Source organism: Neobacillus notoginsengisoli (genome assembly GCF_003515685.1).
Lineage (GTDB): Bacteria > Bacillota > Bacilli > Bacillales > Cytobacillaceae > Bacillus_D > Bacillus_D notoginsengisoli.
Genome location: NZ_QWEG01000002.1, coordinates 227064 through 284734 on the forward strand (window position 1 = coordinate 227064; position 57671 = coordinate 284734).

Here is a 57671-nt window from a genome sequence, read left to right on the forward strand (position 1 = left end):
ATAGCCCTTCGTCCCAAGGCTCACTGTATCGGCGAAATTTTGCTCCTTAAATTCCCGCGCAATCCCGAAGTCAATCAGCTTCAGGTTCCCGTCCGGCCGAAGCATGACGTTCGCAGGCTTCATATCGCGGTAAATGATTGAAGGATTTCTCGTATGTAAATAGTCAAGGACTTCGCATAATTGCTTCGCCCATTCAATGACAAGCTCCTGCGGCTGTGCGCCGTACTCATCAAGAATCTTGTCAAGCGGCTCCCCCTCGATATAATCCATGATGACAAAAATCTTGTCCCGCTCATCGATAATATCGACAATCCGCGGCAGCGCCGGGTGATCGAGCCGCTTGATCATATTCGCCTCGGCAATCGCGCTTTGGATAATGACTTCATTATTCCTGTCCTTTGCGCGCTTTTCGATCTCCTTCACGGCCCACTGCTTATTGAGGCGCTTGTCCATCGCAAGGTAAACCTTTGACATCCCGCCCTGCCCAATCAGTTTCAGTATTTCGTATTTTCCTTCTAAAACAGAGCCGATGACTGCCAAATGCGTTCCCCATCCTTACTGAATTTTCACGAGCAGCACAGAAATATTATCCGTCTCCTGCCTTTGCTTATTGAGTTCAACCATTGCCCGCGCCCGCTGCTCCATCACCGATTCGTCCGCGAGCTCCACCGGGCGGAAGGCGCTGAAAATTTCTTCGTCGCTAACCATATGCCGGAACCCGTCCGAGCAGAGGACATAGACCTCACCGGGCAGAGGGCGGCCGTAAATATAGTCGGGTTCGACAAGCCTTGAAGCCCCGATGCATTGCAAAAGAACATTCCGCCGCGGGTCGATGCGCGCTTGTTCCGGAGTGAGCAGCCCGCGCTTCACATCCCGTCCGACAACCGTCTGGTCATCGGTCAGAATCTCGATGCCTTCATGAATCCGGTAAACCCTTGAATCGCCGACATGGACAATCAGCCGGAACTGGTCACCGATTAACAAGAGAGCCGTCAGCGTCGTTCCAAGCTGAATCCGTTCACTTCTCCCGTACTCGGCAATCCGGTGGTTCTGCTCCTTGATCATCCGCTCCCACCGGTACTGGAGCTCATCCCAATCCCCAGCTGCAAGCTGGTCCGGGAGTTCATGGTCGAACCAAGCCGAAAACGCACGGATGACACTCGCGCTCGCAAGCTCTCCTTTTGACAGTCCGCCCATCCCGTCGGCAATGATCGCGAGGACGACTTTCCCTCGCGAGGTGTCGGCGATTTTCACAAGCAGGCTATCCTCGTTCGCGGCCTTCCTTATTCCAATGTCGGTAACCGCCACCGTCAATACATCCATTTCAAAACCTTCCTTATATAGAAGATAGACTGTTTCATTTGAGAACCTTTCAAGTTGGATTGTCCACCAGACGCTCGCAAAAGTAGTACTGTTTGCTGCCTAAACAAGCAACTCACAGATAAAACACAAATTCCTCATTCGCCAGCCGCAGCTTTGTGCCGGAGAAGATTTCAACCTCTTGTTTGACCGGGATGGCGCGGCCGTCGACGTACGTTTTGTTCGTTGAATTCTGATCAATGATGTAGTAGCGGTTATGTCTAGTAATGATATCCGCGTGGCTGCGGCTGATCGCGTTGTTGTCGGAGATAAAATAATCGCAGAAGCTGCGTTCCTTGCCGATCCGGTAAACAGGCTTGTCGACAGTGATTTTCTCCTCGTTTTTCTCCCGGATTAAATAAGGAAAAACAGCCACGTCCGCAAAAGCCGACCCGAGCACAGTCGTTCCGGCAAAACGCTCCGCCCCAAGGACCGTCGTTTCGCTCCCGTTTTGGGTGCCAATTTTGCCAGAAGGGGGTTGGACTTCAGCGTAATGTGTTGTTCCGGCCGTTGTCTGGGCGGGACCGGATATTTGAGTGTGGCCAGGGTTTGCGTCCGGTTGTGGCTGTCCGGCCAGCCGAGTATGGCTAGGATTCCCATCTACCCCGCCAGTTTGCGCCCGCCCATTCCCGGCAAGACCGACATTCGCAAAAAGCTGATTGACAATCTCGGCCACAGGAGGGACTGACTTTAAAGCCGTCCCACAATTGGCGCAGAAATTGGCCCCCGCCGGACTAGCCGTTCCGCATTGCGGGCAGAACGTTGCGTTCCGGCCAACCGGATTGCTTTGGTTGAGCGGATTGTAGGCGATATTCGCAGAAACCGCTTTTGCCTCCGTATTCTTTTCGGCAGCGCCGCCCGTCTCCCGCTGCTTCCCTTCCTGATCGCCAGTCGGGAGATACGAGTTGGTGACGGGCTTTTTCCCCATCAATTCAAGGATCATTTTTTCAAAACCGTTGATTGAAAAGGGGGACGTGCTGTTAAAATACTTCAGATAACTCGACATGTAGGAATGATCCTCATGCTTCGAAAAGACAATTCCGAACGGCAGCTCACGGAAAAACGATCCGGCGGAAAAGGGGGTGCTGTTATTGACCATCGGCAAAAACACGCATTTGACTTCTTTCATCCGCGGCTCAATGAAAATGTACTCTGGGTCAAGCATCAGATTGCTTGTGTTCAGCGATTTCCTTTCGCATTCCTTTATAATGGAAGCAATCCGGAACACCGTATCAAGGAACATTTTTTTGCTGACAAGGCTCGTAAAATATGATTTAAGGGTAATCATGTCTTTCACCGTGCATTTGATTGAAGACCCTTTCTTGCCCTTTTCCTTGATAACCGAAAGCAGATTCCCGTGTTGCCCGGCGGCAATCGCATTCAGCTCCCGTTCATTGACCGCTTCCGGGTAGGTCAGCTTTTTTTCAATGATAAACGCTCTGCCTTTTTGTTCAATCGTTGTCTTTCCCATCTACAAATCTCCCTGCCTATTGCCATATTACAAGCTGTTCGCTCGATTGATCGCTTTCTTCTGGGCTTCCTTATATTGCGTTGCCGCGTAGCGCAGCACCTTCGCATACGATTCCAGCGACTTCGCGAAAGAGTCGGCCGTCGACCCGGCGCCGGCCAATTCATTCCACTTCACCTTGAAACTCTGGTAATCCTTGCCTTTCCAGGAGCCCGCCAGCACGTTCACTTCCCTCGTCGCCTTTTCCATATTCGTTTTCTGCCTGGTAATGTACGTTTCAATCGCGTCCGCAGCTTTATCAAACTCGTTATAGTTCACTTTAATAAAAGAACTCATCTAAAAGTCCTCCTCCCGCCAGCGCGTTTACTTAAACGCATCGGCCAGCTTCGTGTTCTTGCTTTCCGCATCCGTATACCCCGCCGACACCTGGCTCAGCATAAATTTGCTGTAGTTGTCCATCACAGTGTAGCGGTTATCCACGAAAGCATTCCGGATGGTCGAAAAATGATTGATCACAGGGCCTGATGCCGGGCTGTTCCAGTTCGAATTCAGCTTCCGGATGGCCGATTCGACATCCTGGAAATCATCGCGGATTGTTTTGTTAATCGTTTGAATCCTTTCCGCCGCCCACTTAACAACCTTTACATCCACCTCAATATTGTCCGCCATTTTTGCTATCCCCTTTGCAAAAAAATCATGCCTTCTGAACGTCGTCTTTTTTAAACTCAGGCGCGATGTTCGTAATGTCGACACTGTTCAATCCGTGCTGCGCGCTTTCGCATTGGCGGATTACACTTCTCAGTCTGTGGGCAGCCACTTCGCTGCCGATTCCTTCAAACTCGCTTTGCAGACCGGACGCGATGCTCTCCAGTTCATGAATAATGCTCCTCAACTCGCTTTTCATTGCACCAAGGCTTGCCATTGGTTGTGACCTCCTTTTTGAATTGATTAATGGTTAGGTTACTTGCTTGTTTGGTAGATGTAGTTTATTGGAGACTTTATTTGCTATTTTGCCGTGCTAAGTTCGCCAAGACCACTTATTGGTGACCTTTCCCACGTTTTCTCAGCGTAAAGGGCACCAAGACCGCTTATTGGTGACCTTTGACAAGTTTTTTCAGCTGAAAAGGCACCAAGACCGCTTATCGGTAACCTTCGACCCAATTTTTCACCGCAAAAGGCACCAAGGCTGCTAGTTGCATTGCTTATCACCAGAACCAAATGCATGTGTACGAAAAGCCAGCCACCTAAAACCCAAAACCTGAATCGTTATCTAAATCTATCAACCTTAAACACTGCTCATAATATTCCGCTCGGCGCTTTCAAAAGCGGTAGCCGTGTCTTCGAGATAATGAATATATTTGTTCATTTTTGCGCTGCTCGGCAGGTTGTTCGCCCGGATGACGGACAGCAGGTCGAGGAAACCGGCTTTCCAATATAACGAATTCATGTCCGAATCAAGCTGCCGGAGCCGGGCTTTCACACTCTCAAGGCGGGCCGCATATTGGCGCAGTTTGTATGTATTCACTTCGATGAGGGGCGTTGCGACAGCAGCAGTTCCGAGCCCGAACAGATTGCGCAGCCAGTTGTTGACTCTCCCTACCTCCTGCCCGATGAAATCAATGACGTTTGCGAGTTGCTGCCCAGTCCAAGAAAGGGCTTTTCCGATATCCTTCGCCAGGTTCACAGCGGATGCCCAGATGTCTCCCAGGTTATCAAGAGCCATTTCAATTGCTGCAAAAGCGACAATAGCAAGAATCACCTTCCCAGCAAAAGCGGCAAGCGCCGCTGGCCCGACTGTAACGAGCAGAAGGAGCGCCCCGGCACCCATTGCGACTTTTACCCACGGACTATCCCACGTTGCCACAATAATAATGCCGCCCAAGACATCCGTAAGAAGGTTTCCAATGGGAGCCGGCACTCGATCAATGAATTCGGTAAACTTGCCCATGATGTGCTCATAGTCCGTTTTTTGGCCTGCGAGTGCCTTGCCGTCCGGGCCAAACACGAGCGTATCGGTTGAGTGCTTGCCGCCAATTTCATGGATAAGCCACTTTAGCGGACCTTTTTCTGCTAGTTCCGATTTAAGTGTTTGCCTGTCAACTCCAGGAAGGCTTTCAAGGATGGTTCCAACCACACTCCATTGGTAATGGTTCATCTTATCATTAACCATGGCAATCCTGTCGGCATGCATTTCAATATACTCATTCGAGAAGCCTGGACCGTCAAAGTTGGCGCTTTGCGTCAGGTTCCGGTAGATATTTTCATACTCCGTTGACATAATGGTCGCATGGAAGGCCAGGTTCCCACCCAAAGAATGGCCAGCAAAAGTAATATTGTCGTAACCCTGAATATATTTGGAGTTATTGATTTTCTCCAAAAACACTTCCGCTTCCGCCTGCTGCTGGGTCATCGTCGAGTTGACGAGGCCGATGTCCGCATCCTTCCAGTCCTGCTCGGCATGCTGGGGGTTCGTGATTGGTTCACTTCCTCTAAAAGATGCTATTAAACCTTCGTTGGTATCGATAACACAACCGTAAAACCCGTTTCCATGTGCTTTATTTTTGTTATGAACATCGACAAGCTTCCATGACAAAACCTGGGATTTAAGCTCTTCATTATTAGGGTTGTTAAGGATTTTCTCGATCTTTTGTACTGTTTCTTTCTGCTCCTGTTCTTTCGCCGCTTCAAGTATCTCCTGAATGGTAGGTGGGGACTTTTTGTTGAAATCCATATTATTAGTAATAATATCTAGGTCTATATAGGCCAAATCAGTAGCAATTTTTAAACTATGATCTGTATTAGACATTTACTTCCCTCCTTACGATTGATTTTGGAACTCTTCATGATCTGATTGAAACCCTTCTTCGTCCATATATAGGTAAAATTTCGCTTTAATTTTAAACTCCTCAAGCCAGTCATCACTAACATCGGCATTTTCATTAAAGACTTCCACAGCATCATCGTAGTCCTCGCTAGCAACAATAAGCGTAAGTGTCTGCAGTTTAGTTTCGCTTAAATCAACATAGGCTGATTTAAACCCTTTAATAATTTTTTCCGGACTTGCATTTTCACTATCCTCAAGTATCATAATTCCAACAAACTTTTTAGGAGAATGTGATTTGATGTACTCTGGCAATGTAATAGTTGAATCATTAAGTTCTAACTTCTTTCCTCCAGCTGCCCGAAGTTTGACCTTGGAGGTTATCCCTTCCTTCTGCAGGTTTTGAGTGAGAACACTTCCCGCTTCAGCGCCTATTTTATGGATTAAATAGGTCTCACTTTCCAGCTTCCCATTCTTATTCATCACTGCATCAAAAATCACATTATTTTTAGTTGCTTTCACAATGCTTTTCACTGTGTTATTTTCTTTCGTTCCCCAACGGTTCCCAAGCGCCTGCACCTCAAATTTCTCTCCGTACTTTTTTTCGAGTTTCTCCTCAACCTTTTTTGCCGTTGCCTCATTAACCTGATTACAGCCGAGCAAGCTTAAAATTGAAACAGCCATTAAAAGGACACCCGCCTTTTTCAGTATTTTTTTTAGCATTCTAGTCCCTCACTTTATCCAATAGTGTTCTTGCAGTCTATGTGCATAAGTTGTTTCAAGAAAAATTATATGAAAGAAATCGGCCATTCTAAAATTTCTTTTGCGTAAACATCCGCTACTTCCTGTCGTTGTCGTGCTTCACTTCTTAGTACTAATCTTAATGAGATCCCCGTTATCGGACTCGATTTTCCCTCTACCTTATAAGTTCTTCAAAATCTCTTCGTTATCGGATTCATTTCCATCCTTATCAAGGTAGATATAAAACTTAGATATAATATCAAATTTCTCAAGCCAATCTTCACTAACATCGGCATTTTTATGAAAGACTTCTACCGCATCATTGTAATCCTCACTTGAGACGATTAGAAAATCTGCTTGCAAAGTGGTTTCATTTAACTCTGAGTATGCTGTTTTAAAAGCTTTAGCAATCTTAGCAGGGGCGGCATGACCGTTATCCTCGACGACCATGATTCCGACAAATTTTTCCGGTGAGTGAGTTTGAATATATTCCATCAAATCCATTTCAGCCGTTTTAACAACTAAATCCTCTCCACCCATGGCGAACAGTTTTGATTTCGACTCGATTCCTTCCTGTTTCAACTTTTCTTGAACAACATTGCCCACATCAGTTCCAATTTTCCGGACTAAATACGTGTCATATTTAAGTTCTCCATTTTTATACATTACCGTTTCGAAAATAACGTTATTTTTGATTGCTTTTACATTAGTAGTCACTGTATCGTTGTCTTTCGTCCCCCAACGGTTCCCAAGCGCCAACACCTCAAACTTCTCCCCATACTTTTCTTCCAACTTTTCTTCAACCTGCTTTGCCGTAGCCTGGCTTGATTGGCAGCCGAGGAGGCCAACGAGGGATACAATCCCTAATAAGGCAGCCGCCATTTTCAGTATTCTCCCCATTCCTGACCCTCTTTCACTGTTCATTGAACGTTGTTTTTTGCGATCAGCGGAGCATAATCTATCTATTTCAACTCAAATTTGAGTTCCTTTCAAATTCAGGCTAAAGACGACGGCGATTCATCGTCTTTAGCAGTAGGTTCCGGCCCACGGGAAGGGAGCGGCATGCCCCCTTCGTATGTAGGACCGCTTTATTTAAACGCATCAGCCAAATTGACGTTGGCTGTTTCAGTTTCAAAATAACCTTGGTCAACGTTGACTCTTAGGAATTTTACATAGTTATCAAGAATGTCGTAGTATGTCTGGAAGAATTTTGACGCGAATGCATCGTAGGAAGAAACAGTTGCCTGAGCGGCTTCCCCTTCCCATGTATTCGTCAGGTTTTTCACTGTCGCCTGGCTCGTTCTCAATTCTTCAGCCAGCTGGGTATTCAGCCTTTCGATTGTGTTCGCGATGTCGGACACCTGGGCCGTATTAACCTTAATGATTCCTGCCATGGTACTCACTCCTTTTCAAGTTAATTTAGTTTGTAAGCTTCCTTACCTGGACCATATTGCTTTCCTGCCTTGTCGCATAGTTGGAGCGCTGGGTTTCGAGAGCGCGGCTCGCTGTCAACAGCTTATCCGCCATGCTCTTGAGATCATCGTTAAAACCATTGATCTGCTCGACAAACGCCAGGTTGTCGGCACCTTCCCAAGCCTCTCCCATCGTGCTTGCCGCCTGCATCAGCTGTGTATAAATCCCTGTGTACGTCTCGGAAAGCTCCTGCATTTTCTTCGATGCGGTTTCTAGCTCCTGGGGCGTGACGCGAATTCTTTTTGCCATTTCCATTCTCCTTTCAAAAATGCTATTTATATCAGCATGCCGTTTCGAACCGAATTTCGAGGTGGTTTTGAAACACGCATGGTAATATCCAACTATTCATTGCCTAGGAATTCTTATTGCATCTGCTGTCTATGACCAATTCGGCTAATTTCCTTCCCATTCGGGCACTGAGGCGCCTTCTCTGTGACAAATTTGGCTAATTTTCTCTCTATTTGGGCACTGAGCGGAAGGGCTCTGATGCTTACGCCCAAGTAAATTCCCCGCAGCAGTGGTTAAATCAGCATCAGTCTCGAGCCGTTCTGGATGCCGAGTTCTGATACGTACATGTTGATGTTGTAAATGATGCCGGATGCCGCGTCGCATAAAACGGCGTCGGGTGTTGCCTTGTATTTTCCGTCGGACAGCTCGCCCAGGAGCGCCGAAACGAGGGCGAGCACCTCGCTCATCTTGCTGTCCAGCGGGATAAACACGTCAAAGCTTTCGTTCGCGGCCGGCAGGAATACTTCAACAAGGACTTTATTCATCGCTGTCATCCTCCTCGTTCTCTCCGCTCAGCAGCTTGACTAGCACGCTCTTTCCTTTCAGGATCGAGAAGCCGAATTCACTGCCGATGTCCTCGCGCATGTCCGCCGTTGTTTTTGCCGGCTTCAGCTGGAACTGTTCGGTAATGCCGCTGCCGACCCAAATCCCGTCGGCGCCGGTCAGGTGGCGCTTATACCATTTATCGAAGCTTAGGCCGGACAGGTTCCGGGCCGGTTCGCCGAAGATGATCGTGAGATTGTAGCGGGCCTCGCCCCTTTCCAAAATCAGGTTCAGTTTCTCGGACCCTTCCGGAGAAAGAGCTTCCTTCAATGCAGCAACCGAATGAATGACAATCACCTTTTGCTCAAAGCTATCGGGTTCGGTGCCCTTCTCAAGCGCCTCCTTGTAGGAATTGTTGCGGTGAACGACCAGGTTGAACAACTCACCAATCGCCTCCTCGCACTCCTTCATAGTCGAGTAATAGGTGATGCCGGTGGCTTCCTGATCCCCGAAGCTTTGCGGTGCGTCATACACAGTCACATCCAGTCCGGCTCTCTCCGCCATCAGCATGGAAAACTCATGCAGGAACGGAACATACTCGTCTCCCGATGCAAGAACCATATGGATATATGACTGCCCGAACGGGTAATGATGCACATTGAGCGAGTTTTTCTCGACGCCGATTGGAAGTGACAGGCTTTGCCCCGTTCCAATGGAATCTGCCAGGAAGTCGATATCGACTTTTTCAGGGAGGATCGGGATTTTTTTTGCAAAAGCCCCCTTCCACCCTGTTAGCAGTTTCCCGCATGCCTCCTGGATGAACGGGTATGGCACCGGGTCGTCGGTCACATGGGCGATTTGGAATTCGTATACGTCATCCCGTCTAATCAGCCCGCGCCCTTTGTGTTTCGACGGGAACAGCCCTTCTGTTTTCCCGACGACTGTTGAATAATCGGATTCATCATTTAATTGCAGCGTGATGAGCTGCTTGAAATTTTGCAAAAGGCGGAAGCGGACAACGCTCGTGCCCAGTGCTGTCAGGACAAAGTAAATGCCATACTTCGTGCCTTCGCGCGACAGGAAGGAAACCGCTTCTTCCTTCTCTTCGTAAATCTCGGTGAACGCGGCAAAGTTGTTGATCGCGACAATGATCGACGGCATATTTTTGCCAGTCGCCGTGACGTACGAAGCAAGATCGCCGCCGTAATCGGCGAACAGCTTCTTCCTTCGGCCAATCTCCGACTGGAGCATTTTAAACAAATTGCTCACTTTCTCCCCTTCGTAAGAAAAGATGACGTCGCCGACATGCGGCGCCTTCTCGAACGCGCGCAGTGTTTCAGAGGAGAAGTCGAGCAAGTAAATATTCACCTCGTCCGGCGTGTGCTCATGGATGAGCGAATAGACCATCGTGTTCAGGAACGTCGTCTTCCCGCTTCCGGCCACCCCGTAAACAATCGTGTTGCCTTCTTCAGTCAGCGGGAGCGTGAACAGGCACTGGCGCTGCCTCGCCGGGTCGTCGTACTCGCCGATGACCGGGTTGAGGACGATTGAAGCGGCAGGCTGTATCCCGCTGCTGACCGCAGGAGTCTCTTGCATTTTTGTTTCCTGGAGCTGACCTTTCGCAGGATCGATTTCCACCGTTGCGGAAACTTCCGCCTGGCCTGGCAGGACCCCGGCTAAATTTGCGCTATGAGCCGGCTGATCCCTCTCTGACTGGCTGGCTTGGTTGGCACCCTGCCCCAGCTGGTTTCGCGGGTCAAGCAGGAATGAGCGGGTCGGACGGATGCTGTGCCGCTTTTTGACATCGTCGAGCAAAATCATTGCCGGGATCGGCTCGAGCCAGAGCGGCCTGACCTTAATCTTTTCCTCGTCGGCGATATGGCTGAGATAATCCGTAATCACATCCATCTGCTTCTTCGGATTGGCGAACTTGCCTTTCCTTTTATCCATTTTCGCCTCTTTCAACGTGCGCCCGTTGCGGTCAATGACGACAACGCTGCTGTCCCTTTCAGCGACAGCCTTGTCAGAAGGATAATACGGCGCGCCGGCCCAGGCGGACTGACCCATTTCAAACAGCTCATTATAGCCGACCTGGAGGTAGAAGCGCCCAGTGTCGGTGAGCTCAGCCGCGTCAGGGCGCTTGAGCATATCCATACTGTCGGCCCGTTCCTGGACCTTCAGGCTGACGCGGAACTTGCTGTTCGCCCAAATCTGGTCGTCCACAACGCCGCTCGGCTTCTGGGTCGCGAGAATCAGGTGGACGCCGAGGCTCCGCCCGATTCGCGCCGCGCTGACGAGCTTCTGCATGAATTCTGGCTGCTGTGTCTTCAGCTCGGCAAATTCATCAGAAATGATGAACAAATGCTGGAGCGGTTCATCAACAATGCCTTCGCGGAATTGTTTCTGATATTTGTAAATATCGATATTGCTTTCGCCGACCTTTTTGCTCGCTTCGGCAAAAACAGACTGGCGTCGCTTCAGCTCGCTTTCAATCGAAACGAGTGAGCGTTTGATAGCCGCGCCGTCAAGGTTCGTGATGATACCCGCGGTATGCGGCAGCTTTTCAAACGACTTCGCCATCCCGCCGCCTTTATAGTCGATGAGGATGAAGGCAACCTCATGCGGATGGTAATTGACGGCGAGTGACAAGATATAGGAAATAATGAACTCACTTTTCCCAGAGCCGGTCATCCCGGCGACGAGGCCATGGGGGCCATGGAACTTTTCATGTAAGTCGAGCTTGAACGTTTCGCCAAGCGTATCAACGCCGATTGGCGCCTCGAGCGATTTCGTCGGGTCATTGTCCTTCCAGCGGGTCAGCGCGTTCAGGTGCTCGACTTTGCCTACGCCGAACATTTCGAGGAAGGTGACCATCTTCGGCAAATTGAACGAACCTCCCGATGTATCGAGCTGGACATTCGACAGCTTCACACTCAGCGCAGTCGGGGCGGTGTTCAAGTAAATATCCGGAACGAATGAGATCGACTTGCCGGTTATATCGCTTTTATCAAACAGCTTCCCGCTGTTTTTCTCGATTTCGACAACCGTCGTGCACTCTTTCGGCAGGTTTTTCAGCTCGTCGTAAAACGTCACGACGCTAATATGTATGTTTTCTTTTTTGGAGTAAACCTGCTTCAGCATCTCGGCTCTGATTGCAAGCGGCCTGCTCAACGCAAAAATAATATAGGTAGGCTTTACGTCCTCAAGCTCGCTTTCATTGATTTCGGAACGGTGTTCAATTTCTTTTTCAATGTAGGCAGAAACTTCCTTTACTTCGTTTTGATTCGTGGCGATGAAACGGAACTTATTATCATCGCTCCACACATGCGGCAGCCATTTTGTAAAGCCAAAGTCATCTTGTTCGGCTTCGTCATAGATGAAGACCATTTTCACTTCGTCATAGCTATACAAGGCCGCAATCTGGATGATCAGCCCTTTTGCAAACTCGACGGTCTCTTTTCGGTTGCCGATGACACCGGAGATGTGATTTTCAAAGAAGGATAAAGTAATGGGAATGTTTTTTAAAACTTTAGGAGCTTCGCACAAGGTGTATAGTTCTTCCTGGAGATTGTCATCGTCGATGCTGAACTTTTTCTCGGAGTAGGAAATATCGGCAATCATCCGACCGCTGCCGACTCCTGCCCTTATTTTCAAAAAGTCATTCTGGCCTCGTCCGCGCTCCCATAAGTTGCGCTGGACATGATGGATTCTCGCGACGCAGTCCTCGACCGGAACATGATTCTCACGGAAGAGTTCCTCCTGGCGTTCAGCTTCTTCGTTGAACATGACTGCGACCCGGTCCAAATACGCTTTGTACTTCTCTTGTCGGATTTTCTCTTTTTTGCGCCTCCGCCTTCTGTCATATCTTTTTGTCAAAATTGGCCATAAAACAGTGCCTAACAGCATGCTCACAGACATGACGATCGATGGAATCGCCCGCGTGATATCGCCGGTGGTCATCGCACTGTTGACCGCGAACATGGCGGTTGCCATCGATGCCATCCCCATCGTCATCGAAGGGCCAATCAAGAACATAATTGGGATTTCATCGCCGATCGCATTCGGCGGCGGCGAGTCGATTTTAAAAACCGGTTTATCGAGGTCCCGCTTGAAACGTGGGGATCGGTAAAAATAGTCCGGCTGCGGAAGCTCAAACTCGTCTTCTTCCTCATCCACCTGCTCAGGGGTTTGGCTGATGAACGGTTTTAACTTGCCGCGGACGGTAACAGTGCCGTCGGGATTATTCAATGCGACGAAGTGGTTGCCGACAATTAGCTTGAAGCCCATGATATAAATCATGTCTCCGAATTTGAGGCTCTTTTTTGCCACCCGCTCCCCATCAACGAAAGTCCCATTCGTGCTCGAAAGGTCCGTAATATGCCACTGCCCATCACGGTAGGCTAAAGTCGCATGCGAGGCGGAAACAAATTGGTTGGCAAGAATAATGTCATTTTGCTCGGCCCGGCCGATCGATAAGTCCATGTCCCCATCAGCGAGGAACTTCATGAACGTCTGGCGGTCCTCCGTATTCGGCTCCGTAAAAATCAGCGCCTTGCTCCCGGTTTGTTCAATCGACAAGGTATAAATGCTCAGGGACTTGAGAATCGTACTCCGCACATACTGGCCGGACGAATCCCGCACCCGCACATCCTTATTCGACTTCAGCACCCACTCCCCATTCACACCCTCAATCCCAATCAACTTACGATTCGATCCATCATCAGCAGCCTCGGACACCCAATACTGCCCCGTCACCCTCTCCGGCAACGTAATCGAACCCAACCGATCCATATGAATAAGCGTTACAATCATAAACAAACCTCCCATTGAAACAACCAATTTTCCAATGAAGCAGGGGGACGGTTCCGGTGCCTCATTTTCTTTTATTTTTATGCCGCCTTTAAAGATTAGGAGACGATCTTGTTCAACCACTTCGGTTGCCTGTCTAAAAGCAGGAACCAACAGTCCAAGTCTTTCTTTCTTGAGTTAGGTCCGACATGCTTTCTGGCGACCTTGGTTTTGCCTATCAACATAGTGAAAAGATAGATTAAGAGATATTTTACCATTTCCCAACCGAAATTTATTGTAATAACCTGGATTTATTACAATATTTCAAAAAATGGGCAAAACGTCGCATGCTGTCGAAATAAAGACAGTCAGTTGGATAGGTATTTAGAATTATTTTTAGGAAAAAGAAGGAAATGAACAGAGTCGGGTCTCCTCATACCTAATGGCCAGAAACAGGAGGCTAAATTTTTACACTTTCCCGCAAATTCCCCTATTTTTCAGTTGGAAGCATTTTCATTTTTAGTTTCTATGTTTATAATAGTGAAAAGTTCTTACATAAGAGTTTTCGATTTTAGAAGTAATGAATCATGATATAGATTTGTGTTTGGGGATGATTTTTGCAAATTATATAATTCTTTAGATTTGAGCATTGATAGGAGGGCGTTCAAGATGGAGACAATTAAAAAGGGGCATGGGGAAGAAGCAAACGAGGTTACTAGCCTTGGGGATAGCAGTTTCCATGAATTACATGATCGGAATACGATGTTCAAAAACATCTGTGAAGCCCTCAACGTCGGAATTTGGTCATTCGATTTACATAAGCAGGATTTTCTCTTTATCTCAAAAGGGGTAGAAAATATCTCGGGCTATACGGCCGAAGAAATCAAATTGATTTCCTGGCAGTCCATTATCCATCCGGATGACCTTGTTTCGTATAAAAGCCTCGAGCCCAAAATATTAAATGGGAATAAACATTACCATCAATATAGAATCATCCATAAGTCCGGTGAAACAAGGTGGATTGGCGGACACATGATTCCGATCACCGGTACATACGGGAATGTAGTTAGAATGGACGGCACCATATCAGATATTACCCAACAAATTTTGCATGAAGAGCAAATCACCCGCCTCGCTTTTCATGATCATCTGACAGGCGTAGCGAATCGAAGGATGTTCGATGAAAAAATCGCTCATTTGTGTAAATCTTTTGCAAAAAGAGAACCCCGTCACAATGAAACTTTTTCAATCCTGTACATTGATTTGGATCGTTTTAAAAACATCAATTCTTCACTTGGACGGTCTGTGGCAGATCAGCTGCTTAGAAACTTTGCCTCCAGAATTGAAAAAGTACTGAATGAATCTTCACTGCTGGCGCGAATTAGCGGTGACGAATTCGGCATTATTTTATGGAACACAGAAGGTCTGGAAGAAAGCACGGAACTGGCGGAAAAGATTATTGAAATCACCCAGCATCCCTTTTTCATAGGCGCGTTTGAGTTGTATATTACTACGAGCATCGGAATTAGCACGTATCCGAACGACGGGGACAATGTCGAGACCCTTGTCAAAAATGCCTCTGCGGCGCGTTACCAGGCAAAGGAAAGAGGGAAAAATGGCTACCACCACTATACCTCCTCTATGAATATTGCGTCCTACAAGCTTTTTATGATTGAAAGAGATTTGCGGAGCGGGATAAAGGATAAAGAACTCTATTTGCACTATCAGCCTAGAGTCGATGCGAAGACGGGCAAAATGATTAGCGCTGAAGCACTGATTCGCTGGGAACATCCAATCTGGGGGTTGATTTCTCCAGGTGAATTCATCCCTGTCGCCGAACAAAGTGATTTAATCTTGCATATTGGCGAGTTTGTCATCGATAAGGCATGTCAAACATTAAGCGACTGGAAGCGAAAAGGGCTGCCCATTGTCCCGATATCAATTAACATCTCAGCGAAACGGTTTCTTAAAACAGACTGGATCAATAAACTCCAAATCACGCTTGATGATTACCAGCTAGACCCATCCTTCCTAGAAATTGAAATTACCGAGACGGCACTCATTATGCACACAGAAGCGGTCAATACATCTTTGAAGCTTTTAAAGGACATTGGCATCCGAGTCGCATTGGACGACTTCGGCACCGGCTATTCTTCATTAACCTACCTGAAGCAGTTTCCGGTTGACACTCTAAAAATCGACCGCTCATTTATCAAAAACCTTTCCGAATCGGCGCAGGACCAATTGATTACGAAATCGATTATCACCCTCGCCCACGGTCTGAACATGCGCGTCGTCGCTGAAGGTGTCGAAGAAGTGGACCAATTAACCTTTTTGCAAGAATTGAATTGCGATGAAATCCAGGGGTATTTGTTCAGCAAGCCGGTATCCGGCCGTGAATTCGAGGTTCTTTTGCAAAAGCAGGTTCTGAAACCGACGAAGCCTCCCAATAAGTTCGGTTCTTTTTCCGACAGAAGCGAGTTCGACCTTGTCACCTTGCCCCGCCCGTTAAGCGCCATAATGTCATTAAAATCCCTGCACGGCAAAGAAGTGAATGTCGGGAATTCCGAGGTGTCCATTCAGACAATCGGCCAAAAAAGCCTCAGCTTCATTTCCGGCATCAACCTCCCAGCCAGGCCCGAACTCCTGCTGCAACTGAAAACAACCATCGCCGGCGAACCCATCAACCTCAGCGGAATCATCAGCTGGAAAAAAGAACAACACGACCATTTCCAATACGAACTCACCTACAAAACAGATGACGAAAATCAAACTGACCACCTTCACAAATTACTGAGGCTGGGGACGGTTCCAGCGCTTCATTCGGGTCCCGAATGAAGCAGCGGAACCGTCCCTTTGCTTCTTTCGAGAGGCGAATGAGGCAGCGGAACCGTCCCCCTGCCTCACCCGTGCCTCATGGTTTAGCGCTTTTTACAACTGTCCAGCCGCTGTAGATTTTGGTTTTGCCGACGAGTCGGTAGGCGCGTGTTTTGTAGTAGTAGGTTTTGCCTTTTGTGAGTTTGGTGTTTGTAAATGTCAGGCTTTTTGTGTCTGCTGCTAGGGTGTAGGTTCCGTTTGTCGTGGTGGCCCGGTGGATTTCATAGCCGGTTGCGCCTGTCACCGCGCTGTATGAGACTTTGATGCTGGTGGAGCTCGCCCGTGCAGCTGTAAAGTTTGCAGGTACGGCCGGCACCGGCTTTGCCGAAACGACCGACGAGTAGCCGCTGTAAATTTTTGAGGTGCCGACTGTCCTATAGGCGCGGACCTTGTAATAATAGGCTTTCCCGGTTGTTAGTCCGCTGTTCGTGAAGCTTGTCGCGGTTGTCGTGCCTACCAACGTATACGTTCCGGAACTCGTTGTGGCCCGGTAAACCTGATAGCCGCTTGCACCGCTGACGGCGGCCCAACTTGTTTTAATGCTGTTATACGATGCGGAGGCCGCTTTTGCAGATGCTGGCACTGAAGGGATTGGCTTTGCCGACACAACTGCCGAGTAGCCGCTGTAAACCTTTGCAGTCCCAACCATCCTGTAGGCACGAACTTTATAGTAATAAGTTGCTCCCGGTGTCAGAGCGCTGTTTGTGAAGCTCGTCGAGGTTGTTGACCCAACCAGCGAATACGTTCCTGTGCTCGCTGTTGATCTGTAAACCTCGTAGCCGCTTGACCCGCTCACCGCCGCCCAGCTCGTTTTAATGCTGTTATAAGACGCGGAGGCCGCTTTTGCCGAAACAGGAACCGACAGCACTGGTTTCGCTGAAACGACCGGACTGTAATCGCTGTATACGGTGGAAGTGCCGGTCTTATAAGCACGGATTTTGTAATAATACGTCGTGCCGGTGTTCAGGGAACTGTTAACAAACGACGTTCCACTTACCGTTCCAACCTTGCTGTAAGTCCCCGCTGCCGACGTCGACCTGTAAATCTCATAACCCGATGCCGCACTTCCCGCGGTCCAGGTTAGTTTCACACTGTTGTACGTGTTCGGAGCCGCTTTTACGCTAATCGGCATCGCAAGCTTGACTGTCACGACAGCCGCTTCACTCACATTTCCGGCCGCATCCTGGGCATAGACGGATATCTTTGTCCCTGCCGGCTGGGCTGGAATGGCGATACTAAATGTTCCGGAGGAAGACGCGGTTGTTTTGCCGATTTCCTTGCTATTTACTTTTGCAAAAACAGCCGCGTTCGCCTCGGCGCTTCCTGTCAGCTTCGTCTCTTTATCGGTGACCGACTTTACAACCGGTTTTGCCGGAGGCGTGACATCTGCATTTTTCTTCGTAAAATACGTATATGTGATATTTTGGCCTTTTGAAGATGGCTCCTTGAACCCATCACTCGAAAGGTAAGGGACGGCAATCGCTCCGCCGCCGCGTAAGCTTGTCGGGCTGCTGCCTGTGTATGGCCGCTCTTTTACCGAGTTGAAGAACGGATCACCTTTAAATCCATTCAATCCCGTCGCTTCTTTTTGCAAAAGTGCCCCTCGGAAATGGGTCATCAATTTCCCGAACGTCATAGCCGAGCTGATATACTTTTTCGCAAGGTTTTCGACCGCAAGATAGTTGTTGTTTGGATCATTGATAAGCTCCTTATAGATTCCGTTCCCCTTGCCCGCCTGCACCCTTATATACTGGCTGAACAAGTAAGAAAGTGCGTAGTTGGCAAGCACATCACCTTGATTGTCCCAGTAGACCAAAGAATGCCCATTCGGGATCGAAGTCGTGTAATTGTAATAATCAATCCGCTCCTGGACGCCTTTACCGGAATAAACCTGCTCTGATGCAAGCGATAGCGCTTCGTTCAGCCAAACATCCATCGGCGCCTTGCCCTCCACGAGCACATTCTGGTTGAAATTGACCATGTGCTGGAATTCATGCGCGAGAATTCCATAAGCCGGACTGACATCCTTTGTCGTGCCGCCCATTGTCGGGTACGTGTCGATATAAAAGATTTCCGATTTGTTGGAGTAATTCTGATTATAAAGATCCAGCCCGTAGAAATAGCCGCCGACATACCCGCCGGAACCGTTGAATCCGTCGAGGATATCGAAACAGAGGATGTTAATTTTCCCATTGCCGTCAACGTCGGATTCTTTGCCAAAATTCGTATTAATCGTTGAATAAATTTTCGCATCAAATTCCCTTCCGAGCTGGGCCGCCTGGGCATCCGAAATCTGGCTGTTATGGACCCAAATGTCGCCCTTTGTCCCGCTGTACGCCAGCCTCGCATTGATTTGATAAGGCGTGTTCCAAACAAGGTTCATCACCCAGAAAGACTTCGTATCGCCGACATTATACGAAGCCGAGAAACCCTTCGTATTTTTATCGACAAGGCTGCCCTTTACCTTGGCCGGGTCAAAAGGAATATTGACATCCAACCGGTAAGCTTCCTGCTTTAGCTTTTTTGAAAAGGTGTACTGTTTGTTGTTGATGGAGAACGTTCCGGTCGGCTGGCTCGTACTCCCGTCAGCCGATTCATTACTGATCAAGGCGAAGGAATCCGGCTCCCCGCCACCGCCGCTGCCTTTATAGAATGGGTTTTTAATTTTGAACAAGGTGTAATCAGAATAATAGGCAGCCTGGGTTGGCGTGACTCCCGCAATCATATAAATATAAGGCTGGTCCAGGAAGTCGGCCTTTTCAAAAGTTGCATTCAAGTAAACGGCGTCATACCCGTACGTATCAAAGCCGCTCATAGAATCGTAAAATAGCTTTCCGTCAATCTCTTTATAATACTCAATCCAAAAATAGCGGTCCTTGGCATACTTATATTCCGATTGGTACCATAGCTTCAGCAGCCAGTCCTTCGCATTGTAATCAGTCAAATTTTCATAGTAGAATGCATGGCCGGTTGGGTCATACAAGTAATCAACCAAATCGCCTTTTTCAACGAGGGGATAGCTTTTCGGATCGGTATAATCGAAATTAATCCCCTGCGTGAGGCTGGCTCCTTTTTTGTCCACCCTTGTGGCATTGGCGTTTATCTCACCGTTTCGTTTGACTGATTTTACCAGTACCTCAATCGGAACCTTCTTTTTAGTTAACTCGGCTTTAGCCGCTTGATTAGACTGATATGCCAGAGCGCCTTGAGCACTCTGTGCCTCGTGTACACTAGAAATCCCCTGTTTTTCGGGTGGCGCGGCCCCCCCATTAGCCGAAACCCCCGCTGGCAAAAGAAACACCTGCAAACACAACAAAAAAGCAGCAAAACCCTTCCACTTCCCCTTCTTCCGCAACTCCCCATCCCCTTCCAGGAAATAAAATAAACCAAATTACCTACACACTAAACCAAACACATAAACTATCAATATTCCAAAAACCCCAATAAATGCAAATCCCACAAAAAAATGAAGCAGGGGGACGGTTCCAACGCTTCATTCGGGACCCGAATGAAGCAGTAGAACCGTCCCCTGCTTCTTTCGAGAGGCGAATGATGCAGCGGAACCGTCCCCTGCCTCAAAAATTGCTGGTGACATGATTTTGTATTGATTGTATAATATTTACAAAATAATCGATTGCATAGGAGAGTATGATGAGTGTAAATTTGCGGAAGTGGCTGGTTGGGGTTGTTGCTGGGGTTTTGGTGTTTTCGAGTTTTGGTCCTTTTGAGGCGGAGAGTGTGGAGGCTTCGAACTATGAACGGATGTGGGAGTTTCCTGAGTTGAGGACTGAGAACTCGAGTACGTTTTGGAATACAAATAGGTCGTTGACGGTTGATCTTTATCCTTTCCCTGTGCACGAAAAGGATCATACGGGGAAATTTGTGAGAAAGGATTTGACTGCAATCGATGGGCCGGTCAGCCAAATTTCGTTTGTATCGGACTCGGAGCGCGGGACTAATTTTGCCAGCGGAGGTCTTGTCAAAGTTGGGACGGATGAGAACGGGACTTATCGGACGTTTATCCATTTCGGAAATAAGCTGCCGAAATTCACTCCAAATCAACAGATTCTGAACGCGAAATTGCAGCTTTATCAAGAAGGCGGCGGGAGTGAGCCACCATACGGAAGCCCTCGGCATAAGGATGCCACTTTTTCTGTCCATAATGTGTTGACTGCCTGGGATGGCGGCCGGCTTACATGGGACTCGCAACCGCAATTAAGTGAACTGCCGACCACTTCCGAAACGATTGAGAAGGCTGTTGATAGCCCGCGGTTTAGTTGGGATGTAACAGACGTTGTAAGGAAGTGGCAAAAGAATCCGGATTCTTCGCATGGACTCGCCTTGAAAGCAACTGATGAAAGCAAACCAGGCTCGGGGGTATCATTTGAAAAAATTCCCAAGTCGATTACTTACATCCCGGTGCTGCAGATTAATTATATCGATACGAAAGAATTTGATTTAACCGCCAGAGGATATGGCTCAGGAAGAAACAGCCAGCAGGGCGGCTTTGATTTGAGATGGAGCCCTCTTCCAGGAAGCAATAAAGTCGGGATCCAGCTTTTTAATGGAAAGGACTATGAAGAAATTGGGATTGGCGAGGGCACCCTATGGTCTTCAGTCGGTAAGAACATCTGGCCGACCAAGGAGCAAATCGCTAATGGTGAATACCGGCTCCGCCTGGACGGTAGCGGAGGGCCATTCGCCGATAATCCAGGTCCTGTTTATCAAAATGCCGTCGCCCAAGGAATTGACCAATTTGCCTATTATTTTCGCGTCGTTGCTTATTACGATGATTTTACGGTTATCTCCGAACCGGTAAAAGCATATATTCCGGACCAGACCGCTCCTTCAGCCCCTAAAAACATCCGAGTCAATGAGCTGCACAGCAACTTCACGATTTCGTGGGACCCATCTGTGGATGACCGGGCCGGGATTAAAAACTATCAGGTGTTCGTGAGGGATGTAAATACGAGGCTTGTATTGGCGAAGACAACGGACGAAACCCAGATTACCTTGAATGAAAATGTTCTTACTCTTGGCCAACGTTATGAAATAGTTGTGAGAGCTTACGACAAGTCAGGCTGGGAAGAGAATTTTGCTGATTCGGAGGCTGTGATAGCTCAACCAAGAAGACTAAGGGATGCGATCGTAAGTGGTTATTCAATGCCAGTATGGCCAGTTGAGGCAACGGGGTGGCTCAATTTACGGCTTCTGGCAAAAAATGAAGGGACAGAAGAATGGTCTGCCGCCAACGGCTATGAAATCCGTGTTGAAGGTTTACCTTACAGTTATAGGCTAAACCCTGACGAAGTAGTTAAATCCGGTGAAGTTGGAGACTTCAGTTTTACGATTAAGGATGAAAAGCCGCTTGGCAAAATTCCTATTAAATACGGAATCTATCATCCTGAAACGGGATGGGTCGGGCGTCCTGTAGAGGGTACGATTACGGTCGAGGATCGGACCGCTCCGACAATCAACCTGGAAGCACCTTCAAGGTATGACATATTGAAAGGCGATGTTTCCTTTAAAGGAACGATAAGCGACGTTCAGCTTAAAAGCTACTCCATTTTGTATGGGAAAGGTGAATCCCCTGCTGATTGGGAGACGATTAAAACCGTTTCTGACGGAAGCGGCATTATAAATACGACCTGGAATACGAGGGGCATCCCTTATGGTTTATATACACTGAGAATTTTTACAGAAGACACATCCGGAAATTCGAGTGTTTTTGATATAGTTGTCACTCTTAATACTCCGCCGATGCCGCCAAGCTTTTTTGGCGAGGTGACCGATTTTGCAAAAGTTATAACGGGAAAAGCCGAGCCGCGATCGACAGTGAAAGTGTCAACAAAGGGCGGCGTCCTACTTGGCAGCGCACAAACTGGAGATGACGGTACTTTCATGATCCAGTTACCCGCGGCCCAGCCGGCTGGCACGGTTCTGGAAATCACAACAACCGATTTGGTTGGAAATATGAGCCGCCCGATTTACGTAACAGTCATCGATAAAACACCGCCTGCTGCGCCAAAGGTGACCACAGTTACCGATCGCTCCATCACAATCACAGGTACAGCCGAAAAAGGTGCGTACGTTGAAATTGTAAAAGGTACATCCCGTGTCGCTGAAGGATATGTAAAAGAGGATGGAACCTTTTCCATTACACTTTTGCAAAAACAGCCCGCTGGCACAGTACTGACCGTAACCGCAACGGATCAGGCCAATAATAAAAGTATGCCTGCAAGGGTGACGGTCCTTGACAAAACGCCGCCGCCCGCACCGAAAGTGAATAGCGTGGCAGACAACTCGACAGCCGTCACTGGAACTGCCGAAAAGGGAGCGACAATAAAGGTGACGAGAGGAACCACCGTTCTCGGCACGGCAGCCGTACGGACGGATGGAACTTATTCCGTGTCTATTCCAAAGCAAGCTGTGGGTACGATTCTTAAAGTAACCGCTACAGACAAGGCTTTAAATGTGAGCGCGGCAGCAAGCATGACAGTCATAGACAAAACACCGCCGCCCGCACCGAGAATCAACCCGGTTGCCAATACAAGTACGGCCATTTCAGGAACCGCTGAAAAATATGCGGTCGTTCGGATTTTTAAAGGTTCGACGGTCATTGCTTCCACAAGCGCGAAAGCCGACGGGAAATATTCCGTCGCCATCCCGAAGCAGGCAGCAGGGACGATTCTCTACGTCACAGCCACCGACAAAGCAAAAAATGTCAGCGTGAAGGCGAAAACGACTGTAATCGATAAAATTGCCCCGGCAATCCCGACAGTCAATGCCGTCTATTCCACTCACACAACCGTAAAAGGAAAAGCAGAAAAATCCTCTTACATTACCGTCAAAAGTGGAAAAACAATCATCGGCACCGCCCAAACCGATACCAAAGGCAACTACACCGTCAAAATAAAACGCCAAAAAAGAGGCACCACCCTCACCATCACAGCCAAAGACAAAGCCGGCAACACAAGCCAACCAAGGACAGTTAAAGTAAAGTGAGGCAGGGGACGGTTCCAGCGCTTCATTCGGGTGTCGAATGAAGCAGCGGAACCGTCCCTTTGCTTCTTTCGCATCTCGAAAGAACTGGGTTCGTTACTTCTTTTATGACAATAGCGGAATCCGGGTTTTGTATTTTTCTACTTGTTTTTTGTTGTGGTCGTCCCCGCCGTCAATGTTGCCGCTGAGGAAGATTGGCGGTTCGAAGCCTTTGTCTGCCATAAGAGTGATGGCTTTGGCAAAGGTGGCATTTAGGATGGCGCTTCCGACCACGGTTGTTGTAGCGGCGAATGGGACTTTGACGTTACTGCTGGATAGGCCCGCATCCCCTGCCACAATGTGATTATCAAGGACAAGGTCAACAAACTGGTGAAGATGCTTTCCACTAGAGTGGCGGGATGGCTGGCTTTTTGCCGTGGCTAACGATATGAGGGCAATTGTAAAAGCCCCCTTCTCCCTCGCTTTCACCGCAAACTCAATCGGAACCGAATTACGTCCGGAATTAGAGATGATGAAAACCACATCTCCCGGGCGAATGTCCTGCTCCTTTACTATTTTGCTGGCATAATCGGAAACTCTTTCAAGTTCGGAAGACCTGAACGCGCCTTCGTGCAACATTAGGGGTTCCACGAAAATGGGCTTAACCGGGACTAGGCCTCCTGCACGATAAAACACTTCTTCGGCCAGCATGTGCGAATGCCCCGTGCCGAACAATTGGATAATTCCTCCGCCCATTATAGCCTCTGCAATTCTCTCCGCCGCTTCCTCCATAACCGCCTCCTCGGACGCCAGCACATCCTGAAAAATCTCCCCCACCTTTTTAAAATATTGGTTGATCATGAGACCCCTCCTATCGTTTTCCATCTTATATCCAAATATATCACAAGTGATGCACGGGGACGGTTCCAGCGCTTCTTTCGGGTGTCGAATGAAGCAGCGGAACCGTCCCCGTGCTCGCAAACAAAAAGAAACCCCAATAAATTCAGGGTTTCTTTTCGAAGTATGAAGAATCATCCAATCACCACCAATATGGTCCCGAGCTGTGCCTGACTCTAAGTGGTTATGCGACCTGTTTTTTATGCTCCTGGTGGGCGGTTTTCGAAGTCATAGTCGACTGGTTTTGGGGCTACTCTTGAATGTATTAATGATGGTGTGTCTGGTCGGGCGATTTGGTAGACAGATGCGCCAACGATTTCAGCGGTTTCTTGGAGTTTGTTTTTATCAATTTTGTCAATGGTGTCTGCTGGGGTGTGATACCACTTCTCAAGCGGCGAGTGAATAAACAATGCGGCTGGAATGCCGAGTTCATGGAACGGCTGATGGTCACTACGCCCCAACTGACCGTAGGGGACAACTTCACCCAAAGCTGTTCTTGCTCCTGCTGCTGAGGCCAGGTCGGTGACCAAGTTCTTTTTGCCATCGATTGTATACATGATTAATCCGTTAGCCTTGTTGTTGCCGCCGGCATCCTTGCTGCCGATCATATCCATTTGGAAGTGGGCGACCATACGATCTGCTTCCTCAGAGCTTAATGTGCCTGCATAATGATACGAGCCTAATAGCCCCAGTTCCTCCGAACCGAATGTTACGAAACGAAGTTCTGTATCAATTGGCATATTAGCCATCACTCTTGCAAGCTCCAGCACGGCTGACACCCCAGAGGCATCATCGTTGGCACCCGGACCGTTTGCAACCGAATCATGGTGGGCGCCAATCATAACAATTTGGCCGGTATCCTTGTTTTTATGCGGCTTCATTTTGGCGATAACGTTATAGGAGGTTTTCTCTTCAAGACCTGAACCTGTTACTTTAATGTGGGCTGTTAGTGGCCCATTTTTCAGTTGCTCCACTAGCGATAAACCTTGAGCTCTCGTGATTGAAACCGCGGGAATATTTTGTCCGTAAGCAGCTTGGCCAAATGCGTTCGAGGTTCCGCTATTGTTGTACATAATAACGCCAACGGCCCCCTTATCAAAAACATTCTGGATTTTTTCAACAAATGTAATGTCACCGCGTTCAATTAGGGCGATTTTCCCTTTTACGGCATCCGGCACTGTACCTTTCTGTGCTAGACCAACATTAATGACTTCCGCCGTTGCCTCACCACTGTAGGAGCCTGACATGACATAAGGCCTTAAATTTTGTCCGCCAATTTCCAATAATCCACTCGCATTGTTTCTGATTACACTGTAGATTGGAAAAGGCTGCACCTCAGTCTCATAGCCATATTGCTTAAAATGGCTCTCTATGTACCGAACACCCCTTACCTCTCCTTCCGTTCCGGCCTGACGAGGCACCTCGGATAAATAGGCAATATGGTTGTACATGTTGTCAGCACTTATTTTCTTGATTATCTTGTTGTCAAACGCCGATGCTGCATTTTGATTTGGTGCACCTCCGTTCCCCTGTGCGGATACTCCTCCGGTGCTCAAAACTAATCCTGCGGCCAACAGTACAGCCATTGTCCACTTCCGGCCCATGTTATTCCCCCTTCAAAAATAGTAGGCATTTCTAGTAAATTATCACTTAGTTAGAAAATTTAGTAAACTTCAATAGAGTGACAGACTTCTACTGGATATGAGTTTTCATAGGACTACCTTCCTATAAGAATGTGAATTATATGTTTAACCATGTTAATAAACAAGGAAATAGTGAAAATAAACAGGATATAATACCTAGTGAGGCACAGGGACGGTTCCAGCGCTTCCTTCGGGTGCCGAATGAAGCAGTAGAACCGTCCCCGTGCTTCTTTCGAGAGTCGAATGATGCAGCGGAACCGTCCCCTGCTTCACAGTGCTTCAAAAACTTTTCTCTTCCTCTTGACAGACAACCCTCCCCTACAGCATAATGACATTTAAAACCTTCAGAAAATTCTAACCTTAATCGAATTTTAGATGAACTAAATATTGTAAAGCGTTGATCGGGGCCAGTAGATGGGATATGGCGAAAGAGAGTGGAGCTCAGCGGCTGAAAGGCTTCACCGCCCTCTTGAACATTGAACCTACCCCGGGAGCTGCCAGGCAAACCTGGACGCGTATCCGGCGATATCGGAGTTGAGTGAGCTTTTTTGCAAAAAGGCGGCGTAGGCGTAGCGGACGTGTTTAAAATCCTGCTAGCTGCGTTGTCCGCTTATGCCAGCAAAAAAGCGAATAAAGGTGGTACCACGGAAGATTGGCCTTTCGTCCTTTGCGGATGAAGGGCCTTTTTGCATTCAAAAACAGGAGGGGTTACTGTGAGGAAACTTTCAATTGTCGGTGCGGGATCGATGGCGGAAGCGCTGATTTCGGGGATCATTGCAAACGGCCTTATCAATAAACAGAACATCTGGGTGACGAATAGAAGTGACCGGGAGCGGCTCTCCAGCCTGCAAAAGAAATACGGCATTTGCGCGACGTACGACAAAGCAGAGCTTTTCCGGGATGCGGACGCAGTCATTTTGGCTATGAAGCCGAAAGATGCGGTTGCGGGACTGGCGAAAATTTTACCATACTTGCCTAAAAACACGCTCGTCATTTCTGTCCTGGCGGGGCTCGCCATCACGAGCATCGAAAAGATGGCCGGCCGGGAACTTGCGGTTGTCCGGGCAATGCCGAACACATCGGCGGCCATCGGCAAATCCGCCACAGGCCTCGCTTTTAATTCGCATGTCACTGATGAGCAAGCCCTTTTGGCAAAAAAGCTCTTTGAAACAGTGGGGCTCGCTGCATTCGTCGAAGAAAGCCAGCTCGACGCGGTGACCGGCCTGTCCGGCAGCGGACCTGCGTATATCTATTATCTTGTTGAAGCGATGGAAAACAGCGCCTCGGAAATCGGCCTGGAAAGCCATCTGGCAAAAGAACTCATCATCCAAACACTGCTCGGCGCCGCTGAAATGCTGCGGACATCCGACAAACCATCCCGCCAGCTCCGCCACGAAGTCACAAGCCCAGGCGGCACAACCGAAGCCGGCATCCGCATCCTCGAAAACCGCCAAGTCCAAGCCTCCCTCATCCACTGCATCAAAGAAGCCACCGCCCAATCCAAGCGGCTCGGCAGGATGCTCAGTGAGGCAGGGGACGGTTCCAGTACCTCAGTCGTCGAACTGAGGGAGCGGAGTTCTTAGTGAGGCAGGGGACGGTTCCAGCGCTTCATTCGGGTCCCGAATGAAGCAGCAGAACCGTCCCCGTGCTTCTTTCGGGAACCGAATAAACTCGGCGCAACTGCGTCCACTGTTTCATTTCACCCTGAATACGAGGTTCGGGGAGATGCCGATGATTCTGGCTGCTTGGCGTTGGGTGATGCCTTGGATGGTTTTGATTTTGCGAAGGATGTGGTCTCGTTGGGGTTTGGGGAGGCTTTTGATTTGGGGGATTTCGAGTTGTCCGATGAGTTTTTTGATTTCCTTGCTAGCCTCTTCATCTGGGATTTTCCTTCTCGTGCCGGTATCGTATTCCAGGAATTCGTCATTGTTAGGTTGATCAGTGAAAGCTTTGAAGATTTTCAGCGCCGTTTCCGGGGAACCGGGAAGCAGACCGAGAATATAGTCGCCATCCAGCCATTTCCTCATATAGTGCTCCGGGTCATAATACGCCCGGCAGCTGCTCCACTTCCATTCCTCGTTCCTGCGGACAAGTCCCGCCTTGACAGGGTTCTGGTGGATATATCGGACGACCCGCAGCAGGCTTGCAACACTTTCAACATTTTCGCTTCTAAACCGATCCTGGAAAAGATGCCCGTTGGTGCCATACTTCCCATTGTAATACTGCGCATAGCTAATCCCTAGCCGCTTCATCGTCAGCGAAATCCCTTCCTCCCCCTCTTTTAAAAGCAAATGCACATGATTCCCCATCACACACCACGCATACACATTAACCCCCGATTGCTCCTTGTATCTCCGTAAAATCCGCAAAAACTCAACCCGGTCAGCCTCATCGTGAAAAATCTCCTGCTTATTCGCACCCCTGAACATCACATGATACATACCGCTTTTACTCCGAATTCTCGCGCCACGCGCCATCATCAAGCACCTCCAATAAGACAGGTTTCACTGCCTAAATTTATTTTTTCGGGAGTGAGGCATGGGGACGGTTCCAGTGCCTCAGTCCTTTGGTATTTTGAAAGCATCGAAAAACTTAGTTTAATTGATAGGATTTGTGATAAACAAAAAACTGGAGAAGTGGAAAATAACGTAGTATCTTTTGAAAGTGATAGAAATGAAGATGTAAGCAAAACATATTAAGGTGGTTGGCTAAAAACAGTGGAATTTCGATCCTGCTGAAACAGTGGAAGCATATTGCGAGGAGGCACCAAGAGGGCTACTTCAATCATAAACCAATCCGCCAAATTTTACATCTCTATCAATAAATTCGGGTGAATAATTGCTATTTTTGTCACATTATAAATCTATAAAAGCCTCCTTCCAATGCCGCACCATTGGAAGCGTTTTGGAAGGAGGCCTTTATTATCTTGATCATTTTACAAAACAACAGCCACGGAGAAAAGAAAACTCTTTTTTAAAAAATACAAATACGAAAGCCCCACACTTTTTCTTTCGCCCCTCGATTGAAGCAGTAGAACCGTCCCTCTGCTTCTTTCGCCTCCCGAATGAAGCAGTTGAACCGTCCCCTGCTTCACCCAAGTTTTTTGTAGTGGGCGAGGGTGAGGAGGGGGAAGAAGTGGTTGTAGCTGTGGTAGTGGATGTAGAAGTCGCCGGCCATGCCTTGGCCTTTTGGGTAGCGGGTGGTCCAGTTTTGTTGGTCCAAGTTGTCAAGGAGATACTTGATGCCTGCGTGGATTTCTTTTGTTGGGCGGCCGGTGGCGGCGATGAGGGCGTCGACGGCCCAGGCGGTGTCGGTGAGGGTGCTTGCGCCTAGCGGGATATATTTCTCCGCGCTGTCGCTTCGGCATGATTCTCCCCAGCCGCCATCACTGTTCTGGATACCTTTTAGCCAGTCCACTGCCCTTTCAATCGCGTGATGCCCCGGCACTACCCCTGCTGCCCGAAGTCCGGTCACTGCCGCCCAAGTGCCGTAGATATAACAAATTCCCCACCTGCCGTACCACGAGCCGTCTTTTTCTTGGTTTTTCAAAAGCCACTCAACACCTGCCTTCACCGAGGGATGATTCCGATCAAGATTCGTTTCATTGCAAAGGAACTCCAGTGTCCGCCCCGTTAAATCAGCTGATGAAGGGTCCGCCAGCAGAAAGCTTGCTTTCTGAATCGGAAAAAGCGACAGCAGCCGGCTGTCCGTATTTTTCTCAAAAGCCGGCCACCCGCCATCTTTATTCTGCATTGAAAGGACCCATTGTGTTCCGCGCTCCCAGGCATGCTGGTAATTCGGATCCCCTTGAACACTTCCCGCAATTGCCCGTAAAGACGCCGTCGAGTCATCGACATCGGGGTGGATCGTATTGCTGTCCGCAAATCCCCACCCGCCTGGAAAAGCGTAAGGGTTATGAATCGCCCAATCGCCGTATTTGTAATGTTGATGTCCTAGTAAGTAGCGATTCGCCTTCTCCACAACTGGATCGTCAGCGCTCACCCCGGCCTCCTGAAGCGCATAGCTAATCAAGGACGTATTCCATACTGTCGCCGTCGTATATTGCATATGCGGAAAGCCATCAATTTCACACTTCATCCCCTTCAGTCCCTCGACCGCAGCCGCAATCACCGGATCCGTTTGCTTAAACCCGAGCGAAAGCAGCGCGAAAATCATCAGGAAGGTCGAACTAAAATACCCGAAAAAGGTGCCATCCGGTTCAATCCGGTCTAACATATAGTTTTTGGTCTTTTCAGTCGCCAGCTTATGAAGCTCATCCGGCAATCCCAGCAGGTTCTTGATACTTTTTGCAAAAAAGGACTCCAGCCCCCGCCACGCGCCATCATCCCTGAACCATTCAATGCCGTCTTTCTCCCTTCCCTTCAACTCCCCCGCCAGATCCGGGCTTCCTACCGCCCTCAACTGAAACTTCCTGTCCGCCAGAATCATAATCGGCGCTAAATTGGCTCTGCCAAACTCCGAAAAGCTATAAAAATTCAATGGGAAAGAGGCAGGAAGCAAAATCATCTCCAGCGGAATTGGAAAAAATGGCGGCCATTTCATCTGCCCGGTTAAGGCCAGCATAATTTTTGTAAACATATGCGCCTGTTCAATCCCGCCGCTTCTCTGAATAAACCGCCTCGCAGCCCGCAGCCGCCCATCATTTTTTTGCACAAATCCCGAAAAAAGCAATGCATAATAGGCCTCAAGCGTCGCCGTCAGATTCCCTTCCCCTTCGTCGAAAAACAGCTTCCATGCCCCATTCTTCTCCTGCCTGCTTAAAATGCGTTCGGCAAGCCCCCTGATTAAATTATCATCATCAATTTCAAGCGTCTTTAATAAAATGATCATATAACAGTCAGTCGCAATTCCCGTTTCAAAAGGAAAATCCCAAGACCCTTTCGGCGACTGGCTCTGTTTCAGCTGTTCAATCAACGTATCGATTCCGTTCTGGACATCTTCCATCCAACCGTTCCCTCCCATTCCAGCTGATACATTCGCTTTTAACATGGTATGAGCCAAGGTGATTGATGTGGCAATGAAGTATGGATATGAAAGCCCGGAACCTTTTGCAAAATGGCATTCTAAAAAAATGACTGGCGCGAACCGGAAAATGGCTTCTTTCAAATACATATTCATTTAGGCTGGTGAGAATTCGTTGAGGAGGCCGGAGACATGTTCTTGAACTTTTTTTTGCAAAAAAAGAAACCGTTGCCGGAATACCTGGCAACGATTCAGAAGGAGCTTAAGAAAAAAAACAAAACCGCCTCCCCAATTGTGCAACTGGCTGCCCATGAAGAACGGGTCGTGACTGAAATCCGCAACCGGACAAGCGGGCTGAATAAAAATAATGTCACAAGAACGCAGGCCTATCTGGACTTTTATCTTCGCTTCCCGGAAATTCACTGGGCCTTTCTGGGACACATGGTTTCCCGGAACGGCGGCTGGAATATGACCGATTTGAAGGGCGGGCTCGTCTCAAGGCTCCTTGGCAAAAAGGAGGCTTTGGCCTTTTTCACCTTTTTGGAACGGGCAAACTGGCTTATTTTTCAGGACGCCTACCCGCAATTCCTTCTTTATGAGGAAAGCCGGAATCGCGGCAAGAACCTGTTTCACCTTTTGCCCCATTTTCATGTCTCGACGTTCATGGAAACAATCTGGAACTTTTTTTGGGAGAAAAAGGACCTGTATACGTTGACGGTCGGACTGATTATCAATGAACAAACGTATTTGGAAACCCGTGTTTTGCAAAATTCCGCCTTCCAGGAAAAGGTCATCCATACGCTGCAGTTCCAGCTTCATGACCTTCTGTCCATGAACCATATTCTCTTTCCGTACGTGGAAAATGGGACGGTCCGTTTCGTGGGCCAGACGCTTCGCCATTTCGAAAGCCTCGAGACGCGGATTGTGTTCGGGAAAAGGATTTATGCACTTTTATTTGAGAATGCGGAAAGATTGAAGCGGATTAAACAGTGGGCCACCGCCACCCCGCATACCGGTTCGCGGAAAGATTATTGGCCCCATCTTTTCAATGATATTGAAGAACTGACACCCGAAATCCAGTTGATTCCCAGGATCTGGTCGTGTCAGCTGGCACCCGGAGCCGCGAAGATTTACAGCCCCAGGCTCGAGTCCGCCTGGCAAAATCAACAGCATCCGCCGGCGGAAACAGGCGATTGGTTTCATGATTGGAAAATTATTGACGCGTTAATCCCGTTAGAGGAAAAAGTGGAGGGAGACATCAAATATGACTACTGTAAAACCCTTGAAAGAATTGAACTTGCGGCGCTCGCTAAAAAAGCGGTTCTGTTCCGAAATCCGGACGATGATCCCCGCGATGATGTTCGGATCATTACTCGGCACCTATCTTGAACTCTACTTTACCGGAAAAGGCTGGTACGCCTTCCCAATCAGGCCGCTGCCCGAAATCTTCACCATCAACATTCTCTTCACCCTGGCCGGCCTTCCCATCCTAACCGCCGCCTTTCTTTGGCTATGCAAAAAACTCAATCCCTTCCAAACCATCCTCCTCATCCTCATCTCAAGCACAACCATGGCAGCCGCCGAACCCATCGCCGAAACACTCGGACTCCTCACCCACCACCCAAACTGGCACCACACCAACACCCTCATCGGCTACACCCTCTACCTTACCCTCATCCGGCTCCTATGGAAATGAGGCAGGGGACGGTTCCAGTGCTTCATTCGGGACACGAAAGAAGCAGCGGGACGGTTCCAATGCTTCATTCTAAAGGCAAGACAGAGTTACATCAATGGTGCGCGGATAAGAGAAAAGAGGCCGAGGAAAAATCAACCAAAGGTGTATCATTTCAATTATAATTGTTTTAGTAGAATTGTAGATTTTGAGGAGTAGTGTTTTGGGGTTCGGGAAACTTTGGTAACGGAGGTCTGATACATATGGTTTTTTATATTTTCTTTGTGTTGGTGGTAATTTGTATGTTGATTCAATGGGGCGTTCTCAACCTTTTATCAAAGATATTTAAAATATCCCTCAGAAAACAAAAAGCCTTCGCGCGGACGAAAGTTGGAATGGCTTTTGATTTAAGTTGGTTCGTATTTGTTATCTATATTACAGCGGTTGACCCAGTACTGCTGTTTGTGTTTCTCCTGGTGACAGGAATCGAAGCAAGACGGGGAGTGGAAGAATACCTCCACAACCGAAAAAACAAATACTACATAATCAACATTGCAAACATCGCATTCTACTTCATTGTAGGAGCCCTCTATGTCTGGTACTTCAAAAACTACGGTATATAGTGAGGCAGGGGACGGTTCTACTGCTTCATTCGGGATCCGAAAGAAGCGCTGGAACCGTCCCCGTGCATCACCCTCGCTTACCTTGTAATCAGCAATATAACGCTTTTAAAGCGGGATAGAGTTTGAGGTATTGTTTGTACTTGTTGGTGTACATTTCGGTGTGCTGGTGGTTTGGGTGGTAGTATTTGCTTTGTATCGTGTCGATGTGTTGATCAGCAAAGGTTTCGTAGTTTTCGGTCCAGCCGAGACGAATAAAAGCGGAGGCAGCTGCTCCGAGGGCTGGAAGGTATTCACTGCTAGCCGGGACCCTGATTGGTTTCCCGAGAATGTCGGCCAGTGCCTGGCACCAAGTTGAGCTTTTCGTTCCACCACCAATCAGTGTAACCGAACCTTCTTCACCCTCCCCAACAACAAAGTCGAGAGTCTGTTTAAGCGAAAAGCTTAGGCCCTCAATGACCGCTCTGAGAAAATCAGCCTTTCTTGTCAACGGCTGTATTCCCCAGAAAGCGCCATTCGCCTCTTCATCCTGGATATAGCCTCTTTCCCCGTGTAGATAAGGGAGAAACAGCAGTCCCCCCGCACCCGCTTCAGAGCTTTCCACACTTACCTCAAAATCCCGGTACGGTTCATCTGCATTTCCGATAAAGGTTTCAATCGCCCAGCGATGGATATTGCCGACATTCAATAACGGTGCAATCCGAATATATAACTCATGATCCATATGGGCGAGATTGAAAATGCCTGCCGCGTCAAAATCCAGCTTGGACGATGCAGCCGCAACCCAACCGGTCGTCCCTAGATAAATATACGAATCACCATTTCGAACTGCGGCAGCACCGAGTGTTGTCGCACCGGCGTCCCCGCTGCCGCAGAGCACAGGCGTTCCTTCCAAAAAGCCGCTTTCCAATGCAGCAGCTGCTCCAACAAAACCTGCCACTTCATCCGGAAACTTAATGGTAGGAAGCAAATCAGTGGAAACACCGAACTCGTCCAAACAGTCCAATAGCCATTCCTTCGTTTGAATGTCCATCATTCCAGTTGTGGCGCAAGTAACCGGATCGGAAACAAATTGGCCAGTAAGCCTATATATGACATAGTCCTTTGAGCTGAATAAGAAACAGGTTGTATTTGTAAAAGCATCCCTCTCCTTTTTCTTCAGCCATAGTATTTTTGCAAAAGGGGTGGATGATGCGAGCGAGTTGCCGGTACGTCTCCGGTGGGTAGGAAACGCCTCCTTCAAAAGAAGCAACTCTTCCCGTGCCCGTGTATCGGAATAAAGAATAGCGTAAACCTGATCCCTATCTTCCGAAAACCGCGTACCGCTGCTCCGATCCTTGTCCACGAAAATAAGGTCCCCGCCCTTCAACTGCTCATGCTCGGAAATCTGAGTGACCCCCTTCAGCCTGTTATCAGCTTTAATCGGGATAACATCCTCCATCTGGCCGCTGAAGGAAATCATTTTAATATCCGCTCCACCTATCTCCTTGGCTTCACGCCAATGGGCGGCAATGTCTTTCACTCCCTCCCACCAATCGTGGGGATTCTGCTCAATTTCTCCGTTTTCACCGTGATACGTCTTTAAGGGAATGACCGTTTCACCAGTAAAAGTCCCGTCTTTTGCCACGAGAACCCCTTTGATTGCTGTCGTCCCTATGTCAAATGCAGCAACGTAACTCATGAACGAATCTTCCCGGTTTCCTTCATTGATGCCAAAACCCTGATAAAAGCATTGTAGGAAGTTTGATTGTTTTTTTCTATTAACCTGACAATCTGGCTGCCCACTACCACTCCATCAAAGCCGGCGCCAAGTACCTGTCCCACATCCCTAGCGCTTTTAATTCCGAAGCCTGCCATCAAAGCCGCATCTGTTATCTTCCTCATTCGGGCACGGAAAGTCGGCAGGGACGAAAAATCCGGTATCACGGAACCGGTTTTCCCTCTGTATATCTGACAGTAAACAACTGGACATCCATCAACATACTGAGTTATTTCAGTATCTGCCATTCCATCATTGATAACCGGGATAAGCCGTCCAGGCAATTCTCTTTTCAATTCTAAGGCTTCTTGGAGAGGCAAATCCGGGATAATGAAGCAATCCGCGAGATTTTGCGCAAAGATATCCTTGTACAGCCCCGATTTGACCACATCGTTGCTGTAGCCCATAATCCAGATCGGCACCTCGACTTCCTTCCGTAAGGCGGCCAAGAAATCGAGGGTGTCTTGTTCTGTTTCAAAATCGCTGATGATCCTTCCATGGGCCCTGCTGATAACTTCCCCTTCCAAAAAAGGATTGCCACTCGGGATGCCAACCTCTATAACGTCAAGCCCTTCCCGGACAGCAGCCTTCATATACTGAATGGACTCTGTAACGCCTGGGTCTCCGGCGACAAAGTAGCCAGCCAGAAAAGTTTGTTTCTGATTTCTCACCTTTTTCAATAAATCCTCCTGCAGAGACTTCACTTCACGTCACGTCCTAACTTCTGAATAATAAGGGCAGCGATAATAATCATCCCGGTGATAACATCCTGAAGGAAGGTTGGGATTTCGAGAATCGTCAATCCATTAGCCATAATACCGATGATCGCCGCCCCGAATAACGTGCCGAGAATATTTGGGACACCGTTCTTTACGATCGTCATCCCAAGGAAAACAGCCGCATAAGCATTCAGGAAAAATCCATTCCCGCCAGTCGGATGGGCCGAACCCAATCTCGATGCGAGGAGCGCGCCTGTCAACGCAGCAAGCATACCGCACAGGGCGAAGGCAATGTTTTTAAAGCCCTTAATGTTGATACCGGAAATCATTGAAGCCTTCTCATTTCCCCCAACAGCGTAAATCCGTCTGCCAAAAGACATTTGGGACATGATGTACCAAAAAACCAACACGATGGCGAACATAATAATTGACAGCATCGGGATACCCCCGACGTTCGTTTGGCCGATAAACTTGAATGAATCAGGGATGTTTTCAAAAATGGTCGAACCACCGGTAAACCAAAAAGTGAACCCGCCAAGAATTGTCCCCATCGCGAGCGTTGTTACAAACGAAAGAACCTTGAATTTGGTCACAATTGCACCGTTCATGAAGCCAATTACAAATCCCGCGATGACCGGCACAAGCAGACAAAGCACAAGCGGGAGTCCCGAGGCCGCCATTTTTGCTGCGATGACCCCTCCAAGGCTTGCCATCGCGCCGATGGACAAATCGAACTCTTTGACTGCCATTACGAGCGTAGCCCCGACCCCGATTATGACAAGAAAGGAAATCTGGCGGGTGATATTGATCAGATTGTCGATCGTCGCGAACGAACCGGGGCTCAGAATACTGAAAATCACAATAATCGCAACCCCTGCAATAATCGTTCCGTACGAACTAATCATACTTTTATCAAAATAGAATCGTTGTTTTTCAGTTTCAAGATTTGCATTCAATTAAATACAGCCTCCTTTTGAAAGTGATAACAGATATCAAGAATTTGGCCAGGAGACAGGTCTTTATTTTGCAAATCAGCCACTGTCTTACCCTCACTAAATACTACAATCCGGTCACTTACCTCCAAAATCTCATACAGGTCGGAGGACACGAAGACAACACCCTTTCCCTGGCCTGCCTGTCCGTGCAAAAACTGATGAATTTCAGAACGCGTTTTGACATCGACCGCCTGGGTAGGCTCGTCGCATAAATATATATCTGGATTGCACAAAAGTGCCTTGGCAAAAACAACCTTTTGCTGATTGCCCCCGCTTAACTCGGAAACCGGTTGCTCTTCACTTACCGCTTTAACTGCGAAACGCTTCATTTCCTGCTGGACTTTTTCTCGTTCGAGCTTTTTTTGAACTACACCTTTTTTCGTCAATGACTGAATGACTGGCAAAGTCATATTTTCCAGCAAATTGTTTTCCATAATTAAGGCGTCTTCGTGCCTGTTTTCAGGAATCAGCACCATTCCGGAGGCAATCGACCTTGCCGGGTTCAACAAAGCAGGCGTTCCCTTCACCTTGACCGACCCGCTTTCCAAATCCCTGAAACCATAAATCGCTTCCAAGCATTCTGTCCTGCCGGCTCCTGCCAAACCGTAAATCCCAAGCACTTCACCACTGTAAACTTCGAAGGATGCACCCTTGACCATTCCGTCTCTCGTTTTTAGATTGGCCACTTCAAGCAGCTTTTCCGCTCGCTTTGAGGCTCGGACAGTTTTCTCCTTTAGGGCTACCCCTTGGCCACCGGTCATATTCTGGATCAGTTCTTCTTTCGTTACCTCATCCTTTTCGAGCGTCACCATGACCTTCCCTCCCATCAGCACTGTCACCCGGTCAGACAGCATCGTGACTTCCTCGAGCCGGTGGGAGATATAAATAATCGAAACCCCTCTGGCCTTCAATTTTTGAATAAAGCCGAAGAGCAACTCGGATTCTTTATCTGTCAACGATGCCGTAGGCTCATCAAGAATTAGCAACTTCGACTGGCTCATCATTGACCGGAGGATTTCCAGCAGCGTCCTTTCAGAAGGCGTCAGCTCTGAAACAGGCCGGTCGAGTGGAATCTTGATTCCCCATGCATCCTGCAAAAGCTCCGCATCTTCTTTAATCTTTTTCCAGTCGATACCTAGCTTCGACTTTTTCAACGGGTAATCGATGTTCAAATACAGGTTTTCGTAGCCTGTAAAATAAGGAACAAGCTGGCGGTCCTGATGAATGGCATTGATGCCAAGCGCGTGGGCGTCCCTTGGGCTTTCGATGTCCGCCTCTTTGTCTTCCCAAAAAATCTTTCCATCTGTCCTTTCATAAACGCCTGTCAAGATTTTGATCAGCGTCGACTTGCCCGCGCCGTTTTCTCCGACCAATGCATGGATCTCCCCCGGTTCAATGGCAATATTGATTGAATCGAGTGCAAGGTGGGAGCCAAACTTCTTCGAAATATTTTCAATTCTAAGTAACGTCATTCTCCACTCACCCGCTATTTTAAGGTTTTTTTTGGTCCCCACTCTACAAACTTGTTCCGGAGCGGTCCCATTAATCTTGACCCTGAAAAGTTACTATTTTTGAATTAGTTCGGCAGGAGCATACATTTCCTTGTCGTCGACTTCTTTTCCGCTAAACACTTTTTCTATTTGTTCAATGACAATTTTCGACATGCCGACAAAGTTTTGCTTAACAGTCGCGCTGATTGGCGAACCCTTTTCAATCATATCGACTGCCTGGCTATTGCCATCAATACCCGTCACAATAATCCCTTCACGATTAGCTGCCTGAATGGCTTGTGCCGCGCCAATTGCCGGCTCATCCCAGCCCGCCCATACCGCAGTGATTGAATCTTTTCCGGAATTCGAAAGAAGTAGGTTTTCCATTTGCTGCCTAGCATTTTCGATTGGCCCTGGAACCTTGATTTCTTGTTCTGTCACGACTTTGATGCCGGGGTTTTCCTTCAGCATTTTATCAAGTATTTCGGTACGTTTCAGTACCCCCGGATGCGGACGATGTGTGAACACAATTAGATTCCCTTTTCCACCCATTTGTTCAAAAAGATGCTCAGTGATCATTTTGGACATCGCTTCATTATCACTAGTAGCATTCAATGCCATCCCGTCAATATAGCTAGAGTCCGCCCCAAAAACCGGAATCTTCTTCTCATTCGCGAGCTTAATCTGCGCCTTTACCTGATTAGGGTCCGTGCTGACAATGACAATAGCGCTTACATTTGATGAAATAACATCTTCCATTCTGGAAGCCATCGCGCTAACATCACCATTAGTATCAATCACATTTGGCTTCCACCCCTTCTCCTTCGCACCTTTTTCCAACTCATCTACCATTTGCTTTGTTGTAACAGAGGACAGGAATGGAGTCAGGATGGCAACTTTCTTCGTCTCTGATTTCTTTCCTTCCGTTTCTTTTGAACAAGCGACCATTGAAACGAGCATCAACACAGCAATCATGAATGTCAGCAACTTTTTCATTTTTCATTTCCCCCGTTAATAGAATGTTATTTTCAAAACTGCTTTGGCATTTTTATTGATCCATTTTGCAAAACGGCTCTTTTGAATTTATTTCTATTTTGGTTAAACAACACTCGCTTATTAATGATTAATGTCTCTGTCCCTTTTCCACTATAGCCTTTGCGGTCTTCATATCTGTAATCAGGACATCAACCCAACCGCCGGTCAAGGCTGCATGGATGGCATCGGCTTTGGAAAGGCCTCTCGCTAAGGCAATCACCTGACCTACGCGCTTCAGCTCTATTCCGGTAATCCCAATCATTCTGTCGGATATCTGGTTTCCAACCTCTTCACCCTCTTTGTTAATAAAAGAGGTGCCAATACTGCAAACAGCTCCAACATCAATCAGCTCTGTCAAATCACGGCTATCAAGATTTGTTGATTTATAAAAGGTAGCGCTTTCGGAAACCTGCCCAATTCCTATAATGGCAAGGTTCGCCTCTTTCGACATAGTAATAACCTTTTCAATATCAGGCTCTTTGAGAAACCTCTTTTTTGTCTCCTCCGAACTGACAATCGCAGGGGCATTCAGTATTAAATTGGCCCCTTTTGCCTGCTTCGCCATAATTGAACAATTCATATTCGCGTGAGACTCGCTGACTTCTGCACCCCATCCGCCAATTAGAGGGATGAAGGTAAGATTTTTCTTCTGCGGATCCTTCAGTTCTTTTGCCAGGACATTCACTGTCTTCCCGGCCATAACGCCGACAAGTTCACCATCTATAAAAATGCTCTCCAGATGGGCCGCTGCTGCCTGGGCAATTAACACATCGGCAAGTCCGGTATCAGCATCTGCCGTATCGACGACAATTACATCCCGCAGCCCAAATAACTCCACCAATTCCCTTTCAATCTCAGACTCATCACTAAAAGGATTCCGAATCGTAATCTCAACAATCCCTTCAGCCTTTGCTTGGGAAATCAACCGGCTTACCTGCGGGCGTGAAATCCCATATTTCTTCGCAATGTCCTGTTGATTCAACCCCTCATGAAAATACAATTGGCAAACCTTTACCAACAAGCGCAGTTTCTCCTTTTCCAATAAACACCCCTCCCATTGCTAGAACGCAGCAATATGTAAATGAAGTACATCTTAGTGTGCTTTAAAATTATATTAAATCTTTTGTACATTTGTTCAGTGCTGAAATATTGTTCAATTACACCATAAGAATAAACCTCCTGTCAACCTCCCGTCAACAAAAATTTTCATTAAACGAAGCGCTGGAACCCTCCCCGTGCATCATTTTAAAGGATTTTCCCTATACAACAGCGAAGTTATGGTAAGAATGTATTTTGAAGGAGGAAGAAGAATGTATCATACTCTTGATGAATTTTTGCAGACATGGAAACACGAGTCCGAGGGGACGCAAAGAATTATGGACGCGCTCACCGATGATTCGCTGAAACAGGAGGTCGCAAAGGACCACCGCACACTTGGACAATTGGCTTGGCATATTGTCACATCGCTCCACGAAATGTTGTCGCGCACCGGACTTAGATTTGAAGCCGCGCAACACGAAAGCCAACAACCATCCTCGGCAAAAGAAATCGCTGAAAGCTACCGGCAGGCGAGTAGCTCGATGGTTGCGGCCATCAAGGAACAGTGGACTGATGAAACTCTAAAAGAAGTCCATGACATGTATGGCCAGCAGTGGCCAAACTACGTCACCCTTTCCATCATCGTTGACCACCAAATCCACCACCGTGGGCAAATGACCATCCTCATGCGCCAGGCCGGCCTGAGAGTTCCTGGTATGTACGGGCCGTCGCGCGAAGAATGGCAGGACGCAGGAATGGAACCGCCTGCGCTATAAAAACGAGGTGTGGCTTAGGATCCCACAAGTCTACTCACAAAAAGAACCTGCCAGCCGACATGGCTAGGCAGGTTCTTTCTAATTCCAAAAAAAATTGAAACCCTTTTCTCAAAAATACCGTCTAATATTGTAAATACCTGCCAGGAGGCGAGTGGAATGTCGAAAAACAACCCAAACAGGCGGTCCACCGCCGCAAAAGCCCTATACATCATCAACATCACCCTGCTCCTCGTCTTCGGACTCATCCTCTGGCTCCTCCACAAACACCCCCAAATCATGAAACCCTTCTCAAAATTTTTCTAGGTTGGTGAAGCATAGGGACGGTTCCACTGCTTCATTCGGGTCTCGAAAGAAGCATGGGGACGGTTCTACTGCTTCATTCGATATACGAAATACCGGCGAGGGTAGACAGAAAAGCCCTAATACCTAATTGAACTGCGTAAATCAACCTAGCCCCACAAAAAAGAAAAACCCGGGAGTGTCAATCACTCTCCAGGTACCTTTTCACCATCTTGCCCATAGTCTTCCAAGAGCTCTTGAATGATTTCCATATCGCCCTCGTATTTAACATCATTGTCGTAAATACTCTCATAAACCACTGTCCGCGAGCCGGTATCCGCCTCAAGCTTTACTTCCAGCTTCAACTCCGTCCCGCTCAGACTATCCTCATCGCCTACCACCGGCTCCTTAGGCGAAATTTCCTTCTCCGAAAAACGGATTGCCGGCCTCCCTTCAGATTCCTTCACAATCGAAACAAACTCCGGCAGCGAAACATTTTCCTTCACACCCATCACCTCTTCTAATCGTTTCCCCTGTTAGCATTAAATTAAAACGCCCGTTTTATGCTCTTACTGGAAAAACCTTTAGAATCACCGAATGATTTTCTGCTAAAGAATGAAGCAGGGGACGGTTCCACTGCTTCATTCGACACCCGAAAGAAGCGCTAGAACCGTCCCCATGCCTCACTAACTAAAAAGAGCAACGAATCATACCGTCGCCAGGATAATCCGTTGCTCCACCTCGCCATTACCCTTCATACACCTCAATCGGCAGTCCATCCGGGTCCTTGAAAAACGTATACATCTTCCCGGTTAAAGGATCAACCCGGACTGGCTCTATCGCAACCCCATGCCCTTTCAAATGAGCGACAGTCTCTTCCATGTTTTCTACCTCGAAGGCCAAGTGGCGAAGCCCGACCGCCTCGGGATAGTTCGGCCGCTCCGCAGGTTCCGGAAACGAGAACAGCTCAATTTGATACTCGCCGTTCACCGACAAATCCAACTTGTACGAATCCCGCTCCTCGCGATAAACCTCCCGCACCGGCGAAAGCCCCAGCACCCTCACATAAAAATCCTTCGACCGCTCATAATCCGACGCGATCACCGCCACATGGTGAATCCTTTTCAACAACAAAACCCTCACCCGCTCCGCAAAAAAATACTCAATCCAAGCCATCATACACAAAAACAGCCGATTGAACAATGAAGCACGAGTGAGGCACGGGGACGGTTCTACTGCTTCTTTCGATACCCGAATGAAGCGCTGGAACCGTCCCCTGCCTCACCGCATTCGAACGCCTGTCAAAAAGGTGAGGAAGACGTGGGTTCCTGTTTTTACGGTGGGTTGGGCTTGGGTGTCACGCATTGGGTCGAGGCAGACGATGTCCATTGCTTTGACCATTGGATGCTTGCCGGCTGTAAGCACTCCGCCGAGAAGCTCCTCGGTGGTCATCCCGCCTGGCGTTGAGGCCGGCACCCCCGGAGCGTAGGCGATATCGAGGACGTCCATGTCAACGGTCATGTAAATGACATCCACCTTCGCCGCCAACTCTTCCAGACACTGGTCAACCGTTTCGGCGACACCCTTTTTCCTCACCTGGCGAAGCGTCCGGTAGTTGACGCCCTGCTCGTCCGCGTATTCCTTCAAATCCTTCGTGTTAAAAAAACCATGCAGCCCGAGGTTGTACATATCGCTTCCCTTAACAACACCGCTTTCAATGAGGTTCCTCATCGGCGTTCCATTCGACGGCCCGTTATCCTCCATGCTCCTCAGGTCAAAATGGGTATCGAATTGGAGAATGCCAATCCGCTTTTCAGGGCTGGCCCTATGCATCCCCTTGACCATCATTGCTGTAATTGAATGGTCGCCGCCAATTGCGCAAACAATCGATTTCGCAAACTGCCTATGCAGCGCGTAAGCAGCCTCACGAATATGTTCATGGCATTTGGCAATGTCCGTCACATGCATCGGCACATCCCCGGCATCCAGCACCTTCAGCCCGGCGAGATCAACCTCTTCGTCAAGGTTATAGGTGGCAAAACTTTTCCACGAACGCCGGAAGGCCTCCGGAAACTCGGAAGCTCCGGAAGCGCTAATCGAGGAACGCGATAACGGGACCCCCGCCAAAACAACATCCGCATCGAGGCTCGCCCCCTTCGAGAAATCGGCGATCGGCTGAATCCATTCGTGGACCTTCATCACCGACCCGTCCTCAGCCCTGATCCATGAAAAGCTTGGCGGCACCAGTTTAGGATAAAGGAAATTCTTCAATCCTATTCCCCCTTTTGCAAAAATCGTTTATATAGAGCCTTCCTTGGTAAGCCCGTTCTTTGTCCGAACCCAAAAGGTATTCGGACTCTCTAAGCCTTAAAAGCTCATTCTCTGTCCGAATCCAATACGTATTCGGACTCTCCAAGCCTTATAAACTCATTCTCTGTCCGAATCCAACAAGTATTCGGACTCTCCAAGCCTTAAAAGCCCATTCTCTGTCCGAATCCAACAGGTTTTCGGACTCTCTAAGCCTTAAATGCCCATTCTCTGTCCGAATCCAACAGGTTTTCGGACTCTCTAAGCCTTATAAACTCATTCTCTGTCCGAATCCAACAGGTATTCGGGCTCTCTAAGCCTTATAAGCGCATTCTCTGTCCGTATCCCGCAGTCTATCAAACACCGCAAGCCCCTAAAGCATTTTTTTGCCAAGATTCAACGGTTTGGTATCCATCTGAGAACCTTTTTCGTGCCCATTTTACGATTTGATACAAAGTCGGCCACAAATGAAGCTGGTTTACCAACCCAATACCCCAGTCATCTACTCCCTCTGGCCAACCCCGGCCCCGGTCAAATCAACCCGCTCAACCAAATTCCTGCCGCTGACAACGACCCGGCCAGCTTTCACAACGGTATTCACGTGATTAACCCCGTACGAGTATTGAAGCTTCATATAATTCGGCACATCAAAAATGGTGACGTCCGCCCTTTTGCCAACCTCCAGGCTTCCAACAACATCCGCCCGATTAATCGCATGGGCCGCGTTAATGGTCGCCGCGCATAAAACCTCCGCCGGCGTCATCCCCATCATCAGGCAGCCAAGATTCATCACAAAAGGCAGTGACACGGTCGGCGATGAGCCCGGATTGCAGTCGGTGGAGAGCGCAACCGGCACCCCAGCATCAATCATTTTCCTGGCATTCGCGAACTCCGCCCTCAGGAAATAGGCCGTTCCGGGTAGCAGAACCCCGACTACGCCAGCCGCTGCCATCGCCTCAATCCCTTTGCCGGTTGCTTTTAAAAGATGGTCCGCTGAAATCGCGCCCACCTCGGCCGCAAGCTCGGCTCCTTCATACGGCTCGATTTCATCCGCATGAATTTTAGGCTTCAGTCCGAATTCAATCCCTGCCTTCAGAATTTTTCGCGACTGTTCAGGGGTAAACACGCCTTTTTCGCAAAAAACATCATTGAACTCGGCGAGTCCCAGCTCCGCCACCTTTGGCAGCAACCCGATGACATAGTCAACAAACTCATCCGGTCGATCCTTATACTCCTTCGGCACCGCGTGCGCGCCCATGAAGGTTGAAACGATGTCCATAGGATGAACCTCATTCAGCTTTTTTGCGACTTCTAGCTGCTTCCGCTCGGTTTCCCACTCCATCCCGTAGCCGCTTTTTGCCTCGACGGTCGTTACGCCGTGCAAAAGTAACTGATCCAAACGGCTTGCGCTTTCTTCAAACAACTGCTCAAACGAGGCCGCTTTTGTCCTCGCCGTCGTCGCGTGAATCCCGCCGCCCGCGTTCATGATTTCCATATACGTCGCGCCCTGCAGCCGCATATTGAACTCATCTTCCCGGCTTCCTGCGAAAACTAGATGCGTGTGAGGATCGACGAGCCCCGGCGTGACAAGCTTCCCACTTACATCGACGACCTCCGCTTCCCCAAGCCGGCCGGCATAGGCTGCACAAATCTCCTCATCCGTCCCGACTGCTTGAATCACACCATCCTCAATCCAAACGCTCCCGTTTTCAATCAATCCGAGGTCAGACATCTGCTCTTTTGTGCGCGGACCGTCCGCACTTCCTTTCAGCGTCACCAACTGTGACGCATTCCGTATCAATAGAGGCCTAGTCAATTCTGCCTCCCCCTTTCTTTGCAAAAACACAACCCTCTGCGCCCGAAGCCGTGGTTTTTCCCCGTTTCGGGCGTAGAGGTCGATTCTCTGTTACTGTTCGTGCTACCTTTTCACCGATTCGGGCTTAGAGAACGCTGCTCTATGACCGTTTGAGCGATTTTTTCGTTGCCTCGGTCGTTGATAAAGTTCCTCTTAGACCCTACCAGCAATTTTTCATCGCTCCGGTCGTTGAGATGCCTCCTATTCGACCGCACCAACAATTTTCGGCGGCTACGGTCGTTGAGACCGATTCTATTCGACCGTACCAACCAATTTTCCGCAACTATAGTCGTTGAGATGGCTCTATTCGACCGCACCAACGTTTTTTCAACGCTACGGTCGTTGAGACTAGCTCAGTTCCGTCCGAACGCCCGTCTTTTCGCTGCCCGATGTCTCGCACGCCTTCCGACCGCTAGAATGGTTCCTAAAGCAACTACAAATACCGAAAGAGCCCCACGTACTCAGCAGTACTTTTGCCAGCATAAAAAATCTCGAGTCGAAAAGCCTTTACTCCTCCCCGAGCATTGGCATGTTGATGCCTTTTTCGCGGGCTGTTTTGATTGCGAGGTCGTAGCCTGCGTCGGCGTGGCGGACGACGCCCATTCCCGGGTCGGTTGTCAGCACCCTCTCCAAGCGAGCTTCGGCTTCCTTCTTCCCATCCGCAACGATGACCATCCCGGCATGGAGCGAGTAGCCCATTCCGACGCCGCCGCCATGATGGACGGATACCCAGCTCGCGCCGCCTACCGCATTGATCAGCGCATTCAGGATCGGCCAGTCGGCAACCGCGTCACTGCCATCCTTCATCGATTCGGTTTCCCTGTTCGGGGAAGCGACGGAGCCTGCATCCAAATGGTCGCGCCCAATCACAATCGGTGCTTCGAGTTCACCGGAGGCAACCATGTCGTTAATGATTTTGCCAAAACGGGCCCGATCCCCGTAGCCAAGCCAGCAAATCCTTGATGGCAGGCCTTGGAAGCTGATTTTTTCGCGGGCCATGCGAATCCACTTGCAAAGCGGCTCGTTATCTTTGAATTCCTTCAGCAATACTTCATCGATTTTGTAAATATCGTCGGGGTTTCCGGATAGCGCCGCCCAGCGGAACGGCCCTTTTCCTTCGCAAAACTGCGGCCGGATGTACGCTGGAACGAATCCAGGGAAATCAAACGCGTTTTCGACGCCCTCATCCTTGGCAACCTGGCGGATATTGTTTCCGTAATCGAACGTGATGGCGCCCTTTTTTTGCAGTTCAAGCATGGAACGGACGTGGCTTGCGATGCTTTCTTTTGAAAGCTTCACATATTGTTTCGCGTCTTCGCTGCGAAGCTTTGCCGCTTCATCGAGCGAATACCCTGCAGGAATATAGCCATTTAGCGGATCGTGTGCGGACGTCTGGTCGGTCAGCACCTCCGGGATGAAGCCTTTTTCAATCATGCGCGGGAGGACTTCGGCCGCATTCCCCAGCAGCCCGATCGACAGCGCCCGGCCTTCCTTTTTCGCTTCCCGCGCAAGGCGGATCGCTTCATCGAGGCTGTCCGTTTTCACATCGAGGTAGGCTGTTTCGATCCGGCGGTCAATCCGCGTTTCATCGACCTCAATCGCGAGGCAGACCCCCTCATTCATCGTAACGGCGAGCGGCTGCGCCCCGCCCATGCCTCCAAGCCCGGCGGTCAGCGTAATCGTATGCTTAAGGGTGCCGCCATAATGCTGGCGGGCGAGCTCGGCGAACGTTTCATACGTTCCCTGGACAATCCCCTGGCTGCCGATGTAAATCCAGCTGCCGGCCGTCATTTGCCCGTACATCATCAAGCCTTTTTTATCGAGCTCATGGAAATGGTCCCAATTCGCCCAGGCAGGCACGAGATTTGAGTTGGCGAGCAAAACCCTCGGCGCATTTTCGTGCGACTTAAACACGGCGACCGGTTTTCCGGACTGGACGAGCAGCGTCTCATCGGATTCAAGTTTTTTCAGCGTCTCCACAATTGCCTGGAAGCTTTCCCAATTCCTTGCTGCCTTGCCGATCCCGCCGTACACAACGAGTTCCTCCGGCTTTTCGGCGACCTCCTCATCGAGGTTATTCATCAGCATCCTTAATGCGGCCTCCTGCACCCAACCCTTCGTCTGCAGCTCCGTCCCCCGGTAACGTTTAATCAATTCCTTCTTCTCAGCAATCATCTTCAGCACCCTTTCTTCCTTAAGGTAGAGTGAAGCAGTGGAACCGTCCCCGTGCCTCACTGACTTTACTGAATATAGTGTAAATTAAAAGCGCTTTCATTTATAGGTAGTATATTTACGATTAAGGATGATTATTTCGGCAAAAAGAATTGGATTTTTCTATATTTGGAGATGTAAGGATAATTACTTTCGATTCGGATAATTATTTATGTTTTGATGCGTGTCTAGCGAACAAGACAATAAAACATTTAGTTTAGGCAAAACTTTATTCTAATCCCTTTGAGCGCATTGGAGACTTTATGAGCAGAAAGTCTCTGTAAGTTCGCCAACATGGCTACATGGCGACCCTCGAGATAAAACTTCCGACCGCAAACCTCGTCCAGCGACGCGACTTGTCCGTTACCACATCAAACGCCTCAACCGCCCTCCGCTTCAATCTTCCTTCCCCAACTTAGCCCGGTATTCCCTTGGAGAAAGCCCAGTCAACTTTTTGAAGTTCCTGGCAAAATAGTTCGCATTACGGAATCCTACTTCAGAGGCAATTTCTTTGATGGATAGCTGTGATTTTGCCAAAAGGACTTTCGCTTCCTTGACCCTCACTTCTGTCAAAAGCTGGCGGAAGGTCATGCTAAGTTTCTTCATTAATAAATGGCTGTAATAGGCGTAGCTCATCCCAATCGCCTGCGTGACCTTTTGCAGTGTCAAATCGGGATCGGCATAATGCTCCTCGATATACTGAATTCCCCGTTCGATGACATCTTTTTTTGATAGAGCTTCTGCCTGGGACGCACGTTCGACCAATTCATATAAAAACAGGAGGAAATTCTGGACGATCCGGTACAGCACCGGGTGATATAAAATGTCCGAAAACACGTTCATATACAGCTCTTCGAGGCCGGGGCCGTCAAGTTGGTACGTCTTCATGAACCGCCTCGCCTGCGCAAGGATGCTCGTCAGCCGGGTCCGGAGCATCTCGGGATTCGGAAATGGCGGTTCCATATGTAAAAATTCTTCGTGCAGCCACCGCTTTATTTTTTCGCGGTCAAAATGGTTCAGCATGTCGATCCATTCCCGCTGCTGCTTCGGGGTCAGGAAAGGGTCGAACGCGCGCCAGCTTCCATCATGCGCATCCTCTGTAATGACTTGATGGTAGCCAATAAAAAATGTGACCTCCAGCAGTCGCCTCCCTGTTTGGTACATGTCATGCAAGCTCGCCTTACCGGTATCACGTGGAAGCACCACCGCCGCCAAAGGCTCTGCGTGGCCACTTTCCCAATCCCGGATCAGCTTTCTCGCTTCTTCCTCCAGTGCGCCGGAAGGAGTTTCCAATACGCACACAACCAGATTGGATAAAGGGAATATAGAGGAAACTTCAAGGAAAGAATGGTGTTGTAAAAAAGAAACAAGCTCCTGGATTTTCCGCTGATCCTCTGTCTGCAGCAAAATCACCCCGGTACTGTCACCCACCATCTCTTCCTCTAAAAACAACGACCTGTATGTAAAGCCCTGCTCAACTAACAGCGGCGATCCAGCCTCGGCCGGGTTTTGCACGATTAGCGAAATTGCCTTCTGCATCGCAACTTTCACCTTCGCCGGCTCAAGCGGCTTCACTAGCAAATCAACGCATTGCAGCTCAATCGCCTGCCTCGCCTTCGCAAATGTCGCCTCCACAGTCACTGCAATCACCTTTTTGCAAAAGCTCTTACTATATCGGAGAACCTGCGGCCAACTCTCAGCAGGAATCATATCCAACTCAAGTAACAGAATATCCGGCACTTCCCGTTCCAACAGCGAAAGCGTCTCTTTTAAACTTCCCGCCCCCGCCACCTCATTGACAGGCAACGAATACGTCTTCATCAGCCATTCAATCCCGGCCCGCTCATTCTGATCGCGCTCAGCCAGCAAAACCTTCACCCGTAACCCCTCCCCAACAGCACCTCAAGCCGGCTTCCCATGTTCCCGCCCAACAATCTACTCTATAAATCTACTTTACCACAACGGGCATCACTCTCCCAAAATGAAGCAGGGGACGGTTCCAGTGCTTCATTCGGGATCCGAAAGAAGCAATGGAACCGTCCCCGTGCCTCACTCAACGATGACTTCGGTCTTTAAAAATTCCCAATTCTGCGGTGCTGGCAAGCCGATTTGCCAGTAGGTTGTTCCAGCAAGGTTGTTCCGATCTAGAAGCTGATATTTTTCAATAAAACTACGAATATCTTCGTACCAGACAATGTGCTCTTCCGCACCGGTCCAATACCGATACCACGGTGATTTTGCGATATTGTCGTATTGAATCGATGACCCCTTTGAAATGGCCTGATTTTGAGCAGCAAGGACAGATAATCCTTTGGTCGCATTTGTGGTGACAACCTTGTCATAGCCATATAACGGCATCGCCATCATCAGCTTCCGCGGATTCACTAGCGTTCGCGCATAAGTAATGACCTGCTCTATCCACCAGATTGGAGAAACCGGATCAGGCGGGCCACCCGGATAGCCATAATCAATCGTCATCACCGCCATCAAATCAGCCGTGTTTCCAATCGATGCATAATCATAAGCCCCCACAATCCGGTTCGTGGGCAAATCTGCTGTTTTCGCATGGACATTCACATTTAAAATAAGCGTTCCTAATTGCTGTTTCAACACCTGCAAAAACAAATTAAAATCTCTTCGCCTTGCCGGGGGAATAAACTCCAGGTCAAGACTGACACCCCCGAACCCTCTGCTGACCGTCAGATTGACTAAACTCGTCACTAAATTTTGCCGAAAGGTGGGGTTTTCAAGAACCTGACCCGCGAGCTCCGCACTGAACCCGCTTGAAGTAAAATTCCGGATCATCAGGAGCGGGACAATGTTCAATTGCCTGCACCGGGTGATAATCGCGGCGTCATCCATCTGTGCAAAAGCAAAACCTTGTGCCGTAAACGAGTAGTTCACAACCGCCACATAGGTTAGCTGATTGGCGAGCGAATCAATCGTCATCAGGTCCGCCGCAGTTCCAGTCGGAACAAAAAACCCAAGTGTTTGGATGGTCATTTTAGTCGGAGAGGGGACCGCAAGAACCTGACCGATTCGAAGCTGATCTATGTTAAGCCCTGGATTGGCAGCAGCGATCAAAGGAATCGTAGAGGAAAACCGTTGCGCGATTTTCCAAAGCACATCCCCCGCTTTCACTCGATAAGACCGAGTGGGCAGCGATGGATCCGGAATATAAAGAGCCAGTCCTGGAACGATCTCCGTAGTAGAAACCAGCCCATTTACAGTCACAAGTGTCCCAAGCGAAACATTGTATCTCTTCGAAATCGACCACAAATTCTCCCCTGCCGCCACAACGTGAACCGCCATCCCCTCACCCCCTTCTTACATCCTATGAACGAAGAGGCCCGGACTTGTATTCATTTCGAACTTTAAGAAAAGGGAAAGCAGAGGGACGGTTTATTCGGCCATTTGCAAAATCTTGTATCATCTATCATTTTTCGGAAATTGTCAAACAAAAAGGGTGGAAATATAGTACAATAGGGAAAGATACCCATGCTGTTTTATGCTTAATGTTGGTGGATTTTGGAAAACAATAGAGAAGAAACTCTAATTTTCAGAATATAGGTGAATGAGATGAAAGTATTGGATGGACAGGGTCTAATTATCGCAGACAACAAGAATAGTAAACCTCTGTATTTTGCCATTAAGCAAACTGTTGATCGTTTCGTTAGTCTTTGTTCGTTAATCATCCTTTTTCCATTGTTGTCGGTTGTTGCAATCCTCATTAAACTCGATTCCCGCGGTCCGATTTTTTATAAACAGGAGCGGCTTGGACTGAATGGAAAATCATTCCTCATCTTGAAGTTCAGAACGATGTACAACAATGCGGAAAAGCATGGACCTCAATTGGCTCATCAAAATGATCCGAGAATTACGAGAGTTGGCTACTTTTTACGTAAATACAGGATTGATGAAATCCCTCAATTTATTAATATATTGCGAGGCGAAATGTCGATGATTGGTCCGCGTCCGGAGAGGCCCGTCTTTATCGAACGTTTTGAAAAAGATATTCCTCATTTTCGTAAGCGCCTTCAAGTGAGGCCCGGCATTACCGGATGGGCGCAAACGCATGGCGGCTATGAAATTCATCCGAAGGAAAAGTTGGAATTGGATTTATACTATATTCATCATTTTTCTTTTTTGCTAGATTTGAAAATTATTATGAAATCCATTCCCGTAATCTTATTCGCCAAGGGATGGAGATAGGCGTGAAACGGATTCTATTTTACGAAAGCCGTCCAGAATGGGGCGGGGCCCAAAAGTGCGAGCTTGAACTCTTAACTGCGCTTGAAAGCGATTCAGTAGAAACGTATTTTGTCACCTCAACAATGGGGCCTATGAACAGCCGTGTCAACGCTGCGGGCAAGCAAGTTACCGTTATTCCGGTCCATCCGAATGTGGACCAAATTCGAAAAGGGCAAGTTAAAACGGGCCTATTCTTTTTGCTAGTTCAAGTGTTTTATATTGTTCCACACTTCTGGAAAGTGATGGCCTTTATCCGGAAAAACCAGATCAACCTTGTCTATACGAGCCAATTCCGCTCCCAGTTACTGATTGGCTGGCTGGCAAAATTACTTGGGCTAAAAGTGGTCTGGCATATTCACGGCGAGGAACAGCTGAATAATCTTTTAGGAAAAATAAGTGCAGCATCTGCTGACAAAATCATCGTCGTTTCCCAAACACTGGCAGACCGTTACAAGGAACTCTTTCCAAAACAAAAGTCGAAGTTCGTTGTCGTAAAAAACGGGGTTGACGACATGACATTCGCTCCCAAAAAGGAGCTGCCGGTTTTCACTATTTCCACGGTTGGTACAATTATAGAAGGTAAACGCCAGGACCTCGCTATATACGCTGTGGCGGAACTCGCAAAAAAGGGGCACCACGTTCAGCTTAATATCATTGGAGAGAAACCTCCATGGCACCCGGATGAGTATAAGAACTCTTTGTTGGAGCTAGCAGCCCAATTGAATCTCACAAATTCTGTTAACTTTCTGGGCTGGGTTGAAAATCCTTCTGACATACTCCACCAATCTCATGTGTTCATTTTGCCATCAGACACAGAAGGCATGCCGCTCTCCATTATCGAAGCGATGGCCTTGGGTTTGCCGTGCATTTCGACGAATGTAGGCGGAGTCCCGGAATTGATCGAGGATGGAAAAACAGGGTTCCTCATCAAACCTGGGCATGCTGAGGAACTGGCTGATAAACTCATGCTGCTTCTTGAACAGCGGGCTCTATGTGAACGGATGGGGCAACAGGCCCGGGAAAGGTACGAATCCCAATTTACTAAAAACATGTTTGTTAAAGGAGTTGCAGGTGTGGTCGACACCGTTTCCCCATGAAAATCCTTTATGTCATCACAGGTGCGGATATCGGCGGCGCCCAGAAACATTTACTCTACCTATCGGATTGCTTTAAGAAAAAGGGCCATGAGGTTCACGTCGTTCTCGGAGAGGATGGTCCCCTCCAACATGAGCTTTTGAAGCAGAACATCGACGTCACGATCATTCCGATTCCAAGGACAATCGTGTTACGGCAGGATTTCAAGGCGTTAAAAAAGCTATTTCTATTCATCAAAAATGGAAAGTATGACATTGTTCACTCACACAGTTCAAAAGCGGGCATCATTGCCAGGCTGGCTGGTTTTTTAAATAGAATCGATAAAAATATCTTTACTGCACATGGCTTCGTCTTCACAGACCCAACCTTATCAGCAAAAAAGCGTACAATGTATCTATGGCTTGAGAAACTGTTCAGCTATTTTTCAACCGATATTATCACGGTCTCAGCCTTTGATTACCACCAAGGAAAAGCGAACGGAATCAACGGCAGGAAAATGTCGATCATCCATAATGGCATCCCAGAAAAGGCAATTATCTCCAGCCCTGTTTTGACTCAAAAGCAACAGCGGCTTCGCCAACGGGATAAAAAGGTCATTGGCTTTGTCGGCCGTTTTGCCTCTGAAAAGAATTTGGATATGCTTCTTCGAGTCGCTGCCCGTTTCACCGGGCAAAATGTGGCGTTTTGGCTGATTGGCGATGGTCCCTTGTACGGCCATTACCAAAACGTAATCACAAGGCGCAACCTTGAAGAGATCGTTTTGCTAAAAGGGCATCAGGACAATGTCCTCGGCTGGATGGACAACATGGATGCAATGATTATTACTTCCCATAAAGAAGGGCTTCCGTTTGTTTTACTCGAAGCGTGCGGACGAGGGCTTCCCGTCATCAGTACCGATGTCGGAGGGGTAAAGGAAGTGGTCGACCCTGATGGCAAAAAAGAAATCCTAGTCGCAATCAACGATGATGAGGCTATGTACGAAAAACTTCACTCCTTACTTGTAAATGATTCATACCGCGAAGAATTGGGAAGATATTTTTTAAAGGTAGTGGGCAGGTTTACGGTTGAGCAGATGTGCCGGGAAACGAATGAAATCTATTTAGCGCATAGAAAGGGACTACGGCACCATGTCAGCACACATCAAAAGCAATCGAATTAGCCGCGATACCATTATTTATATCCCTGTATTTCTGGCTCCTGCTATCATTAATATTATTCTTTTAATGATTTTCACTAGATTTTTTTCTCCAAAAGAATATGGAACCTATACCATTGTCGTCAACACAACGATTATCCTTTCATCCGTGCTTGCCCAATGGATTGTCCTATCGGTGCAGAGATTCAGGCCGGAGTACAGTCACAATGGGACCATCAGGGAGTTTAATCGCAATTTGAACCGACTGCTGCTTTTTATTTCAATGGGCTTTCTGGCGGCGGCTGTCATTTTTTATCCATTCCTGCCCTCAGGATTAGTATCATACCGGGATTACTATTGGTCTTCTGTCCTCCTAATTATTAGCACCATTTATTTTACAGTTTTAGGTGGAGTTTATCAGGTTGATTTACAATCGAAGCAATTTCGCAATCTGAATGTGATACAATCCATAATGAAATTAGTCATTATTCTTATTTTTGTCATGGCGATTTACTATTCGCCTGTTTCGTTTATTTGGGGAACCTTGGCTGCTCAAGCCCTCGTGACGATTCCGATGCTGCGGTACGCCGAAACAGGCAAAATGTTCCGTTCGATGAAGGCGGCGAAGGATTCATTTTTTGGATTCGGTAAGAAATTCTGGCGGTACGGATTTCCGTTAATTGGATGGTATATCGGAACAACGGTAATGAACCTGACGGACCGGTTCATGATTGAATATTTTCGTTCCTCCCATGAAGTCGGAATTTATTCCGCCAATTTCACGATTGCCGTCCAGGCCATCGCCCTAATTTGTAATCCTTTATTCTTTGCGATTCAACCAATCATGATGAACGAAATCCAGCAGCACAGTGAGCAAGAGCATATCGAACGCAGGATTTCGAACTTTACTCACCTGTTTATCATCATCGCGATGCCTTTTGGCGTTTATTTTTCAATCTACCGCCATGAAATAAGTGAACTTTTATTGGGCAATCAATTTACATCTGGAGCCATCATCATACCAATCTTAATCATCGGTTTTTTTGCTTGGAATATCGGTTTATATGGCCAGCTTGCCTATCAAATTGCAAAAAGAACAAAGGAAATGTTTTATTTTGTTTTCATCGCTGCCCTAACGAATTTTACCCTTAACCTTTATTTCATCCCGAAATGGGGTTTTATTGGCGCTGCAATCTCTACGACAATCGGATTCTTTGTTTATAGTGGTTTGCTCGCGGCTTTTGCGCATCGGTTTATCAAATGGAAGATTCCATGGATGGCTTTTTCAAAAGTATTCCTGCTCGTGCTGGTTGTGGGCTTCCCTTTTTTCCTGGCAAAAGCCCTCTATCAAGTGAACGTATCTCCGTTGCTCAAAATGATCTCTGGATTGCCTTTTTTCCTTATTTACGCAGGGGCAGTGTTTATCCTTTGGAAAAATGCTATAAGAGAAATAATTTCGTCATCGTAGGAGTAGACATATGGCCATCAAGCAAACGTATATGACAGCTTCAATATTGTTCGTTTTCTTCTGCACCTTTGGGATTATGAATACCGCTATTAAACCCTTCGACCTTTTTTTCGTCATCGTTGCAGGGCTGTTTTTTATAGCAAAAAAACAAAATATAGAAGCGCTAAGAGATATTCGCTTTATTAATTATGCCTTGCTGGTATTTATCAGCGTTTCCTTGCTGTCTGTGCTCAGCAGTCATACACTTAACCAAGGTTTCAGCTATTTTATCCATACTCTTTTCATGATTGCGATCTACTATTTTCTGTCCATCACGATTCGATCGAAAAAGGAGTTCAAGGCTATTCTTTGGGGCTATATTTGTACCGTTCTAATTTCTTCTTTGGCAGTGATCTTGCAAAAAATCGGAGTGATTGATGACATCGGAACGTGGTTTCAAGGCGTCCGGGCACAAGGGTTTTTTATGGATCCAAATGACTTTTCTCCATTTTTAATCCTTGCCATCATTCTGCTCATTGAAAAAGCCTTTTCCTATCAATATTTCTCGTTAAAATATATGTTTTTTTGCGCTTTGGCCGGAATGGTCACCTTTGTGTTATTAGCCGGCATGTCACGGGCTGCCATTCTGAATTTATTCATCGTCTTTGTCATTTATCTCTTTTATACTCTTTTTTATAAAAAGAAGGTTGCTCAAGTAGTCATGCTGGCAGGATTGCTTGGGGCGGGATCTTTCATGATAATGACCATGGCCGGCGATTCCATCATTCATTATCTTTCGGTCCGCTTTGCAAGCTCTTCACTTGTCCTGCAATCCTATGATTGGGATCGATTCTTTTTCCAGCAGCAGGGGATTCTCTTAGGATCAACCAATCTATTTGGAATCGGCCCCGGCCAGTTTGAGTTACAATTCAGCTATGCGACACACAATTTATTTGTTCGAATTATCGCTGAAAATGGCTGGATTTCCTTCCTGTCCTTTTCGGCAATCGTCTTGTATATCTTATTCTTACTAGTGCACTATCGAAAACAGGAAGTCTGGAATCTGCCCGTTTATATATTCCTGGCTGTCTATATCGGGGTCATCGTCAACAGCTTCTTTTTAGATACGCTGCACTGGAGATACCTCTGGTTCATCATGGGGCTTTGTACCATCATCATTAACCAAGCAGCAAAAATAAAAAAGGGGAAGCAATCTCACTCGTTGGTGTGATGGCTTTCCCTTTTTCTGTTTTTGTTTAGTTTTTCTGTGTTTCCATCTCAAAAATCTTCATATCCTTAATCCAAACTTCACTAACTTCACCGCGTAGATCCATGCCCCTGATCACAAAGAATGGCCCTAAGTCTGGAAACTCCTCTTTGCTTCGCTTGCTAATGCTGGAAATTTGGACAATCCTTGTATTCTCAAGGACAAAATCTATGACTTCCTTTTCTCCAACGGTTTGTGTGTCCGGTGCTTTTTTATCGGGTGCTTTAGGCGTCGTGTTTGTTTGCTTACCTTTATTTGACCCTTTGTTACTATCTTTTCCTTTCGTACTGCTTTGATTCGTTTCTTTACCTTTGCTCGTGCTTTGACCGGCAGTTTTTCCCTTATCACTGCTTTGTGCAGTGGTTTTCGTGTTCTTGCTGGTTCCATCAGACGGTTTCGCCTGACCCGTGTTTTCTTTTACGCTATCGCTGCCTTGTTCGCTTGATTCCGCTTGATCGCTGCTTTCTTCAGCTGTTTCTGAATCCTCACCGTTTTGTTCCGCAGTTTCTTTGTCATCGTTATTTTTGCCAGTTTCTGTCGTTTTTCGATTTGCGTCTGTCGCTTTGTCTTTCCCGAAGCAGCCGCTCAAACTGACGAGCGAGAATAATAGCATGAGTACTAAGATGACCTTACCGTATGATTTCACTATGATCCTCCTAAAAACAAACTAGTAGAACGTTGCTTTCTACTTGATTATCAAATTTTTCCATCGCCCTCTAGTATAATCTGTCATGCTTCTCCCATCAAGGACTTAGGGAAAAGCACCTGCATTGAAGTTGCCCAGCAGGTGCTTTTTACTTTTCTATTTAGCTCGCAGGCCAAATGGTGTCTGCCCATTCAGGGTGATCGATGAATGGATTACGATTTCCTTGGATGGATTGGATGACATCGTTTCTCTTCTTTTCAAAAGCATCCGGC

Annotated in this window: 46 protein-coding genes (2 of these 46 cut by a window edge); 13 read left to right on the forward strand and 33 right to left on the reverse strand. The window is 47.9% G+C overall.

Annotation, left to right across the window (positions count from 1 at the left end; all coding sequences use genetic code 11):
* The 13 genes from D1B31_RS03845 to D1B31_RS03905 form a co-directional block, all read right to left on the reverse strand.
* A protein-coding gene (locus D1B31_RS03845; RefSeq protein ID WP_118919425.1) for a serine/threonine protein kinase crosses the window boundary here: on the reverse strand, positions 1–540 show its 5' end (the start). It extends 1146 nt beyond the left edge of the window; 540 of the gene's 1686 nt are visible here — the first part of the coding sequence; the start codon lies at positions 538–540; its stop codon lies off the left edge, out of view.
* A 15-nt stretch (positions 541–555) separates the two neighbouring features.
* Positions 556–1323: a PP2C family protein-serine/threonine phosphatase gene (locus tag D1B31_RS03850; RefSeq protein ID WP_118919426.1), complete on the reverse strand. Its 768-nt coding sequence runs from the start codon at positions 1321–1323 to the stop codon at positions 556–558.
* A 112-nt stretch (positions 1324–1435) separates the two neighbouring features.
* On the reverse strand, positions 1436–2830 hold the full coding sequence (locus tag D1B31_RS03855) for an FHA domain-containing protein (RefSeq protein WP_118919427.1): 1395 nt from the start codon (positions 2828–2830) through the stop codon (positions 1436–1438).
* A gap of 27 nt (positions 2831–2857) precedes the next feature.
* Entirely contained in the window at positions 2858–3163 is a 306-nt protein-coding gene (locus D1B31_RS03860) for a WXG100 family type VII secretion target (RefSeq protein ID WP_118919428.1), read from the reverse strand.
* Between the two features lie 27 nt (positions 3164–3190).
* On the reverse strand, positions 3191–3496 hold the full coding sequence (locus D1B31_RS03865) for a WXG100 family type VII secretion target (RefSeq protein WP_118919429.1): 306 nt from the start codon (positions 3494–3496) through the stop codon (positions 3191–3193).
* Positions 3497–3521: 25 nt separating this feature from the next.
* Positions 3522–3749 (reverse strand): hypothetical protein, encoded by a 228-nt coding sequence (locus D1B31_RS03870; protein WP_118919430.1) that lies wholly within the window; start codon positions 3747–3749, stop codon positions 3522–3524.
* 363 nt (positions 3750–4112) lie between these two features.
* On the reverse strand, positions 4113–5633 hold the full coding sequence (locus D1B31_RS03875; protein WP_118919431.1) for an Mbeg1-like protein: 1521 nt from the start codon (positions 5631–5633) through the stop codon (positions 4113–4115).
* A gap of 12 nt (positions 5634–5645) precedes the next feature.
* Positions 5646–6371: a hypothetical protein gene (locus tag D1B31_RS03880; protein WP_118919432.1), complete on the reverse strand. Its 726-nt coding sequence runs from the start codon at positions 6369–6371 to the stop codon at positions 5646–5648.
* Positions 6372–6569: 198 nt separating this feature from the next.
* Positions 6570–7289: a hypothetical protein gene (locus D1B31_RS03885; RefSeq protein ID WP_118919433.1), complete on the reverse strand. Its 720-nt coding sequence runs from the start codon at positions 7287–7289 to the stop codon at positions 6570–6572.
* Positions 7290–7477: 188 nt separating this feature from the next.
* A complete protein-coding gene (locus D1B31_RS03890) occupies positions 7478–7783 on the reverse strand; it encodes a WXG100 family type VII secretion target (RefSeq protein WP_118919434.1) in 306 nt (101 codons plus the stop codon).
* A 25-nt stretch (positions 7784–7808) separates the two neighbouring features.
* The gene (locus D1B31_RS03895; protein ID WP_158587433.1) at positions 7809–8111 is read right to left on the reverse strand and encodes a WXG100 family type VII secretion target; all 303 of its coding nucleotides are present in this window, start codon (positions 8109–8111) and stop codon (positions 7809–7811) included.
* A 272-nt stretch (positions 8112–8383) separates the two neighbouring features.
* Positions 8384–8635 (reverse strand): ubiquitin family protein, encoded by a 252-nt coding sequence (locus D1B31_RS03900; RefSeq protein WP_118919436.1) that lies wholly within the window; start codon positions 8633–8635, stop codon positions 8384–8386.
* Positions 8628–13445, reverse strand: coding sequence for an FtsK/SpoIIIE domain-containing protein (locus D1B31_RS03905; protein ID WP_158587434.1), 4818 nt, complete (start codon positions 13443–13445; stop codon positions 8628–8630). The genes D1B31_RS03900 and D1B31_RS03905 overlap by 8 nt, the downstream gene beginning before the upstream one ends.
* 645 nt (positions 13446–14090) lie before the next feature.
* Here D1B31_RS03905 and D1B31_RS03910 point away from each other — a divergent pair.
* Positions 14091–16259, forward strand: a complete 2169-nt coding sequence (locus D1B31_RS03910) for a bifunctional diguanylate cyclase/phosphodiesterase (protein WP_118919438.1) — start codon at positions 14091–14093, stop codon at positions 16257–16259.
* Positions 16260–16335: 76 nt separating this feature from the next.
* Here the strand turns inward: D1B31_RS03910 and D1B31_RS03915 are convergent, their stop codons facing one another.
* Positions 16336–19599, reverse strand: coding sequence for an Ig-like domain-containing protein (locus tag D1B31_RS03915; protein ID WP_240035164.1), 3264 nt, complete (start codon positions 19597–19599; stop codon positions 16336–16338).
* Between the two features lie 347 nt (positions 19600–19946).
* Between D1B31_RS03915 and D1B31_RS03920 the strand changes: the two genes are divergently transcribed.
* On the forward strand, positions 19947–23303 hold the full coding sequence (locus tag D1B31_RS03920; protein WP_118919440.1) for an Ig-like domain-containing protein: 3357 nt from the start codon (positions 19947–19949) through the stop codon (positions 23301–23303).
* Between the two features lie 102 nt (positions 23304–23405).
* Here the strand turns inward: D1B31_RS03920 and D1B31_RS03925 are convergent, their stop codons facing one another.
* A complete protein-coding gene (locus D1B31_RS03925) occupies positions 23406–24140 on the reverse strand; it encodes an SIS domain-containing protein (RefSeq protein ID WP_118919441.1) in 735 nt (244 codons plus the stop codon).
* A gap of 236 nt (positions 24141–24376) precedes the next feature.
* Entirely contained in the window at positions 24377–25780 is a 1404-nt protein-coding gene (locus D1B31_RS03930; protein ID WP_118919442.1) for a M28 family peptidase, read from the reverse strand.
* A gap of 752 nt (positions 25781–26532) precedes the next feature.
* Between D1B31_RS03930 and proC the strand changes: the two genes are divergently transcribed.
* Complete coding sequence (gene proC / locus D1B31_RS03935) at positions 26533–27402, forward strand: pyrroline-5-carboxylate reductase (RefSeq protein ID WP_118919443.1); 870 nt, start codon at positions 26533–26535, stop codon at positions 27400–27402.
* Positions 27403–27513: 111 nt separating this feature from the next.
* Here proC and D1B31_RS03940 read toward each other — a convergent pair whose 3' ends face one another.
* Both D1B31_RS03940 and shc read right to left on the reverse strand, forming a co-directional pair.
* Positions 27514–28299: an REP-associated tyrosine transposase gene (locus D1B31_RS03940; protein WP_240035152.1), complete on the reverse strand. Its 786-nt coding sequence runs from the start codon at positions 28297–28299 to the stop codon at positions 27514–27516.
* Positions 28300–28909: 610 nt separating this feature from the next.
* Positions 28910–30784: a squalene--hopene cyclase gene (shc, locus tag D1B31_RS03945; RefSeq protein WP_118919581.1), complete on the reverse strand. Its 1875-nt coding sequence runs from the start codon at positions 30782–30784 to the stop codon at positions 28910–28912.
* Between the two features lie 210 nt (positions 30785–30994).
* Between shc and D1B31_RS03950 the strand changes: the two genes are divergently transcribed.
* The 3 genes from D1B31_RS03950 (at position 30995) to D1B31_RS03960 (ending at position 33097) form a co-directional block, all read left to right on the forward strand.
* Positions 30995–32191, forward strand: a complete 1197-nt coding sequence (locus D1B31_RS03950) for a DUF2515 domain-containing protein (RefSeq protein WP_118919444.1) — start codon at positions 30995–30997, stop codon at positions 32189–32191.
* Entirely contained in the window at positions 32157–32498 is a 342-nt protein-coding gene (locus D1B31_RS03955) for a CBO0543 family protein (RefSeq protein WP_240035153.1), read from the forward strand. The genes D1B31_RS03950 and D1B31_RS03955 overlap by 35 nt, the downstream gene beginning before the upstream one ends.
* Positions 32499–32776: 278 nt before the next feature.
* Entirely contained in the window at positions 32777–33097 is a 321-nt protein-coding gene (locus D1B31_RS03960; RefSeq protein ID WP_142922559.1) for a DUF4181 domain-containing protein, read from the forward strand.
* An 88-nt stretch (positions 33098–33185) separates the two neighbouring features.
* Here the strand turns inward: D1B31_RS03960 and D1B31_RS03965 are convergent, their stop codons facing one another.
* The 6 genes from D1B31_RS03965 to D1B31_RS03990 all read right to left on the reverse strand — a co-directional run bounded on the left by D1B31_RS03965 (position 33186) and on the right by D1B31_RS03990 (position 40134).
* Positions 33186–34775, reverse strand: coding sequence for a xylulokinase (locus D1B31_RS03965; RefSeq protein ID WP_118919446.1), 1590 nt, complete (start codon positions 34773–34775; stop codon positions 33186–33188).
* Entirely contained in the window at positions 34772–35524 is a 753-nt protein-coding gene (trpA, locus tag D1B31_RS03970; protein ID WP_240035165.1) for a tryptophan synthase subunit alpha, read from the reverse strand. The genes D1B31_RS03965 and trpA overlap by 4 nt, the downstream gene beginning before the upstream one ends.
* 29 nt (positions 35525–35553) lie before the next feature.
* Complete coding sequence (locus D1B31_RS03975) at positions 35554–36528, reverse strand: ABC transporter permease (protein ID WP_240035154.1); 975 nt, start codon at positions 36526–36528, stop codon at positions 35554–35556.
* Complete coding sequence (locus D1B31_RS03980; protein ID WP_118919448.1) at positions 36525–38039, reverse strand: sugar ABC transporter ATP-binding protein; 1515 nt, start codon at positions 38037–38039, stop codon at positions 36525–36527. Before D1B31_RS03980 ends, D1B31_RS03975 begins: the two co-directional genes overlap by 4 nt.
* Before the next feature lie 93 nt (positions 38040–38132).
* Positions 38133–39053 (reverse strand): sugar ABC transporter substrate-binding protein, encoded by a 921-nt coding sequence (locus tag D1B31_RS03985; RefSeq protein WP_118919449.1) that lies wholly within the window; start codon positions 39051–39053, stop codon positions 38133–38135.
* Between the two features lie 127 nt (positions 39054–39180).
* Complete coding sequence (locus D1B31_RS03990; RefSeq protein WP_118919450.1) at positions 39181–40134, reverse strand: sugar-binding transcriptional regulator; 954 nt, start codon at positions 40132–40134, stop codon at positions 39181–39183.
* A gap of 268 nt (positions 40135–40402) precedes the next feature.
* Between D1B31_RS03990 and D1B31_RS03995 the strand changes: the two genes are divergently transcribed.
* Positions 40403–40906 (forward strand): DinB family protein, encoded by a 504-nt coding sequence (locus tag D1B31_RS03995; RefSeq protein WP_118919451.1) that lies wholly within the window; start codon positions 40403–40405, stop codon positions 40904–40906.
* Positions 40907–41062: 156 nt separating this feature from the next.
* Positions 41063–41209 carry a hypothetical protein gene (locus tag D1B31_RS24050; protein WP_158587437.1) on the forward strand — a complete coding sequence of 49 codons (147 nt, stop codon included), beginning with the start codon at positions 41063–41065 and terminating at the stop codon, positions 41207–41209.
* 182 nt (positions 41210–41391) lie between these two features.
* On the opposite strand, the gene D1B31_RS04005 is transcribed toward D1B31_RS24050, so the two are convergent.
* The 7 genes from D1B31_RS04005 to D1B31_RS04035 all read right to left on the reverse strand — a co-directional run bounded on the left by D1B31_RS04005 (position 41392) and on the right by D1B31_RS04035 (position 50870).
* On the reverse strand, positions 41392–41691 hold the full coding sequence (locus tag D1B31_RS04005) for a hypothetical protein (RefSeq protein ID WP_118919453.1): 300 nt from the start codon (positions 41689–41691) through the stop codon (positions 41392–41394).
* 241 nt (positions 41692–41932) lie between these two features.
* A complete protein-coding gene (gloA2, locus tag D1B31_RS04010) occupies positions 41933–42361 on the reverse strand; it encodes an SMU1112c/YaeR family gloxylase I-like metalloprotein (RefSeq protein WP_192894727.1) in 429 nt (142 codons plus the stop codon).
* 105 nt (positions 42362–42466) lie between these two features.
* A complete protein-coding gene (locus D1B31_RS04015; RefSeq protein ID WP_240035155.1) occupies positions 42467–43456 on the reverse strand; it encodes an agmatinase family protein in 990 nt (329 codons plus the stop codon).
* A 538-nt stretch (positions 43457–43994) separates the two neighbouring features.
* Positions 43995–45308 (reverse strand): imidazolonepropionase, encoded by a 1314-nt coding sequence (hutI, locus tag D1B31_RS04020; RefSeq protein ID WP_118919454.1) that lies wholly within the window; start codon positions 45306–45308, stop codon positions 43995–43997.
* Positions 45309–45854: 546 nt separating this feature from the next.
* Positions 45855–47522, reverse strand: a complete 1668-nt coding sequence (gene hutU / locus D1B31_RS04025; RefSeq protein WP_118919586.1) for a urocanate hydratase — start codon at positions 47520–47522, stop codon at positions 45855–45857.
* A 432-nt stretch (positions 47523–47954) separates the two neighbouring features.
* Positions 47955–49436, reverse strand: coding sequence for a helix-turn-helix domain-containing protein (locus D1B31_RS04030; protein WP_118919455.1), 1482 nt, complete (start codon positions 49434–49436; stop codon positions 47955–47957).
* Between the two features lie 171 nt (positions 49437–49607).
* Complete coding sequence (locus D1B31_RS04035; RefSeq protein ID WP_118919456.1) at positions 49608–50870, reverse strand: LysM peptidoglycan-binding domain-containing protein; 1263 nt, start codon at positions 50868–50870, stop codon at positions 49608–49610.
* Positions 50871–51137: 267 nt separating this feature from the next.
* Here D1B31_RS04035 and D1B31_RS04045 point away from each other — a divergent pair, with 267 nt between their 5' ends.
* The 5 genes from D1B31_RS04045 to D1B31_RS04065 are packed head-to-tail and all read left to right on the forward strand — an operon-like array spanning position 51138 to position 56717.
* Entirely contained in the window at positions 51138–51770 is a 633-nt protein-coding gene (locus D1B31_RS04045; RefSeq protein ID WP_118919458.1) for an exopolysaccharide biosynthesis polyprenyl glycosylphosphotransferase, read from the forward strand.
* 2 nt (positions 51771–51772) lie between these two features.
* A complete protein-coding gene (locus tag D1B31_RS04050) occupies positions 51773–52906 on the forward strand; it encodes a glycosyltransferase family 4 protein (RefSeq protein WP_158587438.1) in 1134 nt (377 codons plus the stop codon).
* Positions 52903–54063 (forward strand): glycosyltransferase family 4 protein, encoded by a 1161-nt coding sequence (locus D1B31_RS04055; RefSeq protein WP_118919460.1) that lies wholly within the window; start codon positions 52903–52905, stop codon positions 54061–54063. Before D1B31_RS04050 ends, D1B31_RS04055 begins: the two co-directional genes overlap by 4 nt.
* Entirely contained in the window at positions 54032–55507 is a 1476-nt protein-coding gene (locus D1B31_RS04060; protein ID WP_118919461.1) for an oligosaccharide flippase family protein, read from the forward strand. Before D1B31_RS04055 ends, D1B31_RS04060 begins: the two co-directional genes overlap by 32 nt.
* 10 nt (positions 55508–55517) lie before the next feature.
* Positions 55518–56717, forward strand: coding sequence for an O-antigen ligase family protein (locus D1B31_RS04065; protein ID WP_118919462.1), 1200 nt, complete (start codon positions 55518–55520; stop codon positions 56715–56717).
* Positions 56718–56742: 25 nt separating this feature from the next.
* On the opposite strand, the gene D1B31_RS04070 is transcribed toward D1B31_RS04065, so the two are convergent.
* Together D1B31_RS04070 and D1B31_RS04075 are read right to left on the reverse strand one after the other, a co-directional pair.
* Positions 56743–57399 carry a hypothetical protein gene (locus tag D1B31_RS04070; RefSeq protein ID WP_118919463.1) on the reverse strand — a complete coding sequence of 219 codons (657 nt, stop codon included), beginning with the start codon at positions 57397–57399 and terminating at the stop codon, positions 56743–56745.
* Positions 57400–57559: 160 nt separating this feature from the next.
* Positions 57560–57671 carry the 3' end of a chitobiase/beta-hexosaminidase C-terminal domain-containing protein gene (locus tag D1B31_RS04075; RefSeq protein WP_240035156.1) on the reverse strand. The gene runs 4412 nt beyond the window's last position, so the window shows 112 of its 4524 coding nt (coding positions 4413–4524); its start codon lies beyond the right edge, outside the window; it ends in the stop codon at positions 57560–57562.

Excerpts from the sequence above, each read along its gene's own strand:
- D1B31_RS03850 (WP_118919426.1), bottom strand. The coding sequence starts at position 1,323 with ATGGATGTATTGACGGTGGCGGTTACCGACATTGGAATAAGGAAGGCC.
- D1B31_RS03855 (WP_118919427.1), bottom strand. The coding sequence starts at position 2,830 with ATGGGAAAGACAACGATTGAACAAAAAGGCAGAGCGTTTATCATTGAA.
- D1B31_RS03860 (WP_118919428.1), bottom strand. The coding sequence starts at position 3,163 with ATGAGTTCTTTTATTAAAGTGAACTATAACGAGTTTGATAAAGCTGCG.
- D1B31_RS03865 (WP_118919429.1), bottom strand. The coding sequence starts at position 3,496 with ATGGCGGACAATATTGAGGTGGATGTAAAGGTTGTTAAGTGGGCGGCG.
- D1B31_RS03870 (WP_118919430.1), bottom strand. The coding sequence starts at position 3,749 with ATGGCAAGCCTTGGTGCAATGAAAAGCGAGTTGAGGAGCATTATTCAT.
- D1B31_RS03875 (WP_118919431.1), bottom strand. The coding sequence starts at position 5,633 with ATGTCTAATACAGATCATAGTTTAAAAATTGCTACTGATTTGGCCTAT.
- D1B31_RS03880 (WP_118919432.1), bottom strand. The coding sequence starts at position 6,371 with ATGCTAAAAAAAATACTGAAAAAGGCGGGTGTCCTTTTAATGGCTGTT.
- D1B31_RS03885 (WP_118919433.1), bottom strand. The coding sequence starts at position 7,289 with ATGGGGAGAATACTGAAAATGGCGGCTGCCTTATTAGGGATTGTATCC.
- D1B31_RS03890 (WP_118919434.1), bottom strand. The coding sequence starts at position 7,783 with ATGGCAGGAATCATTAAGGTTAATACGGCCCAGGTGTCCGACATCGCG.
- D1B31_RS03895 (WP_158587433.1), bottom strand. The coding sequence starts at position 8,111 with ATGGCAAAAAGAATTCGCGTCACGCCCCAGGAGCTAGAAACCGCATCG.
- D1B31_RS03900 (WP_118919436.1), bottom strand. The coding sequence starts at position 8,635 with ATGAATAAAGTCCTTGTTGAAGTATTCCTGCCGGCCGCGAACGAAAGC.
- D1B31_RS03905 (WP_158587434.1), bottom strand. The coding sequence starts at position 13,445 with ATGATTGTAACGCTTATTCATATGGATCGGTTGGGTTCGATTACGTTG.
- D1B31_RS03910 (WP_118919438.1), top strand. The coding sequence starts at position 14,091 with ATGGAGACAATTAAAAAGGGGCATGGGGAAGAAGCAAACGAGGTTACT.
- D1B31_RS03920 (WP_118919440.1), top strand. The coding sequence starts at position 19,947 with ATGATGAGTGTAAATTTGCGGAAGTGGCTGGTTGGGGTTGTTGCTGGG.
- D1B31_RS03925 (WP_118919441.1), bottom strand. The coding sequence starts at position 24,140 with ATGATCAACCAATATTTTAAAAAGGTGGGGGAGATTTTTCAGGATGTG.
- D1B31_RS03930 (WP_118919442.1), bottom strand. The coding sequence starts at position 25,780 with ATGGGCCGGAAGTGGACAATGGCTGTACTGTTGGCCGCAGGATTAGTT.
- D1B31_RS03940 (WP_240035152.1), bottom strand. The coding sequence starts at position 28,299 with ATGATGGCGCGTGGCGCGAGAATTCGGAGTAAAAGCGGTATGTATCAT.
- shc (WP_118919581.1), bottom strand. The coding sequence starts at position 30,784 with ATGGAAGATGTCCAGAACGGAATCGATACGTTGATTGAACAGCTGAAA.
- D1B31_RS03950 (WP_118919444.1), top strand. The coding sequence starts at position 30,995 with ATGTTCTTGAACTTTTTTTTGCAAAAAAAGAAACCGTTGCCGGAATAC.
- D1B31_RS03955 (WP_240035153.1), top strand. The coding sequence starts at position 32,157 with ATGATGTTCGGATCATTACTCGGCACCTATCTTGAACTCTACTTTACC.
- D1B31_RS03960 (WP_142922559.1), top strand. The coding sequence starts at position 32,777 with ATGTTGATTCAATGGGGCGTTCTCAACCTTTTATCAAAGATATTTAAA.
- D1B31_RS03965 (WP_118919446.1), bottom strand. The coding sequence starts at position 34,775 with ATGAGTTACGTTGCTGCATTTGACATAGGGACGACAGCAATCAAAGGG.
- D1B31_RS03980 (WP_118919448.1), bottom strand. The coding sequence starts at position 38,039 with ATGACGTTACTTAGAATTGAAAATATTTCGAAGAAGTTTGGCTCCCAC.
- D1B31_RS03985 (WP_118919449.1), bottom strand. The coding sequence starts at position 39,053 with ATGAAAAAGTTGCTGACATTCATGATTGCTGTGTTGATGCTCGTTTCA.
- D1B31_RS03995 (WP_118919451.1), top strand. The coding sequence starts at position 40,403 with ATGTATCATACTCTTGATGAATTTTTGCAGACATGGAAACACGAGTCC.
- D1B31_RS24050 (WP_158587437.1), top strand. The coding sequence starts at position 41,063 with ATGTCGAAAAACAACCCAAACAGGCGGTCCACCGCCGCAAAAGCCCTA.
- gloA2 (WP_192894727.1), bottom strand. The coding sequence starts at position 42,361 with ATGGCTTGGATTGAGTATTTTTTTGCGGAGCGGGTGAGGGTTTTGTTG.
- hutU (WP_118919586.1), bottom strand. The coding sequence starts at position 47,522 with ATGATTGCTGAGAAGAAGGAATTGATTAAACGTTACCGGGGGACGGAG.
- D1B31_RS04035 (WP_118919456.1), bottom strand. The coding sequence starts at position 50,870 with ATGGCGGTTCACGTTGTGGCGGCAGGGGAGAATTTGTGGTCGATTTCG.
- D1B31_RS04045 (WP_118919458.1), top strand. The coding sequence starts at position 51,138 with ATGAAAGTATTGGATGGACAGGGTCTAATTATCGCAGACAACAAGAAT.
- D1B31_RS04055 (WP_118919460.1), top strand. The coding sequence starts at position 52,903 with ATGAAAATCCTTTATGTCATCACAGGTGCGGATATCGGCGGCGCCCAG.
- D1B31_RS04060 (WP_118919461.1), top strand. The coding sequence starts at position 54,032 with ATGTCAGCACACATCAAAAGCAATCGAATTAGCCGCGATACCATTATT.
- D1B31_RS04065 (WP_118919462.1), top strand. The coding sequence starts at position 55,518 with ATGGCCATCAAGCAAACGTATATGACAGCTTCAATATTGTTCGTTTTC.